Source organism: Streptomyces sp. NPDC004609, assembly GCF_042873655.1.
In the GTDB taxonomy this organism is placed as follows: Bacteria; Actinomycetota; Actinomycetes; order Streptomycetales; family Streptomycetaceae; genus Streptomyces.
In genome coordinates this window covers 1-55562 of record NZ_JBIALS010000015.1, presented here as the reverse complement: position 1 = coordinate 55562, position 55562 = coordinate 1, and the positions used below count along the sequence as shown (strand labels likewise).

At 70.7% G+C, this 55562-nt stretch carries 66 protein-coding genes and 2 pseudogenes (1 of these 68 running past the window's edge); 48 read left to right on the top strand and 20 right to left on the bottom strand.

Features of this window, described 5'->3' with window-relative positions; all coding sequences use genetic code 11:
- The 8 genes and pseudogenes from ACFYT4_RS16970 to ACFYT4_RS16935 form a co-directional block, all read left to right on the top strand.
- Window positions 1-296, top strand: partial view of an ATP-binding protein gene (locus ACFYT4_RS16970; RefSeq protein ID WP_389269097.1) — the final stretch only. It extends 472 nt beyond the left edge of the window; only the last 296 of its 768 coding nucleotides appear in the window; the start codon falls outside the window, past its left edge; the stop codon is at window positions 294-296.
- Window positions 297-378: 82 nt separating this feature from the next.
- Window positions 379-1107, top strand: a complete 729-nt coding sequence (locus tag ACFYT4_RS16965) for a WhiB family transcriptional regulator (protein WP_389269095.1) — start codon at window positions 379-381, stop codon at window positions 1105-1107.
- A 149-nt stretch (window positions 1108-1256) separates the two neighbouring features.
- Window positions 1257-1640: pseudogene (locus ACFYT4_RS16960) on the top strand (DUF2637 domain-containing protein); the annotation flags it as partial.
- A gap of 1143 nt (window positions 1641-2783) precedes the next feature.
- Entirely contained in the window at window positions 2784-3020 is a 237-nt protein-coding gene (locus tag ACFYT4_RS16955) for a hypothetical protein (RefSeq protein ID WP_389269093.1), read from the top strand.
- Between the two features lie 110 nt (window positions 3021-3130).
- Complete coding sequence (locus tag ACFYT4_RS16950) at window positions 3131-3655, top strand: plasmid mobilization protein (protein WP_389269091.1); 525 nt, start codon at window positions 3131-3133, stop codon at window positions 3653-3655.
- A 15-nt stretch (window positions 3656-3670) separates the two neighbouring features.
- Window positions 3671-5410 carry a relaxase/mobilization nuclease domain-containing protein gene (locus ACFYT4_RS16945; RefSeq protein ID WP_389269089.1) on the top strand — a complete coding sequence of 580 codons (1740 nt, stop codon included), beginning with the start codon at window positions 3671-3673 and terminating at the stop codon, window positions 5408-5410.
- A gap of 83 nt (window positions 5411-5493) precedes the next feature.
- The gene (locus ACFYT4_RS16940) at window positions 5494-5973 is read left to right on the top strand and encodes a hypothetical protein (RefSeq protein ID WP_389269087.1); all 480 of its coding nucleotides are present in this window, start codon (window positions 5494-5496) and stop codon (window positions 5971-5973) included.
- Window positions 5974-6058: 85 nt separating this feature from the next.
- Complete coding sequence (locus tag ACFYT4_RS16935; protein ID WP_389269085.1) at window positions 6059-6781, top strand: hypothetical protein; 723 nt, start codon at window positions 6059-6061, stop codon at window positions 6779-6781.
- A gap of 81 nt (window positions 6782-6862) precedes the next feature.
- Here the strand turns inward: ACFYT4_RS16935 and ACFYT4_RS16930 are convergent, their stop codons facing one another.
- The 4 genes from ACFYT4_RS16930 to ACFYT4_RS16915 all read right to left on the bottom strand — a co-directional run bounded on the left by ACFYT4_RS16930 (window position 6863) and on the right by ACFYT4_RS16915 (window position 9515).
- The gene (locus ACFYT4_RS16930; protein ID WP_389269083.1) at window positions 6863-7855 is read right to left on the bottom strand and encodes a hypothetical protein; all 993 of its coding nucleotides are present in this window, start codon (window positions 7853-7855) and stop codon (window positions 6863-6865) included.
- A 125-nt stretch (window positions 7856-7980) separates the two neighbouring features.
- Window positions 7981-8682: a DUF317 domain-containing protein gene (locus ACFYT4_RS16925; protein ID WP_389269280.1), complete on the bottom strand. Its 702-nt coding sequence runs from the start codon at window positions 8680-8682 to the stop codon at window positions 7981-7983.
- Between the two features lie 68 nt (window positions 8683-8750).
- A complete protein-coding gene (locus tag ACFYT4_RS16920) occupies window positions 8751-9080 on the bottom strand; it encodes a hypothetical protein (RefSeq protein ID WP_389269081.1) in 330 nt (109 codons plus the stop codon).
- Between the two features lie 81 nt (window positions 9081-9161).
- A complete protein-coding gene (locus ACFYT4_RS16915) occupies window positions 9162-9515 on the bottom strand; it encodes a DUF317 domain-containing protein (protein WP_389269079.1) in 354 nt (117 codons plus the stop codon).
- A gap of 223 nt (window positions 9516-9738) precedes the next feature.
- On the opposite strand from ACFYT4_RS16915, the pseudogene ACFYT4_RS16910 reads away from it, so the two are divergent.
- From ACFYT4_RS16910 to ACFYT4_RS16875, 8 genes and pseudogenes are all read left to right on the top strand, one after another.
- Window positions 9739-10029, top strand: a pseudogene (locus ACFYT4_RS16910) (L-serine ammonia-lyase, iron-sulfur-dependent, subunit alpha); the annotation flags it as partial.
- Window positions 10030-10523: 494 nt separating this feature from the next.
- The gene (locus ACFYT4_RS16905; RefSeq protein ID WP_389269077.1) at window positions 10524-11735 is read left to right on the top strand and encodes a hypothetical protein; all 1212 of its coding nucleotides are present in this window, start codon (window positions 10524-10526) and stop codon (window positions 11733-11735) included.
- Between the two features lie 86 nt (window positions 11736-11821).
- Window positions 11822-12274 (top strand): hypothetical protein, encoded by a 453-nt coding sequence (locus ACFYT4_RS16900; protein WP_389269075.1) that lies wholly within the window; start codon window positions 11822-11824, stop codon window positions 12272-12274.
- Window positions 12271-12951: a hypothetical protein gene (locus ACFYT4_RS16895; protein WP_389269073.1), complete on the top strand. Its 681-nt coding sequence runs from the start codon at window positions 12271-12273 to the stop codon at window positions 12949-12951. Before ACFYT4_RS16900 ends, ACFYT4_RS16895 begins: the two co-directional genes overlap by 4 nt.
- Window positions 12948-16046: a hypothetical protein gene (locus ACFYT4_RS16890; protein ID WP_389269071.1), complete on the top strand. Its 3099-nt coding sequence runs from the start codon at window positions 12948-12950 to the stop codon at window positions 16044-16046. The genes ACFYT4_RS16895 and ACFYT4_RS16890 overlap by 4 nt, the downstream gene beginning before the upstream one ends.
- Complete coding sequence (locus tag ACFYT4_RS16885) at window positions 16043-17413, top strand: serine/threonine-protein kinase (protein ID WP_389269069.1); 1371 nt, start codon at window positions 16043-16045, stop codon at window positions 17411-17413. The genes ACFYT4_RS16890 and ACFYT4_RS16885 overlap by 4 nt, the downstream gene beginning before the upstream one ends.
- Window positions 17414-17482: 69 nt before the next feature.
- Complete coding sequence (locus ACFYT4_RS16880; protein ID WP_389269067.1) at window positions 17483-18517, top strand: hypothetical protein; 1035 nt, start codon at window positions 17483-17485, stop codon at window positions 18515-18517.
- A 229-nt stretch (window positions 18518-18746) separates the two neighbouring features.
- The gene (locus ACFYT4_RS16875; protein ID WP_389269065.1) at window positions 18747-18890 is read left to right on the top strand and encodes a hypothetical protein; all 144 of its coding nucleotides are present in this window, start codon (window positions 18747-18749) and stop codon (window positions 18888-18890) included.
- A gap of 810 nt (window positions 18891-19700) precedes the next feature.
- Here the strand turns inward: ACFYT4_RS16875 and ACFYT4_RS16870 are convergent.
- The 14 genes from ACFYT4_RS16870 to ACFYT4_RS16805 all read right to left on the bottom strand — a co-directional run bounded on the left by ACFYT4_RS16870 (window position 19701) and on the right by ACFYT4_RS16805 (window position 28710).
- Window positions 19701-20015 carry a hypothetical protein gene (locus tag ACFYT4_RS16870; RefSeq protein ID WP_389269063.1) on the bottom strand — a complete coding sequence of 105 codons (315 nt, stop codon included), beginning with the start codon at window positions 20013-20015 and terminating at the stop codon, window positions 19701-19703.
- A gap of 287 nt (window positions 20016-20302) precedes the next feature.
- Window positions 20303-20788, bottom strand: coding sequence for a hypothetical protein (locus ACFYT4_RS16865; protein WP_389269061.1), 486 nt, complete (start codon window positions 20786-20788; stop codon window positions 20303-20305).
- Between the two features lie 34 nt (window positions 20789-20822).
- On the bottom strand, window positions 20823-21659 hold the full coding sequence (locus tag ACFYT4_RS16860) for a DUF317 domain-containing protein (protein ID WP_389269059.1): 837 nt from the start codon (window positions 21657-21659) through the stop codon (window positions 20823-20825).
- A gap of 49 nt (window positions 21660-21708) precedes the next feature.
- The gene (locus ACFYT4_RS16855; protein WP_389269057.1) at window positions 21709-22188 is read right to left on the bottom strand and encodes a hypothetical protein; all 480 of its coding nucleotides are present in this window, start codon (window positions 22186-22188) and stop codon (window positions 21709-21711) included.
- Complete coding sequence (locus ACFYT4_RS16850; RefSeq protein WP_389269055.1) at window positions 22185-23018, bottom strand: winged helix-turn-helix transcriptional regulator; 834 nt, start codon at window positions 23016-23018, stop codon at window positions 22185-22187. The genes ACFYT4_RS16855 and ACFYT4_RS16850 overlap by 4 nt, the downstream gene beginning before the upstream one ends.
- A gap of 33 nt (window positions 23019-23051) precedes the next feature.
- On the bottom strand, window positions 23052-23453 hold the full coding sequence (locus tag ACFYT4_RS16845) for a hypothetical protein (protein WP_389269053.1): 402 nt from the start codon (window positions 23451-23453) through the stop codon (window positions 23052-23054).
- A gap of 47 nt (window positions 23454-23500) precedes the next feature.
- Window positions 23501-23971 carry a hypothetical protein gene (locus ACFYT4_RS16840; protein WP_389269051.1) on the bottom strand — a complete coding sequence of 157 codons (471 nt, stop codon included), beginning with the start codon at window positions 23969-23971 and terminating at the stop codon, window positions 23501-23503.
- 64 nt (window positions 23972-24035) lie between these two features.
- Window positions 24036-24377, bottom strand: a complete 342-nt coding sequence (locus tag ACFYT4_RS16835; RefSeq protein ID WP_389269049.1) for an SH3 domain-containing protein — start codon at window positions 24375-24377, stop codon at window positions 24036-24038.
- Between the two features lie 162 nt (window positions 24378-24539).
- Window positions 24540-25256, bottom strand: coding sequence for a hypothetical protein (locus tag ACFYT4_RS16830; protein WP_389269047.1), 717 nt, complete (start codon window positions 25254-25256; stop codon window positions 24540-24542).
- A 343-nt stretch (window positions 25257-25599) separates the two neighbouring features.
- On the bottom strand, window positions 25600-26022 hold the full coding sequence (locus ACFYT4_RS16825) for a hypothetical protein (RefSeq protein WP_389269045.1): 423 nt from the start codon (window positions 26020-26022) through the stop codon (window positions 25600-25602).
- A complete protein-coding gene (locus ACFYT4_RS16820; protein ID WP_389269043.1) occupies window positions 26019-26648 on the bottom strand; it encodes a DUF3631 domain-containing protein in 630 nt (209 codons plus the stop codon). Before ACFYT4_RS16820 ends, ACFYT4_RS16825 begins: the two co-directional genes overlap by 4 nt.
- Entirely contained in the window at window positions 26645-27115 is a 471-nt protein-coding gene (locus ACFYT4_RS16815; RefSeq protein ID WP_389269041.1) for a hypothetical protein, read from the bottom strand. Before ACFYT4_RS16815 ends, ACFYT4_RS16820 begins: the two co-directional genes overlap by 4 nt.
- Window positions 27112-27750, bottom strand: coding sequence for a DUF4913 domain-containing protein (locus ACFYT4_RS16810; RefSeq protein WP_389269278.1), 639 nt, complete (start codon window positions 27748-27750; stop codon window positions 27112-27114). Before ACFYT4_RS16810 ends, ACFYT4_RS16815 begins: the two co-directional genes overlap by 4 nt.
- Before the next feature lie 204 nt (window positions 27751-27954).
- Window positions 27955-28710, bottom strand: a complete 756-nt coding sequence (locus ACFYT4_RS16805) for a DNA-methyltransferase (protein ID WP_389269039.1) — start codon at window positions 28708-28710, stop codon at window positions 27955-27957.
- 535 nt (window positions 28711-29245) lie between these two features.
- Between ACFYT4_RS16805 and ACFYT4_RS16800 the strand changes: the two genes are divergently transcribed.
- From ACFYT4_RS16800 to ACFYT4_RS16725, 16 genes are all read left to right on the top strand, one after another.
- Window positions 29246-30358: a C40 family peptidase gene (locus ACFYT4_RS16800; protein WP_389269037.1), complete on the top strand. Its 1113-nt coding sequence runs from the start codon at window positions 29246-29248 to the stop codon at window positions 30356-30358.
- A 109-nt stretch (window positions 30359-30467) separates the two neighbouring features.
- The gene (locus tag ACFYT4_RS16795) at window positions 30468-30767 is read left to right on the top strand and encodes a DUF6112 family protein (RefSeq protein ID WP_389269035.1); all 300 of its coding nucleotides are present in this window, start codon (window positions 30468-30470) and stop codon (window positions 30765-30767) included.
- A gap of 1 nt (window position 30768) precedes the next feature.
- Window positions 30769-31461, top strand: a complete 693-nt coding sequence (locus ACFYT4_RS16790) for a hypothetical protein (protein WP_389269033.1) — start codon at window positions 30769-30771, stop codon at window positions 31459-31461.
- 34 nt (window positions 31462-31495) lie between these two features.
- Window positions 31496-32935 carry an ATP-binding protein gene (locus tag ACFYT4_RS16785; RefSeq protein WP_389269031.1) on the top strand — a complete coding sequence of 480 codons (1440 nt, stop codon included), beginning with the start codon at window positions 31496-31498 and terminating at the stop codon, window positions 32933-32935.
- 106 nt (window positions 32936-33041) lie between these two features.
- On the top strand, window positions 33042-34505 hold the full coding sequence (locus ACFYT4_RS16780) for an SCO6880 family protein (RefSeq protein ID WP_389269029.1): 1464 nt from the start codon (window positions 33042-33044) through the stop codon (window positions 34503-34505).
- 57 nt (window positions 34506-34562) lie between these two features.
- Complete coding sequence (locus ACFYT4_RS16775; RefSeq protein WP_389269027.1) at window positions 34563-35078, top strand: hypothetical protein; 516 nt, start codon at window positions 34563-34565, stop codon at window positions 35076-35078.
- A gap of 32 nt (window positions 35079-35110) precedes the next feature.
- Window positions 35111-35524: a DUF6238 family protein gene (locus ACFYT4_RS16770; RefSeq protein ID WP_389269025.1), complete on the top strand. Its 414-nt coding sequence runs from the start codon at window positions 35111-35113 to the stop codon at window positions 35522-35524.
- Window positions 35525-35553: 29 nt separating this feature from the next.
- Window positions 35554-37068 (top strand): ATP-binding protein, encoded by a 1515-nt coding sequence (locus ACFYT4_RS16765; protein ID WP_389269023.1) that lies wholly within the window; start codon window positions 35554-35556, stop codon window positions 37066-37068.
- 8 nt (window positions 37069-37076) lie between these two features.
- A complete protein-coding gene (locus ACFYT4_RS16760; protein WP_389269021.1) occupies window positions 37077-37649 on the top strand; it encodes a hypothetical protein in 573 nt (190 codons plus the stop codon).
- Window positions 37646-37831, top strand: a complete 186-nt coding sequence (locus ACFYT4_RS16755) for a hypothetical protein (RefSeq protein ID WP_389269019.1) — start codon at window positions 37646-37648, stop codon at window positions 37829-37831. Before ACFYT4_RS16760 ends, ACFYT4_RS16755 begins: the two co-directional genes overlap by 4 nt.
- Window positions 37832-37925: 94 nt before the next feature.
- A complete protein-coding gene (locus ACFYT4_RS16750; RefSeq protein WP_389269017.1) occupies window positions 37926-38450 on the top strand; it encodes a hypothetical protein in 525 nt (174 codons plus the stop codon).
- A gap of 27 nt (window positions 38451-38477) precedes the next feature.
- Window positions 38478-39062, top strand: a complete 585-nt coding sequence (locus ACFYT4_RS16745) for a hypothetical protein (RefSeq protein ID WP_389269015.1) — start codon at window positions 38478-38480, stop codon at window positions 39060-39062.
- An 18-nt stretch (window positions 39063-39080) separates the two neighbouring features.
- Window positions 39081-39860 carry a hypothetical protein gene (locus ACFYT4_RS16740; RefSeq protein WP_389269013.1) on the top strand — a complete coding sequence of 260 codons (780 nt, stop codon included), beginning with the start codon at window positions 39081-39083 and terminating at the stop codon, window positions 39858-39860.
- A 10-nt stretch (window positions 39861-39870) separates the two neighbouring features.
- The gene (locus ACFYT4_RS16735; RefSeq protein ID WP_389269011.1) at window positions 39871-41010 is read left to right on the top strand and encodes a hypothetical protein; all 1140 of its coding nucleotides are present in this window, start codon (window positions 39871-39873) and stop codon (window positions 41008-41010) included.
- Window positions 41011-41072: 62 nt separating this feature from the next.
- Window positions 41073-41450: a hypothetical protein gene (locus ACFYT4_RS16730; protein ID WP_389269009.1), complete on the top strand. Its 378-nt coding sequence runs from the start codon at window positions 41073-41075 to the stop codon at window positions 41448-41450.
- Complete coding sequence (locus ACFYT4_RS16725; RefSeq protein WP_389269007.1) at window positions 41447-41782, top strand: hypothetical protein; 336 nt, start codon at window positions 41447-41449, stop codon at window positions 41780-41782. The genes ACFYT4_RS16730 and ACFYT4_RS16725 overlap by 4 nt, the downstream gene beginning before the upstream one ends.
- Window positions 41783-41881: 99 nt before the next feature.
- Here ACFYT4_RS16725 and ACFYT4_RS16720 read toward each other — a convergent pair whose 3' ends face one another.
- Both ACFYT4_RS16720 and ACFYT4_RS16715 read right to left on the bottom strand, forming a co-directional pair.
- The gene (locus ACFYT4_RS16720) at window positions 41882-42268 is read right to left on the bottom strand and encodes a DUF4440 domain-containing protein (protein ID WP_389269005.1); all 387 of its coding nucleotides are present in this window, start codon (window positions 42266-42268) and stop codon (window positions 41882-41884) included.
- Window positions 42269-42414: 146 nt separating this feature from the next.
- On the bottom strand, window positions 42415-43617 hold the full coding sequence (locus ACFYT4_RS16715; RefSeq protein ID WP_389269003.1) for a permease: 1203 nt from the start codon (window positions 43615-43617) through the stop codon (window positions 42415-42417).
- A gap of 428 nt (window positions 43618-44045) precedes the next feature.
- Between ACFYT4_RS16715 and ACFYT4_RS16710 the strand changes: the two genes are divergently transcribed.
- The 16 genes from ACFYT4_RS16710 to ACFYT4_RS16635 all read left to right on the top strand — a co-directional run bounded on the left by ACFYT4_RS16710 (window position 44046) and on the right by ACFYT4_RS16635 (window position 55483).
- Window positions 44046-44381 carry a hypothetical protein gene (locus tag ACFYT4_RS16710; RefSeq protein ID WP_389269001.1) on the top strand — a complete coding sequence of 112 codons (336 nt, stop codon included), beginning with the start codon at window positions 44046-44048 and terminating at the stop codon, window positions 44379-44381.
- Window positions 44382-44407: 26 nt separating this feature from the next.
- Window positions 44408-44905 (top strand): hypothetical protein, encoded by a 498-nt coding sequence (locus ACFYT4_RS16705; RefSeq protein ID WP_389268999.1) that lies wholly within the window; start codon window positions 44408-44410, stop codon window positions 44903-44905.
- 110 nt (window positions 44906-45015) lie between these two features.
- Window positions 45016-45435: a hypothetical protein gene (locus tag ACFYT4_RS16700; RefSeq protein ID WP_389268997.1), complete on the top strand. Its 420-nt coding sequence runs from the start codon at window positions 45016-45018 to the stop codon at window positions 45433-45435.
- A gap of 8 nt (window positions 45436-45443) precedes the next feature.
- On the top strand, window positions 45444-46025 hold the full coding sequence (locus ACFYT4_RS16695) for a hypothetical protein (protein WP_389268995.1): 582 nt from the start codon (window positions 45444-45446) through the stop codon (window positions 46023-46025).
- A 21-nt stretch (window positions 46026-46046) separates the two neighbouring features.
- Window positions 46047-46658 (top strand): hypothetical protein, encoded by a 612-nt coding sequence (locus ACFYT4_RS16690; RefSeq protein ID WP_389268993.1) that lies wholly within the window; start codon window positions 46047-46049, stop codon window positions 46656-46658.
- A gap of 93 nt (window positions 46659-46751) precedes the next feature.
- Window positions 46752-47486, top strand: a complete 735-nt coding sequence (locus tag ACFYT4_RS16685) for a hypothetical protein (RefSeq protein WP_389268991.1) — start codon at window positions 46752-46754, stop codon at window positions 47484-47486.
- A gap of 279 nt (window positions 47487-47765) precedes the next feature.
- Complete coding sequence (locus ACFYT4_RS16680; RefSeq protein ID WP_389268989.1) at window positions 47766-47996, top strand: hypothetical protein; 231 nt, start codon at window positions 47766-47768, stop codon at window positions 47994-47996.
- Window positions 47997-48023: 27 nt separating this feature from the next.
- Window positions 48024-48437, top strand: a complete 414-nt coding sequence (locus ACFYT4_RS16675; RefSeq protein WP_389268987.1) for a hypothetical protein — start codon at window positions 48024-48026, stop codon at window positions 48435-48437.
- A gap of 293 nt (window positions 48438-48730) precedes the next feature.
- Complete coding sequence (locus ACFYT4_RS16670) at window positions 48731-49120, top strand: hypothetical protein (RefSeq protein ID WP_389268985.1); 390 nt, start codon at window positions 48731-48733, stop codon at window positions 49118-49120.
- Window positions 49117-49920 (top strand): DUF317 domain-containing protein, encoded by an 804-nt coding sequence (locus ACFYT4_RS16665; protein ID WP_389268983.1) that lies wholly within the window; start codon window positions 49117-49119, stop codon window positions 49918-49920. Before ACFYT4_RS16670 ends, ACFYT4_RS16665 begins: the two co-directional genes overlap by 4 nt.
- Window positions 49921-50032: 112 nt before the next feature.
- Window positions 50033-50557, top strand: coding sequence for a hypothetical protein (locus ACFYT4_RS16660; RefSeq protein ID WP_389268981.1), 525 nt, complete (start codon window positions 50033-50035; stop codon window positions 50555-50557).
- Window positions 50558-50585: 28 nt separating this feature from the next.
- Window positions 50586-51419: a DUF317 domain-containing protein gene (locus ACFYT4_RS16655; protein WP_389268979.1), complete on the top strand. Its 834-nt coding sequence runs from the start codon at window positions 50586-50588 to the stop codon at window positions 51417-51419.
- A gap of 90 nt (window positions 51420-51509) precedes the next feature.
- Complete coding sequence (locus ACFYT4_RS16650) at window positions 51510-52007, top strand: hypothetical protein (protein WP_389268977.1); 498 nt, start codon at window positions 51510-51512, stop codon at window positions 52005-52007.
- The gene (locus ACFYT4_RS16645) at window positions 52004-52768 is read left to right on the top strand and encodes a DUF317 domain-containing protein (RefSeq protein WP_389268975.1); all 765 of its coding nucleotides are present in this window, start codon (window positions 52004-52006) and stop codon (window positions 52766-52768) included. The genes ACFYT4_RS16650 and ACFYT4_RS16645 overlap by 4 nt, the downstream gene beginning before the upstream one ends.
- 30 nt (window positions 52769-52798) lie before the next feature.
- On the top strand, window positions 52799-54595 hold the full coding sequence (locus tag ACFYT4_RS16640; RefSeq protein ID WP_389268973.1) for a TraM recognition domain-containing protein: 1797 nt from the start codon (window positions 52799-52801) through the stop codon (window positions 54593-54595).
- 429 nt (window positions 54596-55024) lie between these two features.
- Window positions 55025-55483: a hypothetical protein gene (locus ACFYT4_RS16635; RefSeq protein ID WP_389268971.1), complete on the top strand. Its 459-nt coding sequence runs from the start codon at window positions 55025-55027 to the stop codon at window positions 55481-55483.
- Window positions 55484-55562: the final 79 nt, after the last annotated feature.

Genomic DNA, 55562 nt, shown 5'->3' with positions numbered 1-55562 from the left:
ACACCGAAGCCGTCCTCCAGCACGCCATGCGCATCCCGCTGCTCGTCCTGGACGACCTCGGCGCCGCCAAGACCACCGCCTGGAACGAGGACATCACCTTCCGGCTCCTGGCCTGGCGAGGGGAGAACCACCTCCCCACCCTCGTCACCACCAACCTCCCGCCCACCCCCCAGCCCGGGGCCGGGATGCGTCAGGAGCTGCGTACTGCGGTCGGCGACCGGATCCTGTCCCGCCTGTCCGGCATGTGCACCGCCGTGGAACTGAGCGGCCCGGACCGCCGCTACAGCCACCGCTGACCCAAAACCCCACCCCCACCGGCCCTCCGGCGCGACAACCCACGCCCGCGCCCCTGACCGCCCCGCCCCGCCCGAAGCCCGCATGCCCTGCCCGTCGCAGGAGCGCCGCCAGCCCGGCGAGGCGTACCCGGAGACTCCCTTGCGCTACATCACCACCAACAACAACCGCCCGATCCTTCGCGGACTCGCCGACCACAGCTGGCACGCCCGCAGCGCCTGCCGCGACCTGCCTCCCGCCGAGGCCGACCGGCTGTTCTTCCCCCTCCCCCGCGCCCACAAGGCCATCGCCGAGGCCAAGTCCCTGTGCGGCGGCTGCCCGGTGAAGAAGGAGTGCTTCAACGCCGCCCTGGAGCAGGGCTCCAAGGAAGGCGTCTGGGGCGGGCTGACGGAGAAGGAGCGTTGGCGCTGGCGGGCGAAGATCAGCAAGCGGCTCGACTACGAGCGGGTCCGCTCCGCCTTCCTCGGCCGCGACGTGCACCTCTCCGACGCCGAGCGGGAGGCGGTCACCCGCCACGCCTACGTCCGCGGGTGGAGCCCCGAACACCTCGCCCACACCCTGCGACTCGACCTCGACTACGCCCGTGACCTGATGCGCGAGGCCGCGCACGCGGTCGCGGACCGCGACCGGTACTGGGGCCAGTACGGCACCGCCGAGGACCAGGACGAGGACGGCACATCGCCGGAAGACGCCGAAAGCAAGGACGAGGCGGCGGACACCGACGAGGAGGACACGGAGCCCGAGGGGTTCTCCCCGGTAGCACGCCACATCCACACCCAGTCCCTGATCACCGCGCTCGGAAAGGCCGCATGACCCCCAGCAGCACCCAGCCCGCCACCGCCGACGCCACCGTCCACACCCCGCACACGCCTACTCCCGCCCCACCCGGATCGTCCACCCCGGGGGGAGGCGGCCGGGGCCGGCAGGCTGCCGAGCAGTGGGCCCTCGTCACGGCGGGGGCAGTGATCATCGCCCTGACCGGCGGCGCGTTCTGGCTCTCGTACGCACACCTCGCGGAGATCGCCGGTCAGCACGGGCTCGGGCACTCCCCGGCCCGGCAGTGGGCCTGGCCCGCGTCCCTGGACGCCGCGATCATCGCGGGCGAGGTCCTGATGCTCCGGGCCGGGCTTCGGCGGGAAGTCGACTGGTGGGCCATCGCCTTGACCGCCGCAGGCTCGGTCGGATCGATCGCCCTCAACATCGCCGGCGTCAGCAGCACGGGCAACGGCGGCTCCGTACCGGTCCTCGACTATGTGGTCGCCGCCGTCCCGCCGACGGCCGCCCTGCTGGCCTTCGGCGTCCTGATGCGGCAGATCCACCAGCTCGTCACCGACCCCGCCGATCGACCCGAGGCGTACACGGCCGATGCCACCCCGACCGCTGCTCTCGCCATGGCCACCGACACGTACGGCGCCCCGGACCAGCGGACCAGGACCGCCGAGACACCGAAAGCCTGTTCCGATGGCACGGACCAGACTGGCCAAGGCGCGGCAGACCAGCCGCGGACCGACGACACGGACCGGCCTCAGACCGGCGCGGACCACGAACCGGCGCCCGGTCCGCCGCGGACCACCCCTGCGGACCAACCGCTCGCGGACCAGAATCACAGCGGCGCGGACCAGCCCGCGGCTGCGGACCAGGTGGTCGCGGACCATGACGACGGCGCGCCGCGGACCAGCATCACCGCAGGTCACGCGGCAGACCAGGCTGCGGACCAGCAGCGGACCACGCAGTCCACGCCCCCTGGTCCGGGCACCGGCTTCGCCCCGGACCAGCAGGTGGGCACCGCCCTCCGCGACCGGTCCACTGCGGACCACCGTCCGGACCAGAGCGGAGACAGCCCGGCGGACCAGCCGCCCGCGGACCAGAAGCACACGGCTGCGGACCAGCCGACCGGCGGACCGGACCGCCAGCGGACCACCGACGCGGACCAGACCGCCCCTGCGCGGAAGCACCCGCGGACCACGAGGGCGGACCAGGACGCGGACGAACCGGTGCCGATGGAGCGGCTCGTCGAACTCGCCCGCACCGCCGCGCTGACCGAGGGCCGGATGACCCGCCGCGTCATCCGTCCCTACCTCCGCGCCCAGTCCATCCAGATCAGCAACGAGCGCTTCGCGGAACTGCAGACCCGGCTCTACCGGGACCCTGCCCTCGCCCACCTGCCCCGCTCCCAGCGAAAGACCCGATAGACGATGAAGACTTGCCACCGCTTCGCCCGTATCCGAGCCGGTCACGAGCGCGACATCCAGGGCCTGCTCAACCACGCTGAGCGTCACCCGAACCGGGTGTCAGGGAAGGTCAGCGCGAAGCGTGCCGTAGGTGCCAAGCACGCCATGGCCAGAGCGCTGTCCCGGCATTTCGAGCGCTGCCGGGAATGCGGCTGACCACCCGGACGCCAAGCCCCGCCCAGCCTTCTTACTCCCCGTTCTTTCGCGGTGTCCCGGCCCTGCGCCGGGCACCGCGCCCCCTCACCACCGGAGATGCGCATGTCCCCCCGAGAGCGCCGCACGGCGCCCGTCACAGCCGCCGAGGCCGGCGCGTGGGCCGAGACCCTGGTCCGCCACGGCCACCTCTACGCCGCCATCCCGGTACCGACCGGCCAGTGGCTCGTCCAGCGGACCCCGACCGCGCCGGTCCGGGTCCTCGGCGGGCCGGCCGACGTGCTGCACCTCGCCGCCCAGCTCCAGGAGTACGCTCGCACTTGCGGGAGCCGGATCCGATGACGCACCCGCCCGTTCCAGCCACCCCCCACCAGGGCGCGCCGGACACCAACTCGACCCGAGAACGAGCAAGTTATCGGCCAAGGCACTCTTCCCCGTCGGGGAAGAGTGCCTTGGCAAAGCCCGCCCCGGGGGTGGCGGGTCCGGACCAGCGCCGGGGGGCACTGGTCCGGGAGGCAGCGACCGAGGGCGGACCGCAGCCGGAAAAGCAGACACCCCGCCGCAAGCGCCGTGACGCGAACAAGCACTCGCGCAAACGCTCGCCGAAACCGCACGACCGCAAGCGCGACCTCGTCTGCAGTGTCCGCCTGAACGACGAAGAGAAGACGCTCCTTGCCGCCGCCGCGCAGAGCACCCGTACGTCACTGCCCGCGTTCCTCGCCCGCAGCGGCCTCGCCGCCGCCCGCGACCTCGACCACACCGCCGCCGCCATCGCCGGACAGCGCGAGACCGTGACCGAGCTGTTCGCCGCCCGCCGCCACCTCGGCCAGGTCGGCAACAACTTGAACCAGATCGCCCGCGCCATCAACTCCGGCGCCCGGCCCTCCGAGCCGGAACTCGACGCCGTCATCGCCGCCACCCGGCGTGCCGTGCTCCGCGTCCAGGAAGCCACCGACCGGCTGCTCGCACAGAACTAGGAAGCCACGACCGGCATGATCCCCAGGATCCACAAGCGCGGGAAGCGCACCATCGGCCTCCTCTACTACCTGTACGGGCCGGGTACGCACGAGGAGCACACCGACCCGCACCTGGTGGCGTCCTGGGACGGCCTCGCCCCCGACCCCGGCCGCGCCGACGACTTCGCCGCCACCATCAAAGACCTGCAGCGGCTCCTCGACCAGCCGCTCGACAACATCGACAAGCACGACCGCCCGCGCAAGCATGTGTGGCATCTCTCGGTCCGCAACGCCCCCACCGACCGCATCCTGACCGACGACGAGTGGGCGGACATCGCCCGGCGCATGGTCGCCGCGACCGGCATCGACAACCCGGACCACGACGGTGCCGGGTGCCGCTGGGCAGCCGTGCGGCACGCCGACGACCACGTCCACATCATCGCCACCCTCGTCCGTGAGGACGGCTACAAGCCCGATCTCGACCACGACGCCGCCCGCGCCCAGGCCGAAGCACGCCTCCTCGAAGCCGAGTACGGCCTTCGCCGTCTCAACGCCGGTGACGGCACCGCTGCCCGCCGCCCCACCAGTGCCGAACGCCACAAAGCCACCCGGGATCGGAGAGAGCGCACACCCCGCGAGGAACTGCGCGAAGCCGTCCGGCGCGCGGTGGCCGGCGCTGACGGGGAAGCAGAGTTCTTCGACCGGCTCGCCGCCACGGGGCTCCTCGTGCGGCACCGGGTCGCGCCGTCGGGGGACCTGCTCGGCTACACCGTCGCCCTGCCCGACGACCGCAACGGGAAAGGGGAACCAGTCTTCTACTCGGGCTCCAAGCTCGCCCCCGACCTGTCCCTCCCCCGGATCCGCGAACGCTGGACCACACCGGCCGAGCCGGCGGCAGAGAGCGCGGAGGAGCAGCCGCCCGCGGGGCTCCAGCCGGTGGCTGCTGGTCCGGCGGCGGCGCGGCGCCGGGCAGCGTCGGCGGTGTGGCAGGCGGTGCTGGTCGTCGACCAGGGCAACGACCAGACGGTGGCGGCGCAGCTCGCCGCCGCCGGGGAAGTCCTCGACGCCCTGGCCAAAACGAGCGCAGCGCACACCCGCCGACAACTCCGGGACGCCGCCTTCGCGTTCGAGCGAGCGACCCGGTCCCACATCCGTGCCGCCCGGGGGCATGACCAGGCGCTGCGGCGGGCCGCCCGGGAGCTCGCCTACGGCGGCCCGGCGCTGGGTCGGGGTGAGGACGGGGCGACCACGGCGATGGTCATCGACATGGTGTTCTTCCTGGTGACCGCCGCCGCGCACTGGCACGCCCGGAAGGGGCACGCGCAGCAGGCCGCCGCCGCCCGCGAGGCCGCAGGTCATCTGCGCGCCGCCTACCGCCAGTCCGCCGCATACCCCCTGGGCATTCTTCACGAACGGGGCCGTCAGCTCGCCCTGCCGCTCCAGCAGCGGCAGGCCGCGATCGTACGGGCCGCGGTGCCGGAGCTGTCTGAGCGGGTCCTCGGGGAGGCGGGCTGGCCCGCGCTCGCCGCGACCCTCGCCGACGCCCGGGCCGCCGGCCACGACCCCGCCGCCCTGCTCACCGAAGCCGCCGGACGACGGGAGTTGGAGACGGCCGACTCGGTCAGCGACGTGCTGGTGTGGCGGCTGCGCCGCCTGGCCGACCTCCCCGCCGACGCCACCGCGCTGCCCCCGGCAGGTGCCGGGAGCACGCCGCCCCGGCAGAGGCCCGCGCGTGCTACCAAGAATCGCTCTGACCAGCGACGGAAGGCCAGGTGAGTACAAGGATTTCAGAGTTGAACCTGGACGCATGCATGGGGCACGCTCTGTGGTCCGCAGAGGACCCAGGGAAGGGGAACATCATGTTCAAGCGCAGGCGTGAGGCACGGGAGCGGCAGGAGCTGCAGCGAGCCAGCCGGGAGGTTTGGGACTACTTCCAGAGCATCCCGACCCCTCTGGAGGAGCTCGACCAGGAGGAGAAGCGGGAGCGGGCAGCCGCGACGGCCGCGGTCACCGAGCAGGCCGCCGCTGAACCCACCGCGGTGGTGGACGATTTCCTGCCGCCGGAGTTCGTCGCGCCGTCCCAGCGCGAGATGGCCGGGCTGATGATGGCCTGGCCCGGCCCCCTGATCGTGGAGGGCGAGATCGTCACCTGCTCCCGGTGTGAGACCTATCGCGACTGGATCGTCCTCAGCACCCGGGGCCGGGTGTGGCTGCGGTGCCGCGCCGGCCACGAGACCGACCACACGGGCCTGGACACCGCGTGGTTCAACCGCAACAGCGGCCCCATGACCGAGGAGCACGCGAGCTACGAGAACGGGATCCGCTTCCTCGGCCACTGACCGCCTCCGTCCGGCCTGCCCATCTCCCCTTCCTCCGCATCAGGACCGCCACACCAAGCCCTGTCTGCACCACCCTGGGAGACCCATGCCCCGCAGCTCCACCACCGCCGTCCTCGCCGTGACCGCCCTCTCCCTGCTCGCGCTCTCTGCCTGCTCGACGAACACCCCCTCCACCTCCTCGACGGCCGGAGGCGGTCCCGCCCCTGCGGCCACGGCGCCGGGGAAGAGTGAGGAGAGCAGGCCCGCCTCGGTGCTCTCGTCCGAGCAGTTGCGGGGTCGGCTGCTGAACGCGGGGGACCTCGGTGAGGGCTACGTCCCGAAGCCCCAGCGGGACGTCGGGCAGAGTGTCGGACGGGACGATGTGACAGTGATCGGCTGCCCTGCGCTGGAGAAACTCGGCGGTGAGGCCGGGGCCGGTGGTTCGCTCGACTTCCCCCGCCGTGCGAAGGCCGCCTTCACCTACACCGGCAGCCGTGACGCGGAGCTGTCCGCTGAGCTCTACAGCGACACCGCGGCCCGGCTGTCCACGGGGACGGGCCGGATTTTCGAGGCCATGACCTCTTGCCCCGTCTACCAGGCCGTCGTCGGCAGCACGCCCGTGAAGGTCGCCACGCAGAAGCTCACCGCCCCGGACTTCGGCGACGAGCAGTGGTCACAGCTGCTGACATTCACCGCCGCCGGACGCGACAGCGTCGTCAAGCAGACCGCGATCCGCGCCGGGACGGTACTCGCCGTGGTCTCAGGGTCCCCCGCCCTCGTCGATGCCCACATGGAGAAGGTGCTCGCCAAAGCCGCTCCGGCGGCCTGAGAACGGACATGGGCCGACCCCCGCAGTCAGTCTGCGGGGGCCGGCCCGTTCGTGCTCGGAAGTGTCCGAGGTGGTCTGCCATCAGGGGGCAGCGTGCGCGTCGTCGGCATCGTGGGCCGTAATCGCCCGCGGCTCAGCGGGCCGGGGGTACGTACGGGCGCGGATGTCGACCAAGTGGTGCAGGAGGTCTCGGCGCCAGCTCTGTGCGTAGCTCAGGCAGTTGGCCTCGCCGCTGTGGGTGCCGCAGACGCGCTCGTACCGACCGGCTTTCGACCACGCCATGCTGTCGGCGGAGGCCACGTACGGCCACGAGCTGGCGAGGCCCGTCTTCTTGTAGCCGAAGGCGTGCAGTTTCAGGCCCATGGCGTGCAGGTCCTGCAGGATCCAGCCCGCCGTGAACGTGTTGGGCAGGCGGCAGATGCTGCCGACGCCGACCAGGGGTTCCCTCGTGAGATCAACTCCGGCAGCGGCGAACTTCTCAGCACAGCGCACGTAGTGGGGCCGGAGCCACCCCTGAAAGACGGGGATGATCGGAAGCTCGGGGGCGAGCCAGCGCAGGCTCAAGAAGTTGGTGACGGTGAGGTCCTGGTGCTGGTCTATGGACAGGCCGGTCATGCGCAGCGCCTCGTCCTCGCACATGGGGTCCTGCTGGCTCGCCCAGGCCAGCTGGCCCACCTCATCTCGGTACCTGCGGATCTGCCGCACGTACTGCTGGGGGGTGGTGCGCCATTCGCCGTACTTGGTGATCTCGGTGAAGCCGCCGCTGTCGAGTGCCCACGGGCCGAGGGCTCGTGGGAGCGTCCGGACAGGGGCAAGCTGGCGGTTCGATATGAACAGCGGTGCATTGGTCTGCTTGAGCCGATGCGGGCGATGCGCACCGAGCCAGAACGTCGGCAGTGGGGGCTCTGGGACGGGCAGGGTGATGTTCTCTCCACAAGCTGTCGAATGGTCCGGGGCAGGGGCGTCTCGCGCGAAGGCGCCGCTTTGGGGAAGACGATCCGCGCCGGGCCGGCGAGCGGTCCGAACGCCGGACTCGCCGGCCTCGGTGTTCAGTTCCTTGAGGTCGTGGGCCACTCCCATCGGGAGTTGACGGAGGTGAGGGCAGCTCGGCTCACTGTGCTCGCTGAGCCGGTTCCCGGTCGAACCGCAGGCCGACCCGCGTGCTTGCGCAGGAGTCGGTCCCCGGGAGACAGGCCGGGTCAGCCGGGCGGGATGACGGTGAGCCGGTGGCGGGCGCTGGCGGGAAGGGTACGGCGCGGTACCGGGGCCGGGGAGGCGAGGGAGGAGGCGAATGCCGCGACCAAGTCATGCGGGACGCTGGCGCTGAAGGTGGCGCACCACAGCAGTCCGGTGCCGACGGCGGGGTCGGCCCATGCCTGCCAGCCGGCCATGCCGGGGCGCGGGTCGGCGTCGAAGACGTGCTCGGGGACGGTCTCCAGGGAGACGGTGGCGGCGAGGTCCGGGGCGGTGGCCGTCGTCGTGGGGTGGTCGATGTCGAGGAGCCACCCCTGGGCGAGCAGCGCGTCGAGGACGCTCTGGGGCCCGGTGAAGCCGGTGGCGGGTTCGGTGCGGGCGTGCAGGGCGAGGAGGAAGTCGGCGACGGCCTCGTGGGGGACGCCCTCGGTGACGTAGGCGTTCCATTCCCGCAGGGCGCTGTCCGGGTGGGCGCGGGCGGTGATCTGCCATGCGACGGGGAGTCCGCCGAGCTCGATCGGACAGGAGGCACGGACCCATTCGGCGCCGGACAGGTCGTCCGGGCTGACGTAGAGCAGGGTGCTGCGGCTGGTGGGCCACATCCGCCACCCGGCACCGGTCAGGGTGGCACCGATCTGGTCGGCGAGGACTCCGTCATCCCCGGCCAGGTGACGAGGGGTGACCCAGAACTGGGGCGGGCCCGGCAGGTCGGGGTAGGAGGGATCAAGGGGGTCGTGCGGGTTCAGGGGCGCGCCTCCCGGTGCTCGGCGGGTTTCTACTGTCCGGTGCTGGGACAGGCGGCCCTGCGGCGCGGGCGGGCGGGGGCGACGGTCGGCTCCTGCCAGGTCAGCCGGACCGCGACCTCCGGGGGCAGAGGGCCGAGCTGCTCGCCGGAGTCGGCGAGGAACACGATCGTTCGACCGGTCTCGTCCCGGGCCTCGACGACATCGCCTGCCCGGTGGGCCATGGGGAAGAACGGGTTGAAGGCCAACCGGACCGGCGCGGTCCGGTCGAGGGTGGACAGGTGGTCGATCAGGGCGCCGACCGTCATCTCGGGGGCGTCGGGGGTATGCGGATTCACCGAGGGCTCTCCTTCTATATACATAGGGGTGGGTGTGCGGGGGCAGGGTACGGGCCGGAGAAGAACGAGGCCCGGCGCCCGTGGGCGGACGGCCCGGTCGGCTGGTCAGCGCGGCTGGAACGTGGCGATCACCGCGGCCACAGCGGCAGCAACGATGTGCACCGGCGTCTCGGTGTCGAAGCTGGCGTGGTAGCCGGGGACCTTGGCGGTGCCGGTGACGGCAAGTCTCCAGCCCTCGCCGTCGGTGCCGGGGCGGCCGTGGGGGAACCAGCCGAGGTAGAAACGCCCATCGCGGGGATTGATGTGGACGTCGGCGCGGTCCTCGACGACCAACTTGAAGTCGGCGTCGGTGAACTGATCGAGCACTGCGGTCGGCTGGCCGGAGCCGAGCTGCCAGGTGCGCAGCCGCAGGGCCTCGACGGTAGTGGAGAATCCGGGCCGGACGATGTCAACGGTCATGGCAAACCCTCCTGATCTGCGGGGTTTTCCGGGGAAGTCGTCTACGTTGACATGCCCCTGGCGCTTCTACCAGCCCCTGCTGGATCTTTCCCGTCTGCCCGGGGCGAACTGGGAAAAAGATGAACACGTTGCCCCGGTATGTGACGGTGCGCGGACGCGAGTCGGTGACAGTCGATGCCCTCCTGCCGGAAGCCGACCGGTCCGCAGGAGCCAACGTCCGGCGGGCGGGTCGCCCGAGCAGGTCGAGAACGCGGCGGAGATCGGCATGAAGCACAACCTCGACCTCACCTGCGACCTGGTCGGCGCTCTGGTCCAGATCCCGTGCATCGAGCGGAACGGCATAGCGGCGGTCAAAGCTGTGACCGCAGCGAGGATGGCGATGCGCGGTGACGCAAGTCACATGGTCTCGCTTGACAAGGTCATCAAGACCATGAAGGAGACGGTCGTGGACATGTCGGTCAAGTACAAGGAGACGGCACGGGGCGGGCTCGCGGTGAACATCATCGAGCGCTGATGACGTAGGCCCTGAACCGCACTTTTGTGTCTTTCGGCGCTGTCAGGGCCTTCTGGGCTTACACGGCGGAAAGTCCCTGGGATATCCCTGCTGGCACGGCCCTGAAGGTGTCGGTCGGTCCAGTCTCCTGGGCCGCGAGGGTGTCGTCCAAAGAACTCAGTACCGCCGCTCGGTTCGAGCGCGGACTCGCACACCACCCTGACCAACGCATCGCCCATTGGGTGTACGCAGACCTTGCCTGGATTGAGCACCACGACCTCGACGTTGACCACAGCCCTGGGCATGACCGTGATCGCAATCTGCCCCCGACCTTCCTATCAGATCAGCTACCCTACGTGCTGTGGTTGGGACTGGGGGCGACGAGATCAGCCTGGAACGGCCGGCTCCTCATGTTCAACTGCCTCACCGTCGAATGCATCAGAGTTACACCTCACCCAGGCAAACCGCAGATGGAACCCCAAGCCTAGAGTCAGGACACAACCAGGAGCGGTTCAGTGGCGGATGAGCAGTTTGGACTGGATACAGTGGCGGGCGAGCAGGCCGTCGCTTCTGTGTTCAGGCAGATTGTCGCCGTCCTTGCGCGGCGGGCGGACGCGGCGATCGATGACGTGGCCTTGTTCCGACTGTCGAACACGCTGTTTGCTGCGTTTGCCCGCGCGGGCGAAGACGGACTGACAGCGGAGCAGATCAGGGCGGCATGCGCCGCCTTCCCGGACGAGGTGATCGACAATCGCCTGAGCGTCCTGAAGAAGCTCGGCGCGATCCAGCCCGCGTTTGATAAGCCCTACCAGCGCGAGTTCCGGGCCTCGTTCACCAGCTACGTGTCAATGCTGTTCGTCCAGCGGATGCTGGCCCGCGGAGGTCAGTCTGAACTGCACCAGCTTCTGACGATGGAGAAGATCAGGCTGGAGGGCGGGCAGGGTACAGCTGAGGAAGCCCTCGAGGTAGTCGTCGGGGTAACCACGGCGCTTCGGCTCCTTGTCGCCGAGCTCGTGGCGCTGACCGTCGGCGGCACCGTGGAGGCGCTGCGGGAGCGCGCGCCGCTACTGTGGAACGCGAAGTCGCTCATTGACCAGGCGTCTGCGGTGCATGAGATCTTGCTGGAGTCCTGGCCGGAACTCAGCCGCAAGTGCGGGGAGCTGCGATCGGCGATCGCCGCCTACGAAGATGCTTCGACGAACGCGTCGGCACGCCTGATGACCGCAGCGGGGACCACGAGGGCGCTGAACCTGCTACCGCCCGAGATGTGGAGGCGGTTCGCGCGGCGGGCAACCGTGGATGAGCTCGCGGCGGTCCTAGCTGATCAAGTCTTCGACGCGCCTACCCCGTGGCACGACGTCTCCGACCTGACAGAGGTCGTTGCCGGCAGGCCGCAGGCAAACGGCAGCCGTTCCACGCCGCCGCGTTCCCGGGTTCCCGATGGCGATGAGCAGCCCTCCCAAGAACGCCCAGACTCGGAGGCCGAGCGACTGGCGGAAGTCGCCGAAGAGGTGCTCAGCGGCGAGGACTCTGTTGCGGTCGAGCAAATACTGTCGGGCGTGGACTGGGTGACGGCACGCCGCGTGCTCGCCGACCTAGTCGCCGCGAGCAACAACGACCGGCTCGGCTACCGGCTGACATGGTCTGGCCCGGTCCAGGTACAGGCGGGCAGCGTGCCGTCCTGGCTTACCCCTGGCGTGTTCGAGCGAGAGCGGAGGCCCATGTGACTACTGCGGAGACGGCGCTGTGGTGGGCGAGGGCTCGAGCCGAAGGCCCGCTGCGCGTACCGTCAGCGACCAGAATCCCGTCAGGCATGCTGCGACTAGTGGAGCGGGATAGTGAGCACTGCTGGCTGCTGCCCCGCCCGCCCGACGACGTGACGCCGGCCGTGCTGCGCGAGCTGCGGATGCAGGTGCTCCCAGTGGAGTTTCCGAACGAGACCAGCCGGGTCTTGGCCGCAGCGCTGCGCTGCTGCTGGCCCGACGTCCAAACAAACCCGTGGCCAGGGCAGTCGGCGACGACGCGCGAGGTGCTGGATGTAGTGGACCAACTCATTCCCGGACGCGGGGAAGAGGTGCTGCACCGCCTCGGAACGGGGGCGCTCCGACGCCTGCATACCAGCCGGTGGCTGGACATCGATACCGAGGCGCAGAGGGTCTGCCTCGGCCCCCGGGTGGCTACCTGGCCGGAGCAGGACCTTCCGGCGCTGCGGGAGCTGCGCCGAAAGCTGCCGCTCCCGCGGCCCGACCGGGAGCTGGACCAATGAGCGGTTTGTTCGATGATCTGCTCCAGCCGCTCGGTGACAAGCAGCGCGACGCGCTGGTCTCGGCCTGGGCCGCGCTGGAGTACGGCAGCGAACCCGCCAGTGAGGCCGCGCTGTCGGCACTTCGGGACGCGACGCTACGTCACCTGCTTGACCAGATGCTGCAAAGGACCGGCCGCACGCTCGTCCACGCGGGCACCCACCTGTGGACATCGGGGTATCGGGACGACATAACTGCGGAACTCGCGGCGAAGGGCTGGGGGATATTAGCGCCTCTGGAACGGGCTGCGCTGATCTTGGTGCTGATCCACTCGGTCGCGATCCCCCGAGCAGAGGGGCAGCTGATCGGGGATGACTGGCAGTCGCCCCATCCGACCACACCGACCCGCCTGCGGAAGCTGTCGCAGGTTCACGGGCAGCGGCGCTTGTCTGATGCCTTGCAGTGGCTGCGCGCAGCCGGGTTGGTCCGCGCGGTGCGCGGCTCCGATCCCGAGACTGCCGGCGCCTCCTACGTCCCTGGGCCGGCGCTGCGTCGGCTCACTCCCGCCGCGCGCCAGCGTCTGCAAGAGAACCTAATCCTGGCCGTAGGCCCGGATACCGCGCTCGCAACAGCGATCGTGGTCCGCCGGAGCTTGGGCCGCCCCCAGGAAGTGACATTTTCCCCAAGGAGCGGTTCATGAGCGACAGCACGCCGCAAGAAGAGGACATAGTCGGTGACCGTGTCCTTGTCGGCCTGCAGAGCGTGCGAGTCTCCCGGCTGTCCATGCATCCCATCCCGATTGCCGCTGGCACTCTCATCGCCGTGGCCGGGCAGGGGCCGAAGGATTCCAATGGGGCGGGGAAGTCGTCGCTTCTGGCCCAGATCAGCTTGCTGCATGCCGATGAGCAGTGGCGATTCGGCTCTGGCGCGCCTGCTGCGGTCGACCTACTGTTCAACTCCGAGGACGCCGGCGGTGAAGACCGTTGGGGTAACGCCGACCATGGGTACGTCATCGGCGTGTTCGCTCCCGCCGCCGGAACCCTTGAGCAGCTTCAGGCCAGGGCTCTGACCGTGTGGATCCGGATCGACCGCAGCAGCCAAAAAGGGCCCCGGCTGAAGCTGCGCTGGCAGGACGGGCTGCATCTACCAGCCGGGGACAGCGAGGCCGAACGGGAACAGGCCGCTGATTCGGTTTGGCAGGACCTGCCTCCGCGTGCTAGTAGGCGGCAGGACGTGGTGGCCCGTGATCTCCCACGCACCCTCTACGGGGAGCACGTGCGATGCGTGTCGTTCTTGTCGACATCGGTGCGGGCCAGTGCCGCCCCCAACCTGCTCGCGCAACCGCTGAACGAGATCTCCAAGCGGCGGATCTTCGAGGCGATCGCTGCGCTCACCGGCATCGACCGCGAGCTGGAGACGGAACGCCAGGCACGTCGCAACGAGTACGAACTTCTCCAGAAGGCCAATGCCGTCCAGTCCGATCTTGCCACCTGGGAGGAAAGCGCCCAGGTCATCGAGGGTGGTATCGACGCCCGGGACCAGGCACGCGGGCGTGTCGCGGAAGCAGCCGGCCACTGGCGGTCGCGCACGGCACGGCTGCTGAGCGATGCCCTCAAGCGCAACGCCGAAATCCAGGTCGAGGTTGCTGGGATCGATACCGAGATCGAGAAGGCCAGTCGCACAGTACAAGGGCTGGTCAGACAGGCGGAGGAGCTGGCCGATGACAGGGCGTTCACACGACGGCAGCAGGCCGCGATAAGCACGTTCGACAGGCACGACGCCGACGACCGCGCGCTGGGCAACCGGATTGCAACGCTGGAACACCAGATCGAGGAGACCGACCGTCGGCTGCGCGCGGCCAGGGAAACGGCCCGTGACGCTGACGGCCGTGACGAGCCAACTGCCAACCGGGAACGCGCCGACGCGGACGTTGAACTGGAAGAGGCGGTCAAGGCAGTCGGAGTGGCTGAGAAGGCGCTCTCCGACGCCGAAACAAGCCTGCGGGACGCGGAAAGCGGCAGGGACCTGGCCCGGCAGCAGATCGACATCCTCGCAGCCGAGGGGATTAGCGGTATCTGCCTGCTCGACGCAGTTGTCCTCAACGCCCAACAGAGGCCGAAGTGGGAGCCAACCCTCTGGCCGTACCGTGAGGCGGCTGTCGTGAACTCCGAAGATCTCGACAGGGCCAGCATACTTTTGGCAGGTGTACCAGGTTCGACCCTGATCGCTGCCAATCGCACCACGATTGCGGGGCACGTCGGTCTCCCGGACAATGCCAACCCGCAATACGACCTGAGCGGCTTTCTCGCATCCCTTGACACGCGAGTCACTTCCCGCCCCAACCCCGACCGGGTCCACGACGACGCGGGCATCGTGATCATCGGCGGGTTCCCCAGCCCCGTGACCGGTCGTACCGCCCGCATCGCCGCCGCACGGGAGCGCGTTCGCCAGAAATCCGAAAGCCGCCAGCAAGCTGAGAAGACGCGGAAAGCCGCCAGCCAGCAGGTCACCGCCGCTGAGCGTCGGCAGAAGGGCGCAAGGGCCGCAGTCGAAGCAAGCCAACTGGACGTGTTGATTGGCAGCCTGCGGAAGCGAGATCAGACCGCCCGGGAGGAGCGCGCGAAACTCGCTCCGGCGCTCGGCGCTGCAGTCGCCGAGCGGAACGAGGTGATCCGCCTGGAGGGTGTCCGTCAGAAGGAGATCCAGTCCCTGAAGGACCAGAAGACCGCCCTCGACGGCACAAGCAAGACTCGGCGAGCGAAGCGCGAGAACCTTGAGAAGGAACAATCGCAGCTCGACCTTCCGGAACTGACTGCCCAATGGGGTGGCACCCTCGACTCTGCCAACGAGCACCTGCTCGCTCTGCCGGACAACCAGCAGTCCTGGGCGGCCGACGACTGGTGGGAGGAAGCCAGGCACCTGATCAATACCGCGATATCCGAGTGCTTCCCTCCCGCCGCCTCTGACAGCATGCCGACAGAGATCACTGGCCTGCTGGGGGAGTTCCGCCAACGCGGACCCGGCAGCGGCCGACGGGCACAGGCCGTCTTCGCCCGGTTGCATCACGCTCTCCATGTCTACCTCCGCCAGCACGAAGGCACCGACCAGTACGAGCGCCAGCAGATCGCCATTCATCGCAAAGAACGCCACAAAAGCCTCGACGCCGCGCGGATCGGCCACAGTGAGGCGGTCCAGGCCAGCCGAGCCCATCGAGGAGCGCTCACCTCCGCCATCAAGAAGAAGCTGGCCGACGTCGCAGCCGCGTTCGACCGGCTCGATCAGGCGCACGGCGGGTACGGGGCCTCGCTCCAGTACGACGAACCTCCGCCGCCGGCCGACCCCACCGAGGACTGGAATTGGAATGTCACGCCTACATGGCGACGCGCCCACGGGAGGCGGCATATCCCCTACAACCGGCGGGCCAACACTGCACAGATCGATGATCGGGCGATCAAGCTCGTGTGCGCCGCCGCAGCCGCGAGCGGGACAGGCCGTCCGCTAGTCCTCGTTCTGGACGAACTCGGCCGCAACCTCGGCAAGCAGCACCGTCGCGAAGCGGTCGCCCTGCTCGGGCAGATCGGCAGGGAGAGCGGCATCACCGTCATCGGGGCACTGCAAGACGACATGGAATCCTATGCCATCGGCGCCTGCGGCGAGTACGTCAAGCTGCGCCGCAGCTCTGACTCCAGCCCGTACAACGAGGAGCCCGTCATTGTCGGCTATGACGAGCACACTCCGCGTGTCGAACTGCTCCGTGCCTGGCTGACCGGCAACGGGTACCGTGATCTGGCATGACCGCCCGCTCCCGCCCGCGCGGCTTCGCGATGCGCCACCTCAGCGTCTACCCAGGCCTGACCACGTACGCCGTCCCTCAGCCCGACGGCAACTACAGCACCGACCGCAACGGCAATCCGAAGGTCACGCGCGTCACTCTGGAGCCGGAAGGCTTCCCGACACCGCACCGCCCACCCGGCCTGACCGACAGTCAGTGGTCCTTCGCCACCAACTGCCCGCGCCGGTGGCAATCGGTCGTGACCACTTTCGGTGACCGTGCCGAGGGCATAGCCACCGAGCTTGCGCGCAACGGGTGCATCGTCCTCGAATGTGACTTCCGCGACGCCCGCGTGGTCCTGCCACCCCGTGGCTGGGCTCCGCATCCTGATCTGCAGGCGGCCCGGCAAGAGCACAGCAACCAGCGCGCCTCCCGACGAGCCGCTCAAGGTGACGAGGCACGCCGTCTTACCGTCGAGCTCGCTCCCTATCCAGCTGCCAGGCCACTGGTGGCCATCCTCGGAGCGCAACGGGACGGGGCCTTCCGTGACCACGTCATCAAGGTCGCCCGGATCTTTCTCACCGACGAGACCATGACGGGCGCGGGCGAGGTCGCGCCGTGGGCCGCTGTGCGGTGGCTCAAGCGTGGAGCGAAATCGGACTACGAAAGGGATCAGGAGCCGCTTGCGGAGGGCGGCCAGGGAGCGGTCTACAGCGGCGTGCACAAGTACACCCGCATCCCCGTAGCTCTGAAGCAGCTCCGCTACGGCGATGAGGACTCTGTACACCGCATGGGCCGCGAGATCTCCATCGGGCACCTCTACGAAGAGCACCCACACGTCATGCCGGTGCTTGACTCTGACCCAGACAGGCGGTGGTTCGTCATGCCGCTCGCGAGCGGTAGCGCCGCCAGCCACGCAGAACGTCTACGGCGGGAGACCGGAGCTCTCCGGGACCTCGTCACTGCGGTCTGCGAAGGACTACGCCGCCCGCACGCCGACGACCGAATTCACCGCGACATCAAGCCAGCAAACGTCCTGCTCCTCAACGGCAAGTGGGTCGTAGCGGACTGGGGGCTGGGCCGCCAACCCCGAGGGGAAACTAGCGTTCCGCGCCGAACCCAGACCGGCACCGGCTTCGGGTCCGAGGGATTCGCGGCACCGGAGCTGACGTCCGGAAACCCCCATAACGTGGCGGCCACTGCCGACATTTACAGCATCGGACGGCTCATCGCAGCCATTCTGACCGGGGAGCGTCCAGAGCAGAACCTCCCGCTGCTGCCCGCACGCGGACCATGGCGAGCCGTAGTAGCGGAGGCAACCCGCCACAAGCCGACCGACCGGCCTCAGGACGTGAACGAGTTCCTCCGTCTACTCAAAGACATCCCGTGACCGTTGCCACGCCGTCCCAGCATTGCCAGGCACTGAGTCTGGTCCGCCCCAGCTAAAAGGATCATGTCGTTGACGCGCATCTCGCTAGAGCCGTACTTCCTGCACCAGGACCAGGTTCAGTCCCTCCTCGGCGAGCAGCGGACGGAGTCCGCGCGGGCGCGGGCAGCCCGCAGGAGCGATCCCGAGGCAGCGTTGCCCTACGTGCTCGCCACAGAACTAGCCGACGCGCTCTCTTCGCTGGGAGTCCGCGAACTGGCGAGGTGCGTCCTGGGACAGGACCTACGCACGGGGCAGATCGTCGGTGCTGAGCTGGCATTTGCGTTCCAGAGGAGCCGGGACCACGACGCCCCAGGCTTCAAGCCGGTCAGCTTCACGGCGGTACTTGACGCGGGCAAGCCGGTGCACGTCACCGGCACATTCAACTCGGCAAGAACCGCCAGCTCATCCGCGACCGGCAGTCTCGCCGGGAACAGGCGGGCCTACCTGATCGGAACAGTCACCAATCTCAGCGCAGCGCAAATTGAGCTCAGGCCGGTCTTCATCGGAGTCAGGTCGTTCGTCGATGACGAGCTTGTCGCCGGGAGCCCAGCACCGGGAGCGCGGGTGTATCCCGGCGATATCGGCCAGTTCAGCGGGGTCGACTTCGCTTCTCCCCTCACAGGGGCTGAGCGTGAAGCGGTCCTGCGCGTGCCGGAAAACGCAGTGAAACACGCCTTCGCCAAGCTGATCGGCGAGCCGTACGTTCCCAAGGACTGGGGTGGCGAGCGCTCCGATCTCTACACATCACGAGTGTTCACCCGTGGACGTCAGATGTCGGCAGCCTGGCTGTTCAAGGGACCTGGCTACCCTCGTGCCATGGACGTCAAGGCCCTGGGGAAGAACGGCGATCAAATCGACCGGCTGTTCACCGAGCCCGCGGAGCTACTCGTTCTGCAGCACTGTCACCAGATCAAGCCGAGCGTGGTTGGCATGATGGACGCCTACGCCCATGACGCCCGGCGCCCCCGCTCCTACATGATCATCGATGGGTCTGATACCGGACGCATACTGAGGTCACTGGGCCTGCTCCCGGCAATGCCAGCAAGGCTGACTCTGTTCGAGTGACGGGTTCGATGCCCCGGCGTCCGCAGCACCCGTTCGACCGCCCCTGTCGGCACCTTCGCTGTGCTCGCTGGAGTTCAGATTCTCGCTACCTGGTTGAGGTCGTCCCTGGCGCAAGCAAGCTGAGTGACGGCGGTCACCAGCTCTTTGACCAGGGCGCGCTGGGCGGTTCAGCCACACGCCGACGTCGCGGTGGGCGAGGGCGACAGCGGCGTCGGCGAGGAATCCGGCGGTGGCCAGCCCGACCGCCTTGGCGGCGTGCTGGATGGTGGCGTCCCGGATGGTGGCGTCCTGGATGGTGGCGAGTTCGTCGGCGGTGGGGCGGACGCTGCGGACGTGGTCGCGCTGGACGGTCTGGCGCAGCCGGGGACGCTAGCGACGAGCAGATGGTTCGCCCCTCCGCCTTCTGGCGGCCGTCCGCCCTCGGTCGCAGCCTCCCTTCTCCGGGCGCCCCTGGTGTCGGAAAGGTTGCCCCGCCCGTTGGGGGTGGGGGCAAGCGCGTCCGAAACTCCGCCACAGCCTGTGGCTGCGGAGGAGTTTCGGACGCTATAGCTTGCTCGGCCTCGCGCCGGGCAGTCGCGTTCCTCCACCACTGTGGTGGAGTCGGCGGACGAGGGGAGAGCATCGGTGGATCTCTGGGGCGGTTCACTGAGGTTCCGGAGGAGCTCTGAGCTGCCCTGAGCTTCGTGGAGTCCGCGACCGTGCCACCCTCGGGAACACTCGTCATGCCCCCGAGGGCGCCGCCCTGGAGAAGAACATCTGGTACTCCAGTGTGACTTCGCGGTCTTTTCGAGGACCCGGCTGGGAACAGGTACGGCCACCGCGTGATCATCGGGGGTTGTCCGGACTCCCGAAGATCGTGCGGTGGCCGCAGGCCTTTGCGTAGAGCGTGCCCGCTGGCGGGCAATGACCCACCGGGTGATGGCCCGGACCGCGGGCCGGTTCAGACGCGTGGAACCCCGGGAGGCGGCCCGCTCCTACCTGCTTGGACTACTGAGCCGCCCAGGTTCGCTAGAGATCTTAGCTTGCGGCTGTGACCTGCTGTTCCGTCAGAACGGGGCCCTGTGGTATGGCACTGAGGTCGCCGAGCCCACGAGCATGGTCGACCTGGTCGGCACCCGCATCATCGTGCGACGCGAGGAATCGGCAGCGGGGTGCGGGATAGGGCTCGGGACGTGTCCCGGCATCAAGGTCGAAGGCCGCGAGTGGGTCTGCCTTCGGCCGGTAGCCACGCTACGCGGGTCGGAGCAGTGAACAGCTGCTGGACGGCAGGGGTCGTGACGCGGGCAAGGGTGGTGATGACGGCGTGGGCTGCGGCGGCGGTGAGCCGGTGCATCCGCAGCGTGCAGGGGGCGTCCTTGGAGGGCGCGGACAGTTCGAGGAGTGCCCAGGCGGGGCCGGACCAGCAGGTGGACAGTTCCCGGGTGTACCAGGAGGGGTACGCGTCGTTCTCCGTTCCGGGGACGGGCCATTTGCTGACCATGCCGACCGCGTTGCCCATCTGCTCGGCGAGCCACCGCGCGGCTTCGCCTTCGTAGTCCTCGGGGTGGCCTGGGAAGGCGAGCAGTTCGGGATCGGAGGTGGCGCCGATGGCGTTCAGGAGGCGCGGAGCATGCTAAGACGGGGAGTTGGTGTATCTCCACGGTGGTCCGGGACTGCTCGTGGTGGTCGAAGAGGCGGACGGTGACTCCGCGGGCGGTGAAGTCGATCTGTGTCCAGGCTGGTTCGCCGGGGCGGTGTCTGGTGACGTGGGGCCGGATGCCGTGGGCGCGGAGTTCGCGGAGGGTGCTATCTGGCACGGGTGGCGGTCCCCTGGGTCCGGGAGGGGGCGGGTGCTGGTGCCGTGGTGCGCGGGGCTTTGCGGCTGGCGGGTTCGGGGGCGGGGATGGCCCAGATGCGGGCGTAGCGGTGGATGACGTCGGCGAGTGCGGTGAAGTCGCCACCCTGCCAGGGGCGGTGTTCCTCGTCGTGGGGGAAGTCGCGGATCACCGCGTGCCCGCTGGTGCCTGGGCGGGTGCCGGTGCGGCGGTCGCGGGCGTGGAAGGTGCCGTGGTCGGCGAAGGAGAGGGTTATGGCGTCGAGCTGTCCCTTGTCGGGGTGGATGACCGACAGTCGCAGGCCGCCGTAGGTGTGCTGGCGGATCGTCTCGTAGAAGTCGATCCGGAGCCGGATCCCCAGGTCGGGGGCTTGGGCGTAGAACGCTCCGCCGATGACGGATCCGTCGAGCTGGTGGGGAAGGGCGGTGGTGAAGAACTGCTCGGCGTGCAGGGGCAAGGGTGAACTCCAGGACGGGTGGCGCGGGACGGGGTCAGCGTCGGGATGCGGGCCGGGCAGGGCCGGGCAGGCGGGCGGAGGGGGTGCTGGTAGTCCAGCGGGGAACGCTGACCGTCCGCAGGGCCGGGGCGGGCCGTCGGGCGCGGGCCATGTCCAGCGGGGTGGGCGCCGGAGGGCGCACTGGTGTGATCGTCGCGTTCTCGCGGGTCATCCGGGAGAGTTCGCCGGGCCAGCGCAGGACGGGTGCCGGGTCGACGACCGCCGCGGCGGTGGCGGTGATGAGCCGGGTGGGGGTGTGGCTGGAGAAGACGGCGTACCAGCGGGATCGGGGTGGGCCGCCCCACATGCCCCAGCGGGTGTCGTTGGTGGTCAGTTCGTCGTCGGGGTCGAGGTCGCGGCGGTCGAACCAGGCCCCGGCGAGCCCGTCGGGCGCGCGTAGCTCCAGACGCCGCTCGTTGCCCCATGTCCACCCGGCATCCAGCAGCGGCTCCACCACGGGGTGGACGTCGGGGACGTAGTAGCCGATGCCTCCGGTGAGGAAGGCCGTTCCTTCCGGTTCGTGCAAGGGGACGAGGGCGGTGGTGAAGGCGGTGACGAATTCGGTGGGGCAGTCGGAGCTGAAGGCGGCGGCCCACCGGGGCGTGGCGAACGGGTGCTGGTAGGCGGCGATCTTCCACAGGGCGTCGTCACCGCCCTCGGGCATGTATCCGATGCGGATCCGCTGGTCCGGGGACGGGAGGTAGGCGTTGCCGAGTTCGTCGTGGCTGATGGTCCAGCCGGCGTCGAGCGCGGGCTGGAGGCCCGGATCGCCGATGGCGGTCGATCCGGCGAGGTAGCGAGGGCTGACGTACACCTCGTCGTAGTCGGTCATGGGCACCTCCGGTACGGGGAAGGGCGGTTGCCGACTTCGGGGCGGAGGTTCACGCGGCCTCGGGCAGCGACGGGTTGGCGGAGGGCGGGTTCGTCCAGTCCCACCGGGCGAGGGTGTCCAGGAGGTGCCCGGTCCCGGATGCCGTCGCTTCGGTGTGACGGGCCAGCTCGGTGAGGTGGTCGAGGGTGGCCTGGACGCGGGTGACGAAGGAGGAGTCGCGGGCCGGGTAGTCGTGGGCGCGGGCCCAGCGTGCTGCCTGGTCGTACAGCTCCGCGAGATCGGTGCCGCGGCCGGTCAACAGGTAGACGGGCTGTCCGGCGTGGTGGTCGGAATGGATGAGCCGGAGGTCGCGGGCGGTGTCGCGGGCGTGGCGGATCTGATGGCGGGGCAGGTCCGGGAAGGCCCGGCCGAGGGCAGTCGGGACGGGGCCGTGGTCGTCGATCTCCGTGATCAGCCGGATCAGGCCCGGGTGGGACAGGAGTGCGGCGGTACGGGCGGGCTGTTCGCAGGTGGTGTCGGTGGTGGTCATCGGCGCGGGCCTCCTGCCGGTCCGCCCGCGAGGGCGCGGGCAGGGGGTTGATGGGAGAAGAGTCCGCCGGCCCGCCATGCGGTCGGGATGGCGGGGGCCGGGAGCCGGGTCGGGGTGCTGGCCCAGGCGCCGGTCTGCTGGGACGGGGTCGGCCGTCCCCAGAGCGGATGGACGACGGCCTCGGCGAGGGGCCGTCCGGCCGCCCACGCGGTGATCGCGCCGTAGACGGGGGCCAAGGCCCGGCCCGAGGCGGTGAGCCGGTAGGAGGTTCCGTCGGCGACGTCGACGAGCCCGTCGTCGATGAGCTGCCGCAGCTTGGGGTAGACGGAGCTGAGGCCGTAGCCAGGCATCGCCTCGCTGGCCACCGTGGTGGCGGTGGCGGTGCCGCGGGCCTGGAGGGTCCACAGGATCGGGGTGGCGTGCCGGGCGGCGATCAGCACGAGGGTGTCCTCGACGTCCCGGGCCCGGCGGAACGTCTCCGACCCGAGGGCGGATACGGGTTCCTTCTCCAGGTGGGTGTCGGCCCAGGTGGCGATGGCGGTCAGGACCGGTATCAGGTCGGTGCCGCGGCTGGTCAGGCCGTAGGTGACGTGGCGGACACCGTGCTCGGTGCGGTCGACCAGGCCGAGTTCGACGAGGTGGCGGAGCTTGGGGTGGAGCTGGCCGTCGGCCAGCCACGGCATCCGCTGCTTGATCTCCGTGTAGCGCAGCGGCTTGTCCGAGAGGACCAGGAGGAGCTGGACGTTCCAGCGCGGGGTGAGCATGGACAGGGACTCCGTGACGCGCGCCAGATCGGTGCGCACGGCGGGGGTCAGACCGGTGGGGGCCAAGGCAGGATGCTCCAGGAACGAGAAAGGGATGGGTCAGCGCGTCGGCGCGGTGGGGACGGGCAGCGGCGGTGGAGCCGGTACAGCGGGCTGCTCGGGGGCGGGGACGCGGTGCAGGCTGCTGAGCACCGCGGTCAGGGTCTGGGCCTGGGTGTCGCGGACAGTGACGGAGTCGGCGAGGCGGCGGGCGCAGTCGAGGATGTGCCCTGCCTCGGCCCGGCCGACCGTCCGCTCCGGATGGGAGAGCTGGCGAAGCCGGTCCCGCTCGAAGTCGATCCGCCGCTCGGCGAACTCGAGATCGGACAGGGCACCAAGGAGGGCGGACAGCATGCCCGGCGGTGAATCAGCGGCGCGGGTCCGGAGGTCGGCGAGCGGCCGGCCGTACAAATCCTCGATACGGGCGGCGACGGCGACGGCCGTCGTGTCGGATTCGCTCATCCCTACGGCCGTCCCGCCCTCGCCCCGCCCCGGACGGGCGGTCACGCTCACCGGCCCGCACCCCGCCGCACCGGTGCTGACGGCGCTGCGGGAGCCGCTGGGGTGGTGGTCGGCAGCGCGGGCTTGCCCCGGCGGTGCGCGGGGACGGCTCCGCGCCAGGCGGCGGGACCGTCCTTGCCCGGTGCGTCGGGGTCGAGGAGGAAGGTGAGGACGGACGCGCGGCCGTCCCGGATCTGAACGGATTCGTTGACCCGGTTGGCGAAGTGCATGATGCGGTCGTGGTCCTCCGACAGGTCGCCGGGCACGGTGTCGAGGACGGTCACGAGCGCGTCCTCGGCCCGCTCCAGCGCGCTCTGCGCGGTGGCCAGGAGGCCGTGCCAGCGCACGACCTCCACCGCCGCCGGGCTGGCGTGCGGGGCGAAGGCGACCGCGCGCCGCAGCGAAGGCACACTCATGCCGAAGCGTGCCTCGATCTGCTCGGTGAGGACGCGCATCACGTCGTCGGCTTCATCGGACACGAAACTCCTCTCCAAATTTCTCCAATGGAAAGCGGACGGGCGGAATTCGCGGTGCGGGAAGGCGTCAGTTGAGGCACATGCGGACGTCGCGGTAGACGTACGTCCCGCTCACCCAGCCCTTGATTCCCGTGGACTCGTTGGTGATCTGGTGCCAATTTCCGCTGGTCTTGTGGACGGTGAACTTCTGGCCCTTGTAGAGGATTCCGACGGCCGTGGCCTTGGTGGTGGCCTTGGCGCGGATGGTGACCGCCTTCGTCCCGATCACCCACGGTCCGGGCCGTTCACAGGGCCGGGGAGCGGCGGGAGCCGCCGAGGGGGCCGCGGCCTGGGCGGCTGGGGCGGAAAGCAGTGGCAGGGCGAGGGCGCCGATGACGGCTGCGGTGACGGTGATATGGCGTGTGTACATGGGGAATTGACCTCCGGCCTGGACGAGTGCATACGGAAACGGGCCCGCACGGGATGCTGTTCGGGCAATCTCAAGAGTCCGGAGAATTCCCGTTTTCGCGAACCGGGAAAGTGCTGCTATCTTTCGCCCACCCGTGGCAGTGCATGACGGCGCATGGCGTGGTCAGCGGGCCCGGCCCGGGGGCGGCGCGGCCGGCGCCGGTACGGCGGGCCGTGACCCGAGGCTGCGGGTGCTGGCGGGGAGAGTTGGAAGCGCCGGGGCTTCTCCGTCCCAGTGGGCCTCCCACCAGGTCGTGGCGTCCTCGAAGGTGCGGAAGGCGCCTTCGCGGAGGGTGTGCGTCCAGGCCGTGGTGTCGACGCGCTGCAGCAGGACCCGGAACGGCATGGGCTCCTGCTCGTCGACCGCGTGCAGCAGCACGGTGGTCTCCGGGGTGTCGGAGGTGTCGTGGGTGTAGCTGGCGAGGAAGGCGAAGTGGTCGCCGTCGCCCATGAGCCGCTCCTCCAGTGCGCGGGTGGTGTCGTCGGCCGACGCCGTCCCCGTTCCCGGGGGCAGCCGGATACCTTCCTGGGAGCAGCCGCGGGCGATCAGCCAGGACTGCGCCATCGCGGGCAGAGGCACGGTCGTGTGCTGGAACCGGAACACCTGGGCATCGGTCTCCCGCTGGATGTGCAGGGCGACGATCTGCGGCTTGCCGGGGATGCCCCAGGTGGCGGAGCCGTCGTGGAGGACGTAGTAGCTGTGCCGCCCGTCCTCGGTGTGGTGCTGGGCAAGCGCGGTGAAGTCGGTCTCGTGGATTTCGATGTGCTGCCAGAAGGCGTCACCGACCTGCTCTGTGGCCGCCTCGAAGTCGTCGAGGCGGAAGTCAACGGCATGGGGCATGGGTAGGGGCTTTCAAGACGTCAGGGGAGGAAGGCTGCGCGCGGGGGCCAGGTTTCAGTGGCGGGAGCGGGACGCCGGGCCGGGCGCCCGCCCGCTGGGCGGGCGCGGTGGACGGCGGTGCCGAGCGACGGGCGGACAGGGCGGCGCGGCCGGCCGGGGTGAGGGTGACGGGCTGTCCAGCGTGGAGCGGGTGGGTGGTGTCGCGCTCGACAAGTCCGTCCGCTTCCTGGCGCCGAAGAGCCTCGGAACCGATCCTTGTGCCGGAGGCGGTGACCACCGAAACCCGCTGGGTGAGCAAATGCTCGCGGAGCCTGGTGCCTTGGGCGATGGCCAGCAGCGCGGCCTAGTCCTGCGGCGACAGCTCCGCTGCGGCGGGGGACGGCGGCGTACGGGAAGCAGCTTCGACGGTCTCCAGCGCCGCCAGTGCCGTCGTCCGGAGGCCGCCCCGCTGGGCCACCGCTTCCTTCAGCTGGTCAACGGTGCGGTCGATGCGTTCCAGCAGTGCCCCGTCGACCGGGTACTCGCCGCTGGTCAGCCGGTGCAGCAGCACGCGGTGGAAGGTGACGCCGGTCTCGGCCTGGGCGAGGGCACGGTGGGCGTCCACCATGGCGGCGAGCGGCCCGTCCACCAGGCCGCGGTCCCGCTGGTCCCACAGGGTGTCGACGCTGCGGCCCGTGGCGACTTCGATCCGGTGGTCGAGATCGGTGAGCGCCTTCGTCACCGCGGTACGGGCGGAGGTCCTCGTGCCGGGATCGCTGCGGGTCAACGGTCTGCGGCGGCCAGGAGCGCCGACAGCCGGTAGGACTTGCGGCGGCGCCCGTCGGGGAGGGTAATGTCGCGGGACTGGACCTCGTACGGGGCCAGGAGCTGGGCGAGCCGGGCGTGGGTCAGGTCGGCGTAGCGCCAGCGGCCTTCGGCGGTGCCGGGCAGGGTGCGCAGTGCGGCCACCAGGTCGGCGGAGGCGAGGGCGTCGGGATCTCCGAGGTCGGCGAAGATTCCGAGCACCGCGTGCAGGACCCCGGGGGGCGGCACCCGGCTGCCGGAGACGAACGCGAACTCGGTCTCCTGAAGCGGCTCGTCGGAACGGTCACCGGTGCCGGTGTTGGTCGGGCACGTGCAGGTGCAGGTGCAGGCATCCGCGGAGAGGAGCCGGGCGAGTTCGCGGCCGGCGGTGAGCCGTTGGGCGAGGAGGTCGGTGAACTCCTTGATCTGCTGGTCGACGGTGAGGCTGTTGTCCAGGGCGGGGCTGTCGGGGCCGAAGATCAGCTCGTCCATCTGCTGAACATCGAGGTGGGTGTTGAGGATCGCCCGGTGGCGGGACAGCTCAGGTGGCAGCTCGGTCTCCAGCAGGACGGCTGCGGCACGGTCGAAGTCGGTGGGGAAGGTCGTCAACGCGAAGGTCCCTTCAGGGTGGGTGCGGGTTGGGGAAGTCCCGGCCGCGCCGGAGAGACAGGGCGCGGAGGGAGCACCAGGTGCTGCTGGGCTGGGAGTTGGGGGGAGGATGTGCGGGAGGCGTGGGCCATGGCGCTGACCGGACGGGTGAGACCGAGCCGGGCGCGGGCCGTGTCGTGCAGATGGGGTCCGCTGGGCTGTACGGCCACCACATGGGCCTCGGTGCGGTGCACCGAGGCGGGCGGGGCCGGACGCTGGGCGTAGACGAGACCCCACGGGGCGCCGTCACCGAGGGGCAGTTCGCGGAAGCCGGCCAGCTCGCCGGGAAGAGAAGTACCGCCGGGCAACACTGCGGTGGTCAGCTCTGTCAGCCGGGTGAGCGCCCGATCGCGTACGGCATCGGGTGCGGACAGCAGGTCCGCGACCACGCGGGGGTCGAGGCTGAGCCCGGACAGCGTCCCGGTCACGAACCGTCCCCTGGCTCACCCGATGGCCCGGGGACAGACCGCGGGGTGCGGGCGGAGGGCTTCGGTCCGGGCAGCAGCCGGTGCGAGGGCCGGTCCGGATCCGTCATGCAGGCCGACAACGGGCCGCCGGGCGACCGTACGGCGGCCATGGCGTGGGTGAGGAAATCCCGGTGCCACACCAGCATCCCGGACAGTCCGGCTTCGGCGTCCTTATGCTGCTGGTAAGCCATCCACAGGGCGTGCATCCAGGCGGTGACGTCCTGATGCTCCTGCCACCGCTCGCACCACGGCGCGGCGGTGGTGACCTCCGCCCCGTAGGCGGGCAGGAGGAACCCGTCGACCCAGTCGGTCAAGGCGTCGAGTTCGTCTTCGAGAGCCTCGCCGCTCAGCTCCAGGATCGGCTTCGGGTCCGGGGGCGGGGGTGGCGGCGGGGGCATGCCGGGCATCCCCGGGAAGCCGGCGGGAAGCCCGAATCCGGCGAACGGCGACGGGCCGCGGCCAAGGAGGGGGTCGCCCCCGGGGTCGGCGGAGAGGCTGTCGAGCTGCTTCGCCTGCTCCGCTGTGCGGTCCAGAAGTTTCCGGACGCTCGCCTCGATGCTCTCCAGACCGGAATCAGGGAGCCGTATCGGCTCCATCTCCCCCTCATCGAGGGGATTTATGGGGTCAGACAAGAATTCAGGTCTCCTTGACACCGCAACCGCTGGGAAGAAAATTCGGTTTCAACGGTCCGGGGAATCTCCGATTTCGCCAACCGGGGACCGACTGCTATAAGTCCAGTGCGTGCGGCACGGGCTGGCTGCCGACAGGGCAGTCCGGACCGTGCCGCACGGCAGGAACTATCAGGCGGAGAGGACGAAATCTTCCTGGGCACGGGTCTGCCGCAGCGTCTCGGTGAGCCGGTCGGAAGCGATCTGCGCGTAGTGCTCGGTCTTCTCGACACCGATGAAGTCACGGCCCTCCAGCAGGGCCGCCACCCCCGTCGAGCCCGAGCCCGCGCAGAAGTCGAGAACCGTCCCGCCGTCCGGGCAGATTTGCACCAGCTCACGCATCACCGAAACGGGCTTCTGCGTAATGTGCTTGCGGTCCTTGCCCGACGGCTGCGATGCCGAGTACAGACCAGGGAGGTAGACGGGGTTCCGGGCAGCGTCGATCGCGCCGTTGCTGGCCCAGATGATGAACTCGCAATTCTGGGTGAAGCGGCCCTTCTGGGGCCTGGCCTGCGGCTTGTGCCAGGCCAGGACCCCGCGCCACAGCCAGCCGGCCGCCTGGATCGCGTCCGTCGTGACCGGCATCTGACGCCAGTCGGTGAACACGAGCGCCGTGCCACCGACCTTCGTGAGGCGGTGCGCCTCGGTCATGATCTGCGTCAACCAAAACCCGTACGACCGCTGGTCCATGTTCTCGCCGGTGAAGTCCGGCAGCGTGTGCCCGGCGTCCGCGGACGTGTACTTCTGGCGCGCGGTCCGGCTCGTGCGCTCCTTTGCGGTGCGCCCGCCGGAGTTGTACGGAGGGTCGGTGATGACGGAGTCGACGCAGTCGTCCGGCAGCCCGGCGAGGACGGTCAGGGCATCGCCCTGGTGGAGGGAAAAAGGCAAAGGGGTACCCCGGATTCGGTCGGGAACAGGTTGGGGGAATCCGCCTCGGCATGGCAGAAGAGTCCACGGGCGATGAATGGACAGGGGGGAGCCCGCAGAGCCCGTGGAGGTGGCGTGCGAGGGGAGTACCAAAAACTCTAGGGCACGATCCCCGGCTGACCGCTATCGCCGCCGGGCCCGATCCATGGCCGGCGGGCTCGGTGGAGGAACTATTTCGTCAACCGGGGATCGGCGTTTACTGTTTTGGAACCGGGCCGGCGAACACCGCTGCTGCCCACCCCACCCCTTTCCCTTTCCACAGAGGCTTCGTGTCCCCACACGTCTGATCCCCGCCCGGCAGGGGCTGCGAGCGGCAACTCGCACCCTCCGTGCAAGCCCCGAATTCGCCCATCACCGGCCGCCTCCGCCTTCCCACCGCTGACGCGGGCACGAGACGGCCGGACCTCACCGAAGGACCATCCGTGACACACGCATGCCCTGAACCGCCGGGCATCCGGCCACCGGCGACCGACCGCTCCATGGGAGGCGGCACCGGGTGAAGGGCGCAGCCGCCGCCATCGGCGTGTTCTGCCTCTCCCCTCTCCTGATCGCCGGTGTCGCCGTCGTCGCCGCGGCTGGCAGCGGCGCCGCCCTCAACGCCGCCTCCTGTCTTCCAGGTTCGGATGTCGACACCGTCGCGATGGCCAAGCAGGTCGCCGCGATCCTCAACGGTGAGGGCGCCGACGGCGACATCCGGATCGAGGGCCTGGAGCTGCCCGACGAGCAGATCCCCCACGCCAAGACCATCGTCGCCACCGGCATCTCCATGAAGGTGCCCGAGCGAGGACAGGTCGTCGCGCTGGCCACCGCACTCCAGGAGTCCCGCCTCCGGAATTTGAACTACGGCGACCGCGACAGCCTGGGCCTTTTCCAGCAGCGTCCGAGCCAGGGCTGGGGAACACCGGAGCAGGTCCGCGACCCCGTCTACGCGTCGACGAAGTTCTACGAGGGGCTGTTGAAGGTGCCGGGGTGGGAGTCGATGACGATCACCCAGGCCGCCCAGGCTGTCCAGCGCTCCGGTTTCCCGGACGCGTACGCGCAGTGGGAGCCACTCTCCCGCGCCCTGCAGACGGCGATCGTCGCCATCCTGCCCGACAGCGGCGCCCCGAACGGGGACAACCCCGGCGGCGGCGCCTCCGGATGCGTGCCCGGCGAGGACGGGGCCGAGTTCGGTCCGATTCCGCCCGGCACGGTGCCCAAGGGATACGAGATCCCGAAGGACACCGACCCGCGGGCAAAGACGGCGATCCGCTGGGCGATGGGCCAGCTCGGCACCCCCTACCAGTGGGGCGGGACCTGCAAGGACCCGCGCGGCCCGGACCCGATGGGCCGCTGCGACTGCTCCAGCCTCACCCAGCAGGCGTACGCCGCCGCCGGCGTCACCCTGACCCGCACCACGTACACGCAGGTCAAGGAGGGCAAGGCGGTCTCCGCGAAAGCGCTGAAGCCCGGTGACCTGATCTTCTCCCGGGGCACGGCCGCCGTGCCCGAGCACGTCAGCCTCTACATGGGCTCCGGACTGCTGATCAACGCCCCGCGCACCGGGACCGTGGTCCGCATCGAGCCCGCGGCCGATACCAAGATCCTCACCGTGCGCCGCGTCCTCTGACGCCCCGTTCCTCTCTCCGGCCCCTCGGCCGATCCCCCGTTCCGCTCTGCCTCTTCCCGTATTTCCGCAGGCCCGCGCGCCTGTATACGCAAGGAGTCCCACCACCTCGATGGACCGTACCCACCTCCTCGCCTTCGACCCAGGCATCACCCCCAAGGGCGGCGGCCTCCCCGGGCTCGATGTCCTCCGCGACGTCGTGAGCAGCATCAACATGTTCGGCATCATCGCCGTCGTCGGCGCGCTGGCCGTCTCCCTCGGAGTGTGGGCCTGGGGCCACCACTCCGGCGGCCACCAGGCCGAGGCCAACGGCAAGAAGGGCGCCCTCGTGAGCGCCGGTGCCGCGCTCGGCCTCGGCGCCGCCAACGGCATCGTCCAGTTCTTCAGCGCGCTGGGGACGCAGGTCAACTGACATGAAACGTTCCCGCACCTCCGTGCTCCACCGCCACACCGGCCACTGGTCGGCCAACCGGCGTATCGCCGCCGTCACCATCGTGATCACGCTGCTGGTCGCGGTCGCCGGCCTCGTCGCCTGGGCCACCGGCGACCGGGACCAGCGCCGCACCAACGCCCCCGCCGCTCCAGCGAGCAGCGCCCCGGCCACGAAGGACAACCTCGGCACCGCCCCGTCTTCGCCCGGGACAGGTTCGGTGGCCAAGCCGCCGCGGCTCGATGATCCCCTCACGTACGGGAAGGCGGCGACGGCGATGCTGTGGTCGTACGACGCCCGGTCCACCAGCCGGGACCAGCAGCTCGCCGGGATGCACGCCTGGATGTCCCCGGAGACCAAGTACACCGACTGGACCGCGGTCCAAGCTCAGGTTCCGGATCCGGTGCTGTGGTCACGGATGCGGGACAACGCCCAGCACACCACCGCGACGATCTCCGACGCGAAGTTCCCGTCGGCGTTCAAGGCCGCGCTGGCGGAGGACCCGGCTGGGCTGACCGAGGCGTACATCTACGCCGTCACCGTCACCGGCAAGCAGGCGATCCGCTGGAAGGACGGCGGGGGCGGCGCGGAGGACCGCGCGGTCACCCTCGCCGTCCAGTGCCGTCCCAGCGCGGCCTGCGGCCTCGTCTCCATCGCGCCCCGCATCGCCCCCTAGCCACTGACCTGACAGATAAGGAGGTCCCGGTTCAGTGGACTTCTGCTCCATACCCGTCGCGGGCAAAATCTGCGACGCAGCCGACGCGATCGACTTCGTCGCCGACCCCGGCAAAGCCATCACCGAGGGCATCGGCAACTGGATCGCCAAGAGTTCCGGCGAACTGGCCGCAGCGGCGGCCGAACTCGCGGCCGACGCCGTCAACGTCACCACCGCGGTCGACCTGAACGCGGGCTGGTTCCGCGACAACTACGAACTGCTGCTCCCCATCGGCCTAGTGGTGCTGGTCGCGACGTTCTGCGCCCAGCTCGTCCGGGCCGCGATGAAACGCGACGGCCAAGCGCTGACCCAGGCATTCACCGGCACCGCGTCGGGTGTGCTCTTCGCGTTCGTCGCCATCGCGCTCACCACGGTCGCCATCGAAGTCGTCGACGCTCTATCGGACGGCCTGTTCAAGGCCGCGAACACCTCGGTCGAGGACTCCGTCCGCCGCATGGTCAAGGTCTCCCAGATCGGCGCCCTCTCCGGACTCGGATGGCTCGTCCCCACCTTCGCCGCACTCGGCGCCGCGATCGGCGCGTTCCTGTACTGGTGCGTGATGATGGTCCGCAAGGTCGGCATCCTGGTGCTGGTCACCCTGGCCGTGTTCGCGGCGGCCGGCGGCGGCTGGGAGGCCACCCGCCGCTGGCGCCGCGGCTGGATCGAGGCCACCGCCACCCTCATCGTCTCCAAGCTGCTGATGGCGGTGATCTTCCTCCTCGGCGCTTCCGCCATCGGCAACACGAATCCGGAGGACGGCATCGCGGCACTCGCCGATGTCATGGCCGGAATCGTGATCATGGCCCTCGTTCTGCTCAGCCCGTACGCGACGTTCAAGTTCGTGCACTGGGCCGCCGAAGGAACCGACGGCGAATCCATCCACCGCGCCGGTGGAGCCGGCGCCCAGGTCGCCCGCCAGCACGCCGAGCAGGCCGCGCGGAAGGCAGCAGCCGCAGCGTCCGGCGGAGCCGGAGCAGCGGCCGGCGGGGCGGGAGCCGGGGGCGCCGCCCCACAGGGTCCCGAGTCCGTGCCCGGGCAGTTCCCCGGTGACATCGCCTCCTCCTCCGTGTCCACCAGCAGCAAGTCCGGTGGTGGAGACGACCGGGCCGGTCAGGACGGCGGCGGTCACGGTGGAACCGGTGTGTCGCCGGTGGCCGACGCCGCGGTCCAGGGACTGGAGAAGTCCGTACGGTCCGCCACCAGCGAGAGCGGGCAGGACGGGACCGGCGGCTCCAATCCGCCCGGCCCGCAGTCCGCTGCCGGATCGGCTGAATCCGCCCCGGACCCGCGCATCGGCTGGTCGACCCTGCCCCCCGCGGGGTCCGCGCCGCCCCCGCAGGGCGCCCCGCCCGCACCGGACGGCACCGCCCGCCCGGTCCCCGGCACCAGCCCCACGCCCTCTGGTCCCAGCGGCCCGTCGCCCACCGGCGACTGACCCTGCCCCCTCCGTGCCGGGCAGGACACCACCCCTGGCGGTGTCCTGCCCGGCACCCCACCCCCACGCCCGACACCCACCCCGCGCTTCCGGAACGGTCTCCCTCTTGTCTGACACCCTCACCCCGCTCACGGTCAAGTTTCCACACCGGTCCAGGCGCGGGATCCTCCTCGGCCTGTCCCTCCCACAGCTCCTGCTCACCTCCGCCGCGCTCGCCCTGCTCGTGGTCACCGTGGTGACCACCGGCCTGACCGGCGCCGCAGCCCTCGCCCCGCTGTGGGCAGCGGTCGCCGCCCTCGTCCTGGGGAAGCGGAACGGACGGTCCCTGATCGACTGGGCGCCCATCGTCCTGCGCTACGCCCACCGGCGCCGCACCGGCCAGACCCTGTGGCTCGCCAAGCCCGTGTCCCGCCCCCGCCAGGACGGCATCCTCCACCTCCCCGGCACCAGCGCCTCGTTGCGCGTCGTCACCCCGCACGGGTCCGAGGCGGCGGCCGTCTACGACCCGCACCGCCGCACCCTCACCGCCATCGCCCGCGTCTCCAGCCGGGCCTTCGCCCTCCTCGACCCCGCCACCCAGAACGCCAACGTCACCGGCTGGGGACGAACGCTCGTCAGCATCTCCCGCAACGGACACATCTCAGCGATCCAGGTCCTGGAGCGCACCGTCCCCGACTCCGGCGACACCCTCACCCGGCACTGGACCCAGCACGGCCACCCCGACACCCCCGTCGCCGGGCAGGTGTACGCCGACCTCGTCGCCGCCGCCGGACCGGCCGCCGCACCGCACGAGGCATACCTCGCGATCTCCCTCGACCTCCGCGCCGCCAAGCGCCTCATCTCCCAGGCCGGGGGTGGCCTTCCGGGGGCGTTCACCGTGCTGGAACAGACCACGGCCTCCGTCGCCCAGGCCGTACGATCCGCCGGGCTGACCGTGACCGGCTGGCTCACCGCCACCGAGATCGCCGCCGTCATCCGCACCACCTACGACCCCGCCGCCCTGTCCCGGCTGCAGCAGTGGTCGGCCTCCGGGAAGGCCGAGGCCGACCCGACCGCCGCCGGACCCGTCGTCCAGGTCGAAGAACACGACCGCGTGATCACCGACAGCGCCCGGCACGCCACCTACTGGATCGAGAACTGGCCCCGCACCGAAACTTCCCCCGGGTTCCTGCACGGGCTGATGTTCTCCGCCGGTGTGCGCCGGTCCCTCTCCCTTATATACGTGCCGCAGAAGCTGGAGGCCGCGCTGCGTGACGTCCAGCGCACCAAGGCCACGATCATCGCCGACGCGAACGAGCGCAGGAGGCGGGGCATGGTCGACTCCGAAGCCGACAGCGTCGAATACGCCGACGCCAAGGCCCGCGAACGCCAGCTCATCGCCGGGCACGCCGACGTCGACCTGACCGGCCTGCTCACCGTCTCCGCCGAGACCGACGCCCTGCTCGACGCGGCGTGCGCGCAGATCGAGACCGCGGCCGGATCCGCCCAGGTCGACCTGCGGCGCCTGGACTACCAGCAGCCCGACGCCCTGACCACCGGCGCCCTCCCGCTCGCCCGGATCGCTCTGTGACCCCGGCCGGACGGCCTGGCCACCGAGATCCGCAACCTCATCGCCCAGCTCCGGGAGATGAACCGCCGTCACCAGGAACGGCTCGACGAGTACCGCGTCGACGGCGACGTGATCGACGGTGAGTACGGCGCGTACGACGAGGCCCGGTGGGAGACCACCATCGAGGCCAGCGACCGCCTCGACCGCCTCGTCGACGAACTGCAACAACTCATCACACCCGGCGCACCGGGGCCGTTCACCGTCGCGGTGTCCGGGCGCGAGCGTCACGACGGCGAGAAGCCCCACCTCTTCGTGGTCAACAGCCATGGGCTGGAAGCCGCGTACGCAGCCCTCGTCCGCCTGCCGACGTACCGGGAGTGGCTGACAGATATCAGCGCCAGCGCCTGCTCCGACAAAGAACCCGTCGTCGTGGTCGTCCTTGAGGCGAGCCACCCCGGCCTCCCCGCCCTTGGGGAGTTCCACGACTTGCGGCGCGAGCAGGCCCACGCCATCCCGATCGCCCCCTCGGTGACTTCCGCTGCACTTCCGCCCCTTCCCATCCAGCCCCCGGCCCGACGGCTCCCCACCTTCTGAAGAACCCGGACCCGCCTGGCCGTAAGGACACCTTGACCACACCCCCCGACGCACTGCCCTACCTGCGCGCCGCCACCGCCGGCCTGCGCCACCACCACCGCACCAGCACGGAGCAGCCCGCCGACCGCGCCCACCTCGACACCCTCCACGCCCACCTCAGCACCCTCCACCAGCTCCTCGACCGGCTCGCCGAGAAGACCCGGCCGTCGCACCCGGCCGCCGGCCGTCACCTCGCCACCGCGCACACCCGCCTGTGGCAGGCCGGCACCGCCGTCCACGACGCCTTCCACACCCTCCCCAACAGCGCCGACACCGGCACGGACTGCGCCCCTCCGCGTCTACCGGAGGGCCCACCGTTCCTGACGATCTGCCACCGGCACCTCGCCACCGGCCACGCCGTCCGCCGCAAGACCACCCCCGCCGACCACACCGCCCGCGCCTCATGAGCGGACAGCACCGCCGAAACGGAACCCCGATGTCCCACCGGCCCGCGCGCCGAGCCCGCCGCGCCTCCGCCAGCCCGCTGTTCACTCCGAACGGCACGGACCGCGCCAGCCGCCGCAGGGCCCGAAAGCAGCTCGCCGAAGCCACCGCGAAGGCCCGCGCCCATGCTGCTGCCCACCCCGACGGCACCGTTCCCGTCGAGGAGCCGCTGCCCGCACCGCTCTACGGGCTCACCGGACGTCCCGGCCCCGCCTCCGCCCGCGGATCCCGGCTCAAGCTCCCCGCCCACCGCATGACCACCGCCATCGCCTCCGGGGCGTACCCCTTCCTCGCCGAGGGCGGACTCGGCGCCGACGGCATCTACATCGGCCGCGACGTCCACGCGGAAGCGGCCTTCAGCTACGATCCGTTCACCCTGTACGGCAAGGTAGAAGGCTTCACCAATCCGAACGTGCTTTTGGCGGGGGTGATCGGGCAGGGCAAGAGCGCGCTCGCCAAGTCCTTTGCGCTGCGCTCCATCGCGTTCGGCTACCGCGTCTACGTCCCCTGCGATCCCAAGGGCGAGTGGACGCCCGTCGCGTCCGCGCTCGGCGGCACCTCCATCGCCCTCGGCCCTGGCCTCCCAGGGAAATTGAACCCTCTGGATGCCGCACCCCGTCCGGAGTCCGTACCGGAGGAGGAGTGGGCGGGCGAGATCCGCAAGCGCCGCCTGCTGCTGCTCGGCTCGCTGGCGCGGACGGTCCTCGGCCGGGACCTCGCGCCGATGGAGCACACCGCGCTGGACGTCGCCCTTGACGCGGTCGTCGGCCAGGCCGCCGCCACCGGCCGGACTCCGCTCCTCGGCGACATCGCCACAACCCTCAACAACCCCGCGACCCTGGACCTGATGGGCGGGACCATGTCCGGGCGCCTCGGTGACGCCGCCCGGGACCTCGCCCACGCCATGAGAAGGCTCGTGCACGGTGACCTGGCCGGCATGTTCGACGCCCCCTCCACCGTGGCGTTCGATCCGAACAGCCCGATGCTCACCATCGACCTCTCCCGCCTGGGCGGTTCCGGCGACGACACCGCCCTCGTGCTGGCCATGACCTGTGCCTCCGCCTGGATGGAGAGCGCGCTCACCGACCCGAACGGCGGCCGGCGCTGGATCGTGTACGACGAAGCCTGGCGTCTCATGCGCCACCCGGGTCTTCTCCAGCGCATGCAGTCCCAGTGGAAGCTCTCCCGCGGCCTCGGTATCGCCAACCTGATGGTGATCCACCGGCTCAGCGATCTGCTGACCGCCGGCGACGTCGGATCCCGCGGACGGGCTCTGGCCGAGGGCCTCCTCGCCGACTGCTCCACCCGCATCATCTACCGCCAGGAGACCGACCAGCTCGCCGCCGCGGCAGCCCTCCTCGGTCTGACCACCGTCGAGTCCGAGGCCATCGCCCACCTCAACCGCGGCAGAGGGTTGTGGAAGGTCGCCGGACGGTCGTTCATCGTCCAGCACCTCCTCCACCCCCACGAACGCACCCTCTTCGACACCGACGCCCGCATGCACTGAAAAGGCCCGTGAGTTCAGGAATCCCGAAGGGAATCAAGACGACCACGCCCGTGCCCAATCCCCGCGGCTGGGTCTACGAGGGCAGCCGCCGCCGACCGGTGGAACTCGCCTCCGCCCCGGCCTTCCTCCCCGACAACACTGCTGATGGTGCCCGTCATCACCAGCATCTACGGCACCACAACGGCACTCGCGACGCGTACGAACGGCAACTCTCCACACACAGCGAGCAGACGGAAGACCTCTCACTGGCCGACGCCGCCGCCCTGACCGAGCAGGCTCTCCATCCAGAGACCGGGCTGCTGGCACAGCTCGCCGAACTACTCGACGCCGTGGCGAACCAGGTCTGCGAGACCGGCGCCGACGAGGCATTCGACTTCCACGACGACGTGGCCGACGCCATCACCGCCCTGGAACGAATGGCCCACGACCTGCACCCCATCAGCACCCGCATGCGAACGTTCGCCACCCCACCAGGGCAACACTCCCCCGCTGCCCCTCCCGGCCCCGCCCTGCCCCCTCATCCCCACGCCCGTCGACACGTCCGCGCTGACCCATCCGGCCTGCCGACCCCTTCTTCATGAACGCGCGCTCTTCGACACTGACGCCCGCATGGACGAGAAGCCCCGCCGCGTCCACCTACGTCGATGAACGCATCGACGCCTTCCGAACCCACACCGGCACCGCCCACCTCGGCGACCTCGAACGCCCTGCCTTCGGCGGGAAGGCCGAGAAGACCGAACCGTCCGGCCTCCTCCCGTCCTGAACAAGGCGGGCAGCCGCAACTCCGCTGTCACAACATCACCGGCGGCCCGGTCCTCCCCAAGGCCGGGACCGCCTGCCTCCCAGCACGAGAGGCCATGAACCCCGACTTCGAGCTGTACGACAACACTGGCCGCACCGGCGAGCAGACCACCGCGGCGCACGTCGGCAGAGCCACGGACGACGATCTTCTGCGTTGGGCGGGCCGCGACGCCGAGCCGCACCTGGCCCGACACCCCCTGCCCTCGGGGCTGCTCGCCGCACCGGACCTCACCCCGTACCTCACGGCCCTCACCGCGGCCGGCACTCCGGCCGAGGCCCACGCCGTCACCGCCACCTTCCTCACCACCGTCGAACCCGTACTCCGTGCGGTGAGCGACTACCTCCTTGCCGCAGCCCGGTGGCGTGGGCAGCTCCACGGCACGCCGAAGGGGTCACCACCCCGCCTCCTGAGGGACGCCTCCGGCCTGAGCCTGGCCGCCCTGGTCACCGCGGACGCAGCCGGTCTCGATGCCCTGCGCGCCTTCTACGAGCCACCGCCCACGCGGCGCGAGTCCCGCTCCGCGCCCGGCCTCCCGCCCACCGCACCCTGTCCTCCCCCGGCCCCGAAGCCGGGCCGCTAGCCCACCATCACGTTCCGGAGCGCACTCGTGACCACCCGCTCGTTCATCGCCCGCCCCACCCCCGCCGGATACACCGGAGTCTATGTGCACTTCGACGGCACCCCCGCCTCCAAACTCCCTCTGCTCCTGGCCGCCTTCCAGTACCGCTTCGGCCACAGCGCCGACGCGATGGCGCGGCATCTCGTGGACGACGTCGCCGTCGGCTGGGACGAACTGGGCAGCGACCTCCTCGGCTCAGCACCGCCGGAGATCGTCGCGCCTCTGACCGGCGGAGAGCCGTGGCCCAGTCGCACACTCGACGACCTGATCACCACAGACGGGTCGCCGGTCCGCATGACGGTCACCGAAGCGACGGCCATCGACATGGACCTGCAATGGGGCTACGTCCTGCACCCCGAGGGGATCGAGGTCATCGCCCTCCTCACGTACGAGCGCGGTCCCCTCGTCGGCTGGGACACCCACCCGCTGTCCCTCATCAGCAACGACCCCGTCCACTGGCATCCCGACCGCCCCGCACCGGTCAACGCCCCCCGCCCGGCACCGAAGCTCACCACCACCGCCCCCGCGCCAACGGCCAACCGTGCACCACAGCGCACCCCCACCCGCCGCTGAACTACCCCTGGAGCGTCTGTGCCTCACGACCTGTACGAGGTGAGCCCCCGCTACCTGGCGGCCAGCCCCCTCTCCGAGCACCGCGACCACCTGGACACGCTCGCCGCGAGCACCGGCTGGACCCTCACCACCGACGGGGCGACGGCAACGGTCACCAGCCCGTGCGAGCGGATCATCCTGCATCACGACCAGGCCGCCGAAGGCTGGGGTCCGCACCTGGTGATCACCGCCCACACCGGCCCCGGCGCCCCGGCCCGGTGGCGGGCCGACATCGCCGGCAACACCCCCGTGGAGTTCCTCGCCACGCTCACCAGCACCATCACCACCGCGCTGGAGACCGACCCGGACCATCTGGTCTACGACATCGCCGCCACCCCCGAACCGATGATCGGCCTGGCGGTCAGTGACGAGCACTGGGGGTACGTGGACGACCAGGGCCTGGTCGGGCTCCAGGCCACAGACGGACTCGCGGCGGTCCTCAGCCGGGCGCCGGACGCGCCGGGACCGCCTCTGCAGGACGACCCCGGCATCGGCTGGCACCTCTTCGCAGTCCACCCCGCCGGCTCGCTGTGGGGGGTGTCCTTCACCCATGGCGTCCCGGTGTTCGTCGTCGCCTCAGCCCTGGAGCAGACGCTGTCGCCCGAGCCGCTCATCCGGCCCGCAGGCATCGCCCGTCATCCGGCCTTCGCGCCTCTGATCACCGCCCGTCCTCTCCCTGCCGCCCGGCCGGGCCAGACGACCACGGGTCTCCCTCCCAAGCCTCCGGGTCCCGCGCAGGGCAGCGCGAAGGCACGGTGACTCGGAGATCTTGACCTCCTACGCCGCCTCGACGCCGCCCGCCCAGATCATCCTGTCCGTGTGCGAAGGTGCGGAGATCGCCGCCATCGCCACCGGCGAGCAGTACAAGTGGGCCCAAAGCGCTCTGGTCGCCGCCGGGTGGGAGCGGACCGGAAACGGCGTCTACACCCGGCTCTTCAGCGAGCGGGCCGCCGCCGAACGGGCCATCTCCACCCTGGTCCACGCCGCCCGGCGGCACCGGGCCGCCGTCGTCACCAGCACCCGCCCCTACCTCGGCGACATCGCCGACACCATCGCCCACCAGCTCCCCGGACCGTGGACCCCGACCGTGGAGGTCTACAGCCACCCGGTGTGGCAGGAGGACCTGGTGCCGTGGCTGTGGGACTCCGGCGAACTCATCCACGCCGTCCAAGCCGGACAGGTGACGCACGCCACCAGGCTCACGAACGAGACTGCGGGCGTCGACCTGCTGCTCATCGAACGCCCCGGCCACTCCACCGGGTACGTCGCCGGGGCGTTCGCGCCCGACGGGTTCGACGACAACTTCGAGAATCCGCACGCGCCGACGAGCATCGTCCTGCCCCAGGACCCGTACCGGGCCGCCGCCGAGATCGCCGACCGGTACCTGCCCGCCTACCACCAGGCTCTGCACGCCCGGCGCACGGCGGCCGTCGCCTCCGCCCTGAGCCGGATCCGCGACGAGCACACCGAACTCCAGCACCTCACCGCCACCGAGCCCGATCCGGCGTACGAGGAGCGGTTCGCCGACATGGCCTGGCACGAGGTCCTCGATGTCGTGAAGCACGCCCCGCCCCTGATCGAACACTGCCGGCGCGGTCCCCTCCCGCTGGAGGACTCCATGGCCATGACCCGCCTCGAAGCCGCTCTCGGCACGGGCACCACGATCGTGGCCGGGTGGCACGGCATGCTCAGCGGCAGACCTGACGCGCCGCGGGCATACCTGAACGAGCACTTCCCCGGGGCCAAAGCCATCCGCAATCGGAGCATCCGTCCGGTGATCGACGCCTGGCTCGCCGACGGCGACACCCTGCTGCGCCACGCCCACGCCCCGGGCCGTGCCCCGATCCCGGCTCCCGCTGCCGTCCCGGCACTGCCTCCGGCGGCCTCCAAACCGGCCCGCCCCCGCTGACGAAGGAGCGCTACCCTCTGCACCAGTTCCACATCGGCACCCACCCCGAGCACGGGATCGCCGTGTCCTCCCGCGCCGATCTGCCCGCCCACATCGCCGACTGGTACCTCGTACGCCTCCAGTTCGAGGCAGTGCCCGACCGGCCCGGCCTGTACCGGCTGAGCGACCCAGGGCGTGACGGGCTACGGCGCGCCCGCCAGGCCGTCCACGACCTGCGCGCCCAAGGGTTCACCGTCCAGGCGGACTACACCCTCGACCCCGCACCCGAGCCCGAACCCGGTCTGTCGGACCGGCTCGTCGGCGCCCGGCAGACCCGGCTCGCCCGGGCCGCCGCCGCCCGCTCGCCCCAGCTTCGCAGCACGCCCGCCCCGGCCCCGATACAAACGGCGGTGCCTGCGGCTCCGGCTTCCGGCAGAACCTCCGCAGCTCGGACCCGGTGACCGCACCGGCTCCACCGACCGGAGGCCAACGCCACCTTCAAGGAATCCCCATCGCCACCCCCACCTCCGCCGTTGCCGGTGCTCTGAACGCACTGGCCGCGTACACGGCTCAGTTCGGCGTCATCGCGCTGCGCTGTGACACAGCCCTCGACCACCTGCGCGATGTCCATCGCAAGGTCAGGGACCCGCGCGCTGCCGACGCGGCCCTCGCGGAACGCGACGCCGCCCTGGCCACCGTCGCCGTCGAACTGCTCCTGCCGCATACCCAGACGCTCCTCCACGCTGCCCGCCGGGGCATCGACGCCATGCCCCCAGTTGTTGCCCGGCGCTGAAAATGCCGACGAACGGGGACGACGACGCCCCGTCGGTGGGTGTTCCGGCGGGGCGGTCGTCGGCAAGGTGTCGTCTTCGTCGGCGAGGTGCCGGTGGTCTCAGTCCACTCCGGGCGGCACGCGTGTGGCCTGGTGGTAATACATCCGCCAGCCTGTAGTCTGATCCCTCTTGCGCCAGATCGAACTGTGCCTGGTCCTGCGTTCGCCGAGCATGGTCTCGAAGGTCAGGTGCACCAGACCCGGCGCGAGCCGCACTCCCGAGATGTCCGATGGCTCATAGCGGGGACCATCCGCCGAACTGCCCGCGTGGTCAGCCAGTTCGGCGAGCATCTCCTCATAGGTGCATCGCCGTCCCGACCCGCCGACCTCCACGAACTCCGGGTCGAGAAGCTGCGCGGCGCGTTCCCGCGAGGCGCGGACACGCGGGTCCATGAGCTGCAACTCGCCCGCGATCGCCTGGTTCACATCGTCTGTTGCACCGTCCATGGACGTATCCTCACCGGACTCACGGTTCATGTCGCAACCGATTTCATCTGCCCGATCAATGATCAAGCTTGGCCTTCGGCGCCGCCGGGTCTATCACGGCTCGTTTGACAGACCCAACACTGGCGTGAGAGGCCCGAAGCGTGTGCTCAGTGGCGCCGGTGGCGGGATTCCTCCGTGTGGTGCCCGTGCTCTGTCTGGCCGCCGTGGTCGTGGCCCGTGTCGGGTGAGCCGCCCATCATGCGGAGCATGGACACTCCCCCGGTACGCAGGAAACGCAGCAGCAGGGCTGCGGCGAGGAGGAGGAAAGCGATGTTGAGCCAGGTCGTATAGTTCCAGGACACGCCCTCCGTCGGAATCGTCGCGTCCTCGCGGTCGGGGACCAAGCCGAGGCCGCCGAAGGCGAATTCGACGACGTATCCGGCGATGACCATGGCGAGGTAGAAGGTGCCCAGCAGGAAGGCGGTCATCTTCGCGCCGTAGTACTTCCGGTAGATGTTGAGGATCGGCAGGATCAGCAGGTCGGCGAAGATGAACGCCACGACGCCACCGAAGCTGATCCCGCCCTTCCACAGCACCACGGCCAGCGGCACGTTGCCGATCGAGCACACGAACGAGGCGATCGCCACCAGCGGACCGACGACCGGGCCCCACAGCTTGGCAGCCAGGGGATGGCCGTCGAAGAAGAAGGCGCGCCAGAACGAGTCGGGCACCCAGGCGGCGATGGCACCGGCGATGAGCAAGCCGATGACCAGATCGCGCAGGATCGCCGCCCACTCCATGACGAAGACGTGGCTCGTCGAGGTGAAGCCCTCGCCCGACAGCAGCCGCCGGGCAAAGGAGCCTTCGCGCCGCACGGACATGTCCATCGCGGCGTGGCCCTCCATCGACCCGGCCAGGGCGCGCTCGGCCTGTTCGCGTGCCTGGTGCAGCAGCTTGTCGCGCAGGAACAGCCGGAACAGCACCGCCAGCACGACGATCATGACGGGACCGCCGACGAACTCGGCGGCGGTGAACTGCCAGCCCATGAGGAGGGCGAGGATCACACCGAGTTCGACGACGAGGTTGGTGGAGGCGATCTCGAAGGCCATCGCGGCGGTGAAGTTCGCGCCCTTGCGGAACAGGGAGCGGGCCAGTGCCACCGCAGCGTAGGAACAGGAGGAGGACGCCACACCCAGGCCCGCGGCGATGGCGAGAGTGCGGGGACGGTCGTCGCCGAGGAGGGAGACGACGGTGGAGCGGCGGATCACGGCCTGGACGACCGCGGACAGGGCGAAGCCCAGGATCAGGGCCCAGGTGATCTCCCAGGCCATGGATCCGGCGATGGACAGGGCGTGCAGGACGGCGTGCATCGGTGAAGCCTTCCTCCTTCAGCGGGGCTCCTGTCGGCGGACACGCGGACCCGATCGGCATGGTCCGTGAACCGGGATGCGGGGCGCCGCGTGCCGGGGCGCCCGCCCGGGTTCAGCCGACGCGCAGCGTCAGGGCAGCGGTGTGCAGTGACGCCCACCCCCTCGCCGGGCCCGCCCTCCTCGTCGCGGGAGCCGCAGCCGCCGTCGCCGTCTTCACCCCCGCCCGGGGCCATCGGCTCCCCGCCCCGTCTTCCCCACCCCAGCCCTGAACCTTCTCTCCGAAAGGCGCCTTCCTCTCCATGCCGTTCACTCATCCGTCCGTGTGGGACGACCACCTCGAAGAATGCCCGCTCTGCCGGTCCGCCGACCGGGACGTGCCGTCTCTCTTGCGGTGCGCAGTCCACACCGTGCTGCAACAAGGCGTCTTCATGACCCATGACGAAATCCCGCTCATGGAGATCATCTCCGACGGCGCCGACTACCTGCGCGGGCTGACCGCCTCTCCCGGCGGCGACCGCACCATCCCCGTGCCCGATGCCCGGCATACGGCCTGGATGGACGCCGAGGTCCGCCTCGCTCTCGCCCGTGCCGCCGGACTCCCGCCCGCCGGCGCCCTCGACCTGCGCATCGACCGCATCCTCACCGACGCCGCCACCTGGCCCGAGAAACAGCGCGCCGCCCTGTTCGAGCGGGCCGCAGACCTCTTCGCCCTCAAGCACACACCGGCCCCCAACCGACGTCTCCACCGACACGCCCCCCGATAGCCCACCCATACAAGGAGAACTCGCCTATGGCCGTCGCCACCCGATGGGATGTTGTCCACAGCTGTGGACACGAATGGACCCACGACCTCTCCAGCCACGCCGCGGACCAGCGTGCCTCCTTCGCCCGCTGGCTCACCGGGCGCGCCTGCACCGACTGCTGGCGCTCCACCCGCTCCGCGGACTCCGCCGGGCGCGAGGAGTGGCTGGCCGCCCGGCGTGCCGCCGAGCAGCAGGCCGCCGCCGACTGGGCGAAACGTTTCGACATGCCGCCGCTCGACGGCCCGCAGAAGATCCTCGGCTGGGGTGAGCGGTGCCGCCACCAGCTCATGACCGCAGCCCACACCGCCCTGGTGGTCGAAGGTGCCTGGGACGAGGCGGACTGGGCCGTCCTGGAGGAGAAGGCCCGCACCGTCACCCGCGCCGGATGGTGGCTCGACCAGCGCGACTCCGACGGCACCGACCTGCCCGAACTCCTCGACGCCGCAGGCGAGTCGGACCGGGGAACCGAGAACCCGTTCCGGTGAGACGGGGGCCTTATACCCGGGGCTGCCCGGTTCGTGAAATCGGGGATCGTGCGGACCCTTGAATCATTCCCCGCCGCCACCCGCGCCCCCTGTGGAAGGACCCCTCTGCCGTGCCCGACCCGTCTCGCCCGCCGTACGTTCCCGCCGACACCGTCACTCCCGACCGGGACATCACCCACCAGCACTTCCGCCCCGGTGACCAGGTGATCATCGTCAAGGGCACCGCTGGCGGAGAGCTGTGGGGCCAGGTGATGTCGGTGGTGACCCCGTCGTGGCACACGGCGACCGACGAGGACGGCTGGCGGCTGCGGAACCCCCGCGGCGGCGCCCAGAGCTACGTCACCGCCCATCCCCGCTACATGATCCACACTTCGCGGCTGTGCCGGGACTGCCTCACCCACCAGCGGGCCCTGGAGGACCACATCCTGCCCAAGATCCCCGGCACCGACGGGCCGGTGGACTGCGGCTGGTACACCCTCACCGAATTGAACCAGCTCATCCACACCGACGACGCCCGGGGCGGGCGGTGATAATCCACGTGTGGCCCCGGACCCTCCATGCCGGCGAGCCCCTCGAAGACGCCCTCGGGCACCCCATCGCCCCCGAGGACGAGCGGGTCCTGCGGTCCGTCGTCGCCCACTGGGACGGCCTCGGCTCCTACACCCTGGGCGAGCACCGGCACTGGACCGCCGCCCAGTGGGCCGAGCACCTCGACGACCCCACCCTGGAGCACCCGTTCGCCGCCGACGAGCACGGGATACGGTCGCCGCTGCTCCACCTCACCGCCGAGCTGCACCCGGCTGCCCGCGACCCGACGCGGGCGGACTGGCCGGAGATCGCCCGTCGCTTTGCCCGCAACGCGGGTCTCACCTCCCCCGTGGACGACCAGACATGTCGCTGGGTCGCCGTCCATTCCCGGCCCCGGCGTCTCGACCTGATCGCCAACCTGATCCGCCCCGACGGCACCTGGCAGCCCCAGCCCCACCCGCTCCTGCGGCACCTCGTCGCGGAAGGCCGCCGAATCGCGACCAAACTCGGCCTCCGGCCCAACCGCGCCACCACCGGAGCCCTCACCACCGCCCCCGGCCTGGTGACCCCAACCCGGGGCCTCCGCCGCTGACCAGCACGAGGAAGTCTGCCCTTGATCCCTCTTGCCGACCGATTCCTGACCCTGCGGCGCGACCCGCACTCGGAGGAGGTCCTCGCCCGCGGTGGCGGACCGGACGCCCACGGCATCCTGGAGCGGGCCGGGTTCGTGCCCGTCGTCCGGGTCCACGAGGCGTACCACCGGCTGCCGACCGGCCTCGGCACGAACGAGGAGACCCGCCTCGCCACCCGGGCCGTCGCCCGCCTCCGCTCCGCCGGCATCCCGATGGAATGCGACCGCGCGTTCGACACCGACGCCCGCGAGATCGCTGACCTCTCCCTCGGCGCACAGGTCGGCAACCTCGCCGCCTCCATCCACCGGGTGACCAGCAGCGACGAGGTCGCCGAGGTCCTGGCCGAGGTCACCGCCGCATACGACGGCATCCTCGCCGGACTCGCCGACGTCCTGGTCGCGACGGCCGACTTCCACCAGGATCTCGGCGGCCCCGCCGACGGTCCGATGGCAAAACGCCTGCGGTACCTCGCCGCCCACGGGCTCGGCACCGTCGCCGCCGCCCTGCGCGGCATCCGCGGCGACCTCGCCGACCGCCGCATCCCACCCCAGGCGGTCGGTATGCGGCGGCGAGGTCCCACCGACCGAGCGTGAAGCCTCCGCGATCTGCGCCTGCCCCCACCACCGGCACCTGCGCCAGCCGCCCGGCGCAGCCGCCCCCACATTCCCTTCACCCCCGAGGAGCCCATGCACGACCACGACTTCGAGCACGACATCGAGGGATTCGCCACCGTCCTCGCCGACGCGCTCCCCGGCCACTGGACCGTGGAGTACCACCAGCACACCAACCGGGCCGAGCAGCTGGCCCGTGCCGCAGCGGTGTGGGACCTGGATATGGTCGCCGATGCCATCGCCCGGTACCCGCTGCGGCACGACGCGATCCTCACCCGCGACGACGGCACCCGCCTCTACGTCACCGGCCGCCCCCGGCACGAGGACGACTTCCTCGTCGCCGCCATCGCCCCGGCCTCCGTACCGCCGGAAGCGTTCCGGGGAGTCCGGGAGCCGGACGGGATCGCCGTCCCGGCCGATCCGTTCGCCGCGGCCGAGGCCGTCACCACCGGTCTGTTCCCCCGCTACGAGGCCGCCCTCGCCCAGGTCTGGAAGAACTCCGACCATCTGGACTCCCGGACCCCAGTGACCCTGACCTGGGTGGGGCCGGATCTCCATGCCCACGCCGACTCCACGACCGTGGCGGCAATCCTCGCCGAGCACGGCTTCGCCCCGACCGATAGCGGACAGAGCCTCATGCTGACCGGCGACGACACGGCCCTGCAGGCCCGAGCGGTGCGCGCCGTGGGAGCCCGGCTGGCAACCCTCGGCATCCACCTCGCCCTGCGCCACCCGGCTGTCCGTCCCGGGCTCGACACCACCACCGTGGCCCTGGCCCAGCACCCCCGGCCAACGGCCCGAGTGCGATGAGCCGTTTCGACGGCGAGCCGACGTTCTTCGTCCTCGACTACATCACGATCACCCGGGACCCCCGCACCCGCCTGGTGGTCGCCGTCGGCGGGGACGAGCGGGCCGCCGGGATCCTCCAGACCACGGGCCAGTTCCTCCCGGCCCCAGGGCCGCGGGGCGACTACCACCGCCAGCCCCACGACCTGCCGGTCGACGACCAGCGCACAGGCGCAACGGCCGCAGCTCACGCCCTTCTGCTGACCGGGTTCAGTGTGCACCTCGACCCCGCGCTGAACACCCTTGTCCCTGCGGACGGCGACCGCCTGGGCCGCCTGGTACCAGCGCACGGAAGCCGCAGGGGAGGATCCCGCCCTCGCCAACCGGCTGATGAACACCACCGCCGGGCTGCGCCAACACTCCTGGCAGATCGAACAGATCCGCAACCAGGCCGCCGCGCCCCCGCCCGCACTGTCGACCCGTGCGGCGCCCACCCCGCCGTCCCCCGGCACGACCGCGTCCCCGCGCCGCTGAATCCACCCCGAAAGGACCTTCTCTCCCTTGGGCAATCGCGCCGACGAATGCGGTTCCGACGTAGAGATCTACCGCCGTGCCCTCAGCACCACCATCCACGCCGACACCCGCACCGGGGCACCCGAGGAACTGCTCGCCTACCTCGACCAGATAGGTCTTGAGCGTCACACCGTGGAGACCGTCGGCCCTGTCTACACCTGGCATGAAGCCCCCGGCCATCTGACCGAGGACGAGCAGAAGCGTCTGGTCACCCGCGCCGTGCCCGGGCTCCTCCTCGCCGGGTACATCGTCAACATCACCGACGACGTCTTCGACCCTGCCGCCTACCAGGAAGCCGTCGCCGAGATCCGCGGACACCAACACCCTCAGCCCACGGCTGCGACGGCCGCGTCGACCACACCGGCTCCCGCACCATCGCGGCCCCGGCCACGGACCGCCTGAAACCGCCCTCCGGGCCCCGAGCCCCCGGGCCCGGAGGGGCCACCCGCTCTTCTCCTTCCGCACCCGGAGAACCTCATTCCCCAGCCCAGCCCCACCCCGCCGCCAGCCGCTGTTTCGCGGCTGCGACGCCTCGCCGCCCGGCTTGCCCGCAGGCGGCAGCACACCCGTACGTCCCACGCCCGCCCGGAGCGGGAGACCGTGCCGGACCTCCCCACCTTCTGGGGGCCGATCTACGAAACCCACCGGCGCCAGAACTTCTGACAGCGCACCACCCCCCTTCATCCAGGAGGACCATGACCGACACCACCTCCGGCCCTGTCCGGCTCGCCGGTGACATCGCCCACCAGATCGACCAGCTCGCCGAACAGCTCCTCCAGGCGCCGCCCCCGCTGGCCGCCCAGATCATCGCCACCGTCCTCGACCCCGAGAACGGCGTCCTCAGCCGGTTCACCACCCTGGTGGCCACAGGCTCCCACTTCGCCAAGGGCCACGCCGAGAACGGGCTGCTCCCGCCGGAGGTCTGGCTCGCCCTCGGCCGCGCCGCGAACGAACTGCACGACATCGGACTCGACTTGGACGAGCACACGGACACACTCCGAGAGCTCGCCCGTCCGGCGCCGCCAGGTGCCACCCCGTCGGTGGCGAAGCACGTCTCGCCCCTGATCGCGAGGCGGCACCGGTGAGCCGTGACCGTTCGACCGAGTGGAACGACCGTCCCCAGCAGCACTACCTGATCGAGCCCCGCTACCTCGCCGGGGCCGGCGACCTGCGGCACGCCACGGAGTTCCTTCGCGCCTCGGGCTGGAAGGACAAGTCGAAGACAGGCGGCCCCATCGTCTTCCACAACCCGGCGAAGACCATCCGGGTCGTCTTCGACCCGATCACCCAGCCCGGCGGCTGGACGATCGAAGGCAAAGCCTCCGGCCACCAGCCCGCCTGGGCGGCGAAGTTCGGCATCCAGACACCCGTCGAGATCATCGCCGGACTCACCGACACGCTCACCCAGCCGCCCACCGCCCACGCCCCCAACGTCTGGGCGCCCCTCGACACCCAGAACTGGGAGACCCGCCGTGGCCAGCACTTCACCGCCATGAGCCCCGACCGCAGCTCCTTCGTCCAGTTCCACCAGTCCTCCCCCGGACAGGCCCACTGGTGGATCGGCGCCCGCACCGAGCACGGCCGCGCCTGGGACGCCGAACTGTCCCCCACCACCCCGCTGTCGCTGGTACAGGCGGTCACCACCGCGCTGGCCGACCCCCAGCCCGTGATACGCCCCCGCGGCGCCTTCCCCCCCAGCAACCGGATCCGCACCACCTCGGTCTCCGTCCGCCCCTCCGAGCTCGGAGCCTGGCAGCAGGCTCGTCTCAACGCCGCCCGCACCGCCGCCTGGGCCCGCAACGCCTGGGCCACCGCCCGCCCCCGCGGACGCCAACCCGCCGCCGCGCCCAGCGCCACCGCCGGACACGCGACCGGACGCCGCTGAGCCCCGTCCCGCGCACCAATCCCGCATCCGGAAGGAGCCGTCCATCACGACTACCCACTCCCAGAACCAGCTCGACCAGCTCGACCGCTTCCTTAGGGCAGCGGCGGACATCATGCTGGCATTCGACAGCGACCCCGCCCAGGAACAAAGCGAGGGCGGCTGGCCGTGCGACGAACTGGCCTACAGCTGGGCCGCCCACCGCCGCGACCGGAGCATGTGGGAGGCGTTTCTCCCCGTCCGGGGCCACGTCGGAGCACTCCTCGCCACCGCGACCGCGCAGCTCGGCCTGCTCCCCGACAGCTCCCGGGACGCCTGGACCTCCAAGATCAACGGCCTGGACCATGCCACCACGGAGCTGGACCACCAGCATGACCGGACCGTCGAACGGCTGGGCGACCATCTCGCCCGGCCCCATCCGAACCTGGAAACCGTCGACCTGGTCCTGACCGAGTTCTTCGACGAGGCATGGCCCGCACTCGACGTCTGGGCCGCTGGCGGGCACGCGGTGATCGAACTCAACACCACCGTTCACCAAGACGCCGCCCACTCCCATACACCCAAGACGGCGCTGCGGCTCGTCTCCGGCGGGATCACATCGCCGAGTGCCCCGGGTCGCCCCCGCGGAGGCCGCCGGTGACCCCGCCCGACGGAGCGGGAGGACCCTTTTGCTGAAGCAGGCGCAGTTGGACCTCTTCGCCGCCGACCACGCTGACCGCCTCCTCGACGATGTGTCGCCCCGGCACCTGGCCGGCCCCGGGGACGCGCGCCACGTCACCCACACGCTCGCCGCCGCCGGATGGACCACCCGGTCCGATCCCCTCGCGCCCGTGGTCCATCTCAAGAGCCCGGACCTGTGCTACCAGCTCCAGCACGAGCCACAGCAGGCCATGGTCCGGTCCGGCTGGCACCTGACCGGCAGCGTCCCCGGGGAGCGCTGGTACGCCTCCTTCGGGCCCGTCCCCGCCGAGATCATGGCCGGCTTCACCGACGCTCTCCTCCTCCCCCAGACCGCCCCTGACCTGCCCGAGGTGCGGGACACGCTGGCCGCCGCCGGATGGACCCACACCCGTCTCCCGGACGGCCACGCGGCCCACTCCCCGGACGGAACGGTCCGCATCGAGCACCGGCCGATCCGCGCCGAGGTCGACGAGACCCCCGCGTGGCGGATCGAGGTGCGCCCCGACCCGGACCACGGCCCGCCCGTCTGGACCGCCTGGATCGCCTACTTCCCACCGCCGCATCTGATCCATGGCCTTGTCACCGCGCTGATCAACCCGGCCCCGCTGCAGCGCAACTGGCAGGAGAGCGAGGGCCATTACAACGCCCGGCGCACCGAGAGCAGCGTGAGCCCGCAGGCGTACGTACAGGCCCACCGCGACCGGATCGACGCGGTCCGCGCCCAGGTCCGGGCCGCCCGCCGCCAGGCGAAGAAAGCCCTCACCACCTCCCGCACGCCGCACCCTTGCGTCCCGTCCGCCCCCGTACGACAGGCCCGGTAACCCGCCATCACCCCCCAGCACCCTCGCACCGACCCCCGCCCAGACGACCTCCTGACCGCCTTCCTCACCCGGATCCAGCAGCTCCAGACAGTGTGGGAGACCTACACCGAGACCCACACCGACCCGAGCGGCTGGCCCTACGACGACGAGGCCCACCAGAGAGCCGAACAGCGGCGGAACGCCGCCGCCTGGGCCGCGTACGAACCCGTGTCCCTGCTCGCCGTCCGGCTGGTCGCCTCGGCCGAGAACCGCCTCACGCGTCTGCCGTCCGCCCCCGACCGGCCAGGGTGGACATCGCAGCTCGGCATCCTCACCTCCGCCGCCCACGGCCTCGACGCCGTCCGCACCACCTGGGACGAGACGCTCGGCGACCTTCCGGTGAACGCCGGTCCGGGCGACCCCGCGTACGACACCGCGGCGGCCGAACGGGACGCGGCGGCCTGGCCTCTACTGGAACTCTGGGCTCTGCACGGCCAGACCGTCCTCGACATCCGCACCACAGCCCGATCGTCCCGGCCCCGGGTCCAGAGCACCGCCCCGGCCCCTCCGGTAGCCAGCGCCTCCAGCACCCCGGCGGCGCGCCGGTGACGGAGAAGATCACCGTCGAGCAAGTCCTGGTCTCCCCGCGGGCACTGGCCGGCGGCGGGGACCCGGCCTGGGTCACCGTCCCCCTCCACCGCGCCGGAGGGTGGAGCCACGGGCACGACCCGCTGGCACCCCGCGTCCTGCTGTCCAGCCCCGACCAGCAGACCCTGCTGCGCCTGGAGCCCGACCCGGATGGCCAGTGGTGGACCCTGCAGCACACGCGGACCAGTGCCGTACCCGCTTGGCACGCCTCCTTCGGCGCCCGGACACCGGTCGAGATCATCGCAAGGCTCACCGACACCCTAATCCGGCCGGGCAAGGCCCCGGCCGACCCGGACCCGTACGCCCCGCTGCTGGAACACGACTGGACCCCCAGGCCCCATGTCAGCGGTCTCGCGTCCCCCGACGGCCTCACCACGATCACGCACACGCCCGAGAAGGGCACCGCCGGCTGGCTCATCACGACCCTGGAGCGGAACAACGGCGTTCCCCTGTGGCACGCCTGGTTCAGCCAGGACACACCCGTGCCTCTCGTCGCCGGGTTCACCCGCGCTCTCGCCGACCCCGAGCCTCTGGCCCGTGACCCGCTGCAGGTCCCTCCCATGATCAGCCACTCCCAGACCACCCGGCGCGAAGTGCCCGCGGACGAGGTGGGCCGCGCGCTGGAGCGGCGAGTCCAGCAGCTCACCGTCCCGGGCCCGCCCCAGCCGGTCACCCGGCCGCAGGCACCGCGTGTGCCACCGTCACACCGCCCCACCCGCTGACACCCATCCCCTTCCTTTTTGGACCACCGTTTGCCCAGCACCCCCTCCACCTCATCCGGCGAGGGCACGGACCTCGCCTTCAAGGCCCTCCTCGGCGCCTTCACTGTCGCCGTCCCGGCCGCCAACCTCGCCTGGCTCAGCGGCAACATCACTACCTGGCTGACCGGTTCGGGTCCCCAGGCCCCCTACCAGCCGGCCGACGCCCTCCTCAACCCCGAACGGCTCTGGCCCGGCATGGGAGAAACGTCCCTGCTCGTCGGAGTCCGTATCGTGCCCGCCGTCGTCCTGGTCGCCCTCGGTGTGATCGCCGCCGTGGCCTGGAACCGGCACAGGAACGGACCCGGCGGTCGCCGCAAGAAGGTCCGCGGGACAGCGAAGGCGAAAGACATCGAGCCACTGCTCGCCAAGGCGATCACCGCCAAGGCCCGGTCTCTGCGGCCGAGCCTCAAGGACGCGAAGACCATCGCCCCGGCCGACACCGGCATCCTCCTCGGCAACCTCCAGGGCACCAAGACCGAGGTGCGGATGGGGTACGAGGACGTCGCCGTGGCGATCATGGCCCCGCGTTCCGGGAAGACCACCTCTCTCGCGATCCCGTCGATTCTCGCCGCCCCGGGGCCGGTACTGCTGACCTCGAACAAGGCTGCCGGTGACGCCTACACCGCCACCTACGACGCGCGGTCCCGGGTGGGGCGGGTGTGGTCAATGGACCCGCAGCAAATCGCCCACGCGGACCGGACCATGTGGTGGAACCCCCTCGCCGACGCGAAGACGCTGGACGGTGCCGGAAGGCTGGCCGGGCACTTCCTCGCCGCATCCGTGGACGCCTCCCAGCAGGGCGACTTCTGGTCCAAGGCCGGATCCAACATCCTCGCCCAGCTCTTCCTGGCCGCCGCCCTCGACAACCGCCCGATCACCGACGTCATGGACTGGCTCGCCTTCCCCGCCAACCGGGCACCGCTCGACATCCTCCGTGACCACGGCTTCACCGCCGTCGCCGCACAGCTGAAGGGCACCGTCGAGGGGCCGCCCGAGACCCGGGACGGCATCTACGAGACCGCCCGCCAGTACGCCGCCGCTCTCCTCAATACCGAGATCGCCGCCTGGGTCACCCCCCAACAGGGCGTCGAGGAGTTCCGGCCCGCCCGGTTCGTCACCAGCACCGACACCCTGTTCCTGCTGTCCAAGGACGGCGGAGGCGGAGCCTCCGCGCTGATCGCCGCGTGCGCGGACTCGGTGATGCGGGCCGCGACCGCCCAGGCCGAACGAGCCGGCGGGCGACTGGACCCCCCGATGCTGGCGATCCTCGACGAGGCCGCGAATGTCTGCAAGATCAGCGATCTTCCGGATCTTTACTCGCACCTCGGGTCCCGCGGGATCATCCCGATGACGATCCTGCAGTCCTACCGCCAGGGGCAGAAGGTCTGGGGCGACGCGGGCATGGACGCCATGTGGTCCGCGGCCACCATCAAGGTCATCGGGAGCGGGATCGACGACCCCGACTTCGCCGACAAGCTCAGCAGGCTGATCGGTGACCACGACGTCGAGACCAAGTCCACCTCAACGAGCGACTCCGGAACGTCCACGAGCATCAGCATGCGGCAGGAACGCATCCTGCCCGCCGACGCCATCCGGGCCCTGCCCAAGGGCACCGCGCTCCTCTTCGGCACCGGCATGCGGGCCGCGATGCTCCACCTGCGCCCCTGGTACCAGGAGTCCGACGCCGACACCCTGTCCGCCGCGTCCGCCCGCGCGTCGAAAGCGATCACCGCCCGCGCCATCGCCAAGCACGCACCCAACCCCGGCAACCACAACCTCACGGCCTGACCCTCCCCTGATCTGCTCCGTCCCGAGGACCCCTTGGCCTTCATCGATCACCACGACGTGTTCAACGGCTCCACCGACGACGGCTGAACCCTTCAACGTCCTCCACACCCGCCTCCCCCGCCAGGCCGCCCACCACCCCGACGTCGGCGCGACCTGCCTCCACTACACCGCCTCCCTCACCACCTCCACGCCTTCGTGGAGGCACACGGTGGACCGTCAGTCACCACGAGCCCTACTGGCGAGCCGACTTCTCCCAGCGGATGCCCGCGGAGGCCGTCTCCGCCGCACCCTGGCCCGGCTGCGACCCCGCTGCCCAACGCCCAGATCCCACCGAGTTCCGCGGAGGCCCCAACGCCCGCCGACCCGACGCCTCATGACATCGCCCGCGCCCTCGCCGACGAGATCGACCCCCGCGTCGCCACCCGCGACGTGATCGCCCGCTTCAGCGTCCGCCACCAAGCGGCAGCCGAGTTCGGACACAGGTCCTCCTCCGGCCCGGTCGGCGTCCTCGCGCAGTCCCTCCACGCCCGCCTCTACGGACTGCCAGCCGACCCCGGCCCCCTCCCCACCGCCCTCGACGAGCTGCTGCAGAGCACGTACACCGCCACCGAAACCGAACAACAGGCAGCCGTACTCGTCCACCTCGCCGAGCAGTTGCACAACGCGGCCCAGATCCTCGAATGGGCCCGGGACAACGCGCACTGGCGCAGGCTGCCCGGCGCCTGGGAGTGGCTCCGGGAAGCCACCACCTCCACGCGGCAGATCGCCGACGGCCTCGCCACCGTGAGCACCGCCTTCACCACGGGCCCGGCACCCACCGTGCCGGCAACTCCCCCGACGCCGCCTCCGCTCGGCTCCTCCCGCCCCGCGCCCAGGGTCCCGGCATGAAGTCGCTCTGGGGTGAGTCGTCCGGTCTGGGGGGTGTGGTCCGGGTTGCGGGCATACGGAACGGGCACGATCCCGGTGA

What these genes read in the sequence shown, in the direction of transcription:
- ACFYT4_RS16900 (WP_389269075.1), top strand. Translation starts at nt 11,822, where the DNA reads ATGCTGCGACTAGTGGAGCGGGATAGTGAGCACTGCTGGCTGCTGCCC.
- ACFYT4_RS16720 (WP_389269005.1), bottom strand. Translation starts at nt 42,268, where the DNA reads ATGGACGGTGCAACAGACGATGTGAACCAGGCGATCGCGGGCGAGTTG.
- ACFYT4_RS16965 (WP_389269095.1), top strand. Translation starts at nt 379, where the DNA reads ATGCCCTGCCCGTCGCAGGAGCGCCGCCAGCCCGGCGAGGCGTACCCG.
- ACFYT4_RS16920 (WP_389269081.1), bottom strand. Translation starts at nt 9,080, where the DNA reads ATGTATATAGAAGGAGAGCCCTCGGTGAATCCGCATACCCCCGACGCC.
- ACFYT4_RS16670 (WP_389268985.1), top strand. Translation starts at nt 48,731, where the DNA reads ATGACCGACACCACCTCCGGCCCTGTCCGGCTCGCCGGTGACATCGCC.
- ACFYT4_RS16895 (WP_389269073.1), top strand. Translation starts at nt 12,271, where the DNA reads ATGAGCGGTTTGTTCGATGATCTGCTCCAGCCGCTCGGTGACAAGCAG.
- ACFYT4_RS16955 (WP_389269093.1), top strand. Translation starts at nt 2,784, where the DNA reads ATGTCCCCCCGAGAGCGCCGCACGGCGCCCGTCACAGCCGCCGAGGCC.
- ACFYT4_RS16715 (WP_389269003.1), bottom strand. Translation starts at nt 43,617, where the DNA reads ATGCACGCCGTCCTGCACGCCCTGTCCATCGCCGGATCCATGGCCTGG.
- ACFYT4_RS16705 (WP_389268999.1), top strand. Translation starts at nt 44,408, where the DNA reads ATGGCCGTCGCCACCCGATGGGATGTTGTCCACAGCTGTGGACACGAA.
- ACFYT4_RS16775 (WP_389269027.1), top strand. Translation starts at nt 34,563, where the DNA reads ATGAACCGCCGTCACCAGGAACGGCTCGACGAGTACCGCGTCGACGGC.
- ACFYT4_RS16870 (WP_389269063.1), bottom strand. Translation starts at nt 20,015, where the DNA reads ATGGGCAACGCGGTCGGCATGGTCAGCAAATGGCCCGTCCCCGGAACG.
- ACFYT4_RS16810 (WP_389269278.1), bottom strand. Translation starts at nt 27,750, where the DNA reads ATGGAGCCGATACGGCTCCCTGATTCCGGTCTGGAGAGCATCGAGGCG.
- ACFYT4_RS16885 (WP_389269069.1), top strand. Translation starts at nt 16,043, where the DNA reads ATGACCGCCCGCTCCCGCCCGCGCGGCTTCGCGATGCGCCACCTCAGC.
- ACFYT4_RS16835 (WP_389269049.1), bottom strand. Translation starts at nt 24,377, where the DNA reads ATGTACACACGCCATATCACCGTCACCGCAGCCGTCATCGGCGCCCTC.
- ACFYT4_RS16660 (WP_389268981.1), top strand. Translation starts at nt 50,033, where the DNA reads ATGCTGGCATTCGACAGCGACCCCGCCCAGGAACAAAGCGAGGGCGGC.
- ACFYT4_RS16845 (WP_389269053.1), bottom strand. Translation starts at nt 23,453, where the DNA reads ATGAGCGAATCCGACACGACGGCCGTCGCCGTCGCCGCCCGTATCGAG.
- ACFYT4_RS16940 (WP_389269087.1), top strand. Translation starts at nt 5,494, where the DNA reads ATGTTCAAGCGCAGGCGTGAGGCACGGGAGCGGCAGGAGCTGCAGCGA.
- ACFYT4_RS16855 (WP_389269057.1), bottom strand. Translation starts at nt 22,188, where the DNA reads ATGACCACCACCGACACCACCTGCGAACAGCCCGCCCGTACCGCCGCA.
- ACFYT4_RS16795 (WP_389269035.1), top strand. Translation starts at nt 30,468, where the DNA reads ATGGACCGTACCCACCTCCTCGCCTTCGACCCAGGCATCACCCCCAAG.
- ACFYT4_RS16790 (WP_389269033.1), top strand. Translation starts at nt 30,769, where the DNA reads ATGAAACGTTCCCGCACCTCCGTGCTCCACCGCCACACCGGCCACTGG.
- ACFYT4_RS16890 (WP_389269071.1), top strand. Translation starts at nt 12,948, where the DNA reads ATGAGCGACAGCACGCCGCAAGAAGAGGACATAGTCGGTGACCGTGTC.
- ACFYT4_RS16830 (WP_389269047.1), bottom strand. Translation starts at nt 25,256, where the DNA reads ATGCCCCATGCCGTTGACTTCCGCCTCGACGACTTCGAGGCGGCCACA.
- ACFYT4_RS16710 (WP_389269001.1), top strand. Translation starts at nt 44,046, where the DNA reads ATGACCCATGACGAAATCCCGCTCATGGAGATCATCTCCGACGGCGCC.
- ACFYT4_RS16750 (WP_389269017.1), top strand. Translation starts at nt 37,926, where the DNA reads ATGAACCCCGACTTCGAGCTGTACGACAACACTGGCCGCACCGGCGAG.
- ACFYT4_RS16860 (WP_389269059.1), bottom strand. Translation starts at nt 21,659, where the DNA reads ATGACCGACTACGACGAGGTGTACGTCAGCCCTCGCTACCTCGCCGGA.
- ACFYT4_RS16935 (WP_389269085.1), top strand. Translation starts at nt 6,059, where the DNA reads ATGCCCCGCAGCTCCACCACCGCCGTCCTCGCCGTGACCGCCCTCTCC.
- ACFYT4_RS16915 (WP_389269079.1), bottom strand. Translation starts at nt 9,515, where the DNA reads ATGACCGTTGACATCGTCCGGCCCGGATTCTCCACTACCGTCGAGGCC.
- ACFYT4_RS16755 (WP_389269019.1), top strand. Translation starts at nt 37,646, where the DNA reads ATGAACGCGCGCTCTTCGACACTGACGCCCGCATGGACGAGAAGCCCC.
- ACFYT4_RS16765 (WP_389269023.1), top strand. Translation starts at nt 35,554, where the DNA reads ATGTCCCACCGGCCCGCGCGCCGAGCCCGCCGCGCCTCCGCCAGCCCG.
- ACFYT4_RS16685 (WP_389268991.1), top strand. Translation starts at nt 46,752, where the DNA reads ATGCACGACCACGACTTCGAGCACGACATCGAGGGATTCGCCACCGTC.
- ACFYT4_RS16945 (WP_389269089.1), top strand. Translation starts at nt 3,671, where the DNA reads ATGATCCCCAGGATCCACAAGCGCGGGAAGCGCACCATCGGCCTCCTC.